46 protein-coding genes and 2 pseudogenes (1 of these 48 only partly in view) are annotated in these 57,671 nt (G+C 64.0%); 17 read left to right on the forward strand and 31 right to left on the reverse strand.

The features are described from left to right. Positions 1 to 55: 55 nt before the first annotated feature. The 3 genes and pseudogenes from KBA48_RS00255 to KBA48_RS00265 all read left to right on the forward strand — a co-directional run bounded on the left by KBA48_RS00255 (position 56) and on the right by KBA48_RS00265 (position 3,402). Positions 56 to 439, forward strand: coding sequence for a TonB-dependent receptor plug domain-containing protein (locus KBA48_RS00255; protein ID WP_292902568.1), 384 nt, complete (start codon positions 56 to 58; stop codon positions 437 to 439). Positions 440 to 469: 30 nt separating this feature from the next. Next, a pseudogene (locus KBA48_RS00260) lies at positions 470 to 2,194 on the forward strand (TonB-dependent receptor); the annotation flags it as partial. A 215-nt stretch (positions 2,195 to 2,409) separates the two neighbouring features. Then, complete coding sequence (locus KBA48_RS00265) at positions 2,410 to 3,402, forward strand: pyridoxamine 5'-phosphate oxidase family protein (protein ID WP_292902570.1); 993 nt, start codon at positions 2,410 to 2,412, stop codon at positions 3,400 to 3,402. Positions 3,403 to 3,420: 18 nt separating this feature from the next. Here the strand turns inward: KBA48_RS00265 and KBA48_RS00270 are convergent. The 4 genes from KBA48_RS00270 to KBA48_RS00285 form a co-directional block, all read right to left on the reverse strand. Further along, positions 3,421 to 4,175 (reverse strand): IS5 family transposase gene (locus KBA48_RS00270; protein WP_292902572.1). Its coding sequence is split into 2 segments (ribosomal slippage): positions 3,421 to 3,839 and positions 3,839 to 4,175, totalling 756 coding nucleotides; the frame shifts between segments, so codons are not numbered across the junction. Between the two features lie 52 nt (positions 4,176 to 4,227). Then, a complete protein-coding gene (locus tag KBA48_RS00275; protein ID WP_292902574.1) occupies positions 4,228 to 5,085 on the reverse strand; it encodes an FAD-dependent monooxygenase in 858 nt (285 codons plus the stop codon). Between the two features lie 283 nt (positions 5,086 to 5,368). Then, positions 5,369 to 6,202 carry a helix-turn-helix domain-containing protein gene (locus tag KBA48_RS00280; protein ID WP_292902576.1) on the reverse strand — a complete coding sequence of 278 codons (834 nt, stop codon included), beginning with the start codon at positions 6,200 to 6,202 and terminating at the stop codon, positions 5,369 to 5,371. Positions 6,203 to 6,526: 324 nt separating this feature from the next. After that, positions 6,527 to 7,819: a hypothetical protein gene (locus KBA48_RS00285; RefSeq protein WP_292902578.1), complete on the reverse strand. Its 1,293-nt coding sequence runs from the start codon at positions 7,817 to 7,819 to the stop codon at positions 6,527 to 6,529. Positions 7,820 to 8,163: 344 nt separating this feature from the next. Here KBA48_RS00285 and KBA48_RS00290 point away from each other — a divergent pair, with 344 nt between their 5' ends. Further along, positions 8,164 to 9,771: a long-chain-fatty-acid--CoA ligase gene (locus tag KBA48_RS00290; protein ID WP_292902580.1), complete on the forward strand. Its 1,608-nt coding sequence runs from the start codon at positions 8,164 to 8,166 to the stop codon at positions 9,769 to 9,771. 3 nt (positions 9,772 to 9,774) lie between these two features. Here the strand turns inward: KBA48_RS00290 and KBA48_RS00295 are convergent, their stop codons facing one another. Both KBA48_RS00295 and KBA48_RS00300 read right to left on the reverse strand, forming a co-directional pair. Beyond that, positions 9,775 to 10,455 carry a TetR/AcrR family transcriptional regulator gene (locus KBA48_RS00295; protein ID WP_292902582.1) on the reverse strand — a complete coding sequence of 227 codons (681 nt, stop codon included), beginning with the start codon at positions 10,453 to 10,455 and terminating at the stop codon, positions 9,775 to 9,777. After that, positions 10,452 to 11,978 (reverse strand): carboxylesterase family protein, encoded by a 1,527-nt coding sequence (locus tag KBA48_RS00300; RefSeq protein ID WP_292902584.1) that lies wholly within the window; start codon positions 11,976 to 11,978, stop codon positions 10,452 to 10,454. Before KBA48_RS00300 ends, KBA48_RS00295 begins: the two co-directional genes overlap by 4 nt. 175 nt (positions 11,979 to 12,153) lie before the next feature. Here KBA48_RS00300 and KBA48_RS00305 point away from each other — a divergent pair, with 175 nt between their 5' ends. From KBA48_RS00305 to KBA48_RS00335, 7 genes are all read left to right on the forward strand, one after another. Next, a complete protein-coding gene (locus tag KBA48_RS00305; protein WP_292902586.1) occupies positions 12,154 to 14,325 on the forward strand; it encodes a TonB-dependent receptor in 2,172 nt (723 codons plus the stop codon). A gap of 16 nt (positions 14,326 to 14,341) precedes the next feature. Further along, on the forward strand, positions 14,342 to 16,882 hold the full coding sequence (locus tag KBA48_RS00310; RefSeq protein WP_292902588.1) for a hypothetical protein: 2,541 nt from the start codon (positions 14,342 to 14,344) through the stop codon (positions 16,880 to 16,882). After that, entirely contained in the window at positions 16,872 to 18,179 is a 1,308-nt protein-coding gene (locus KBA48_RS00315) for an MFS transporter (RefSeq protein WP_292902590.1), read from the forward strand. Before KBA48_RS00310 ends, KBA48_RS00315 begins: the two co-directional genes overlap by 11 nt. Positions 18,180 to 18,452: 273 nt before the next feature. Beyond that, complete coding sequence (locus tag KBA48_RS00320; RefSeq protein ID WP_292902592.1) at positions 18,453 to 20,720, forward strand: ATP-binding protein; 2,268 nt, start codon at positions 18,453 to 18,455, stop codon at positions 20,718 to 20,720. Next, positions 20,717 to 21,196: a response regulator gene (locus KBA48_RS00325; protein WP_292902594.1), complete on the forward strand. Its 480-nt coding sequence runs from the start codon at positions 20,717 to 20,719 to the stop codon at positions 21,194 to 21,196. Before KBA48_RS00320 ends, KBA48_RS00325 begins: the two co-directional genes overlap by 4 nt. A gap of 4 nt (positions 21,197 to 21,200) precedes the next feature. After that, the gene (locus tag KBA48_RS00330; protein WP_292902596.1) at positions 21,201 to 23,255 is read left to right on the forward strand and encodes a response regulator; all 2,055 of its coding nucleotides are present in this window, start codon (positions 21,201 to 21,203) and stop codon (positions 23,253 to 23,255) included. A 13-nt stretch (positions 23,256 to 23,268) separates the two neighbouring features. Further along, a complete protein-coding gene (locus tag KBA48_RS00335; RefSeq protein WP_292902598.1) occupies positions 23,269 to 23,856 on the forward strand; it encodes a biliverdin-producing heme oxygenase in 588 nt (195 codons plus the stop codon). A 24-nt stretch (positions 23,857 to 23,880) separates the two neighbouring features. Here the strand turns inward: KBA48_RS00335 and KBA48_RS00340 are convergent, their stop codons facing one another. From KBA48_RS00340 to KBA48_RS00405, 14 genes are all read right to left on the reverse strand, one after another. Then, positions 23,881 to 24,678 (reverse strand): DUF2189 domain-containing protein, encoded by a 798-nt coding sequence (locus KBA48_RS00340; protein WP_292902600.1) that lies wholly within the window; start codon positions 24,676 to 24,678, stop codon positions 23,881 to 23,883. 10 nt (positions 24,679 to 24,688) lie between these two features. After that, positions 24,689 to 24,871: a hypothetical protein gene (locus tag KBA48_RS00345; RefSeq protein WP_292902602.1), complete on the reverse strand. Its 183-nt coding sequence runs from the start codon at positions 24,869 to 24,871 to the stop codon at positions 24,689 to 24,691. After that, the gene (gene ccoP, locus KBA48_RS00350) at positions 24,858 to 25,742 is read right to left on the reverse strand and encodes a cytochrome-c oxidase, cbb3-type subunit III (protein ID WP_292902604.1); all 885 of its coding nucleotides are present in this window, start codon (positions 25,740 to 25,742) and stop codon (positions 24,858 to 24,860) included. The genes KBA48_RS00345 and ccoP overlap by 14 nt, the downstream gene beginning before the upstream one ends. Next, complete coding sequence (locus KBA48_RS00355) at positions 25,739 to 25,906, reverse strand: cbb3-type cytochrome c oxidase subunit 3 (protein WP_292902606.1); 168 nt, start codon at positions 25,904 to 25,906, stop codon at positions 25,739 to 25,741. Before KBA48_RS00355 ends, ccoP begins: the two co-directional genes overlap by 4 nt. A gap of 1 nt (position 25,907) precedes the next feature. Further along, positions 25,908 to 26,633 carry a cytochrome-c oxidase, cbb3-type subunit II gene (gene ccoO / locus KBA48_RS00360; RefSeq protein ID WP_292902608.1) on the reverse strand — a complete coding sequence of 242 codons (726 nt, stop codon included), beginning with the start codon at positions 26,631 to 26,633 and terminating at the stop codon, positions 25,908 to 25,910. A gap of 4 nt (positions 26,634 to 26,637) precedes the next feature. Further along, positions 26,638 to 28,275: a cytochrome-c oxidase, cbb3-type subunit I gene (gene ccoN / locus KBA48_RS00365; RefSeq protein WP_292902610.1), complete on the reverse strand. Its 1,638-nt coding sequence runs from the start codon at positions 28,273 to 28,275 to the stop codon at positions 26,638 to 26,640. 8 nt (positions 28,276 to 28,283) lie between these two features. Then, positions 28,284 to 29,741, reverse strand: coding sequence for a catalase (locus KBA48_RS00370; RefSeq protein ID WP_292902612.1), 1,458 nt, complete (start codon positions 29,739 to 29,741; stop codon positions 28,284 to 28,286). A 25-nt stretch (positions 29,742 to 29,766) separates the two neighbouring features. Continuing rightward, complete coding sequence (locus KBA48_RS00375) at positions 29,767 to 30,309, reverse strand: TlpA family protein disulfide reductase (RefSeq protein ID WP_292902614.1); 543 nt, start codon at positions 30,307 to 30,309, stop codon at positions 29,767 to 29,769. Beyond that, on the reverse strand, positions 30,309 to 30,908 hold the full coding sequence (locus tag KBA48_RS00380; protein WP_292902616.1) for a protoglobin domain-containing protein: 600 nt from the start codon (positions 30,906 to 30,908) through the stop codon (positions 30,309 to 30,311). Before KBA48_RS00380 ends, KBA48_RS00375 begins: the two co-directional genes overlap by 1 nt. A 200-nt stretch (positions 30,909 to 31,108) precedes the next feature. Further along, positions 31,109 to 31,972 carry a helix-turn-helix domain-containing protein gene (locus KBA48_RS00385; protein ID WP_292902618.1) on the reverse strand — a complete coding sequence of 288 codons (864 nt, stop codon included), beginning with the start codon at positions 31,970 to 31,972 and terminating at the stop codon, positions 31,109 to 31,111. Between the two features lie 14 nt (positions 31,973 to 31,986). After that, a complete protein-coding gene (locus KBA48_RS00390; RefSeq protein WP_292902619.1) occupies positions 31,987 to 32,676 on the reverse strand; it encodes a DJ-1/PfpI family protein in 690 nt (229 codons plus the stop codon). Between the two features lie 14 nt (positions 32,677 to 32,690). Beyond that, the gene (locus KBA48_RS00395) at positions 32,691 to 33,644 is read right to left on the reverse strand and encodes an MBL fold metallo-hydrolase (protein ID WP_292902621.1); all 954 of its coding nucleotides are present in this window, start codon (positions 33,642 to 33,644) and stop codon (positions 32,691 to 32,693) included. Positions 33,645 to 33,793: 149 nt separating this feature from the next. Further along, positions 33,794 to 34,624 (reverse strand): alpha/beta hydrolase, encoded by an 831-nt coding sequence (locus tag KBA48_RS00400; protein WP_292902876.1) that lies wholly within the window; start codon positions 34,622 to 34,624, stop codon positions 33,794 to 33,796. 309 nt (positions 34,625 to 34,933) lie between these two features. After that, positions 34,934 to 35,497: a cysteine hydrolase family protein gene (locus tag KBA48_RS00405; protein ID WP_292902623.1), complete on the reverse strand. Its 564-nt coding sequence runs from the start codon at positions 35,495 to 35,497 to the stop codon at positions 34,934 to 34,936. Between the two features lie 194 nt (positions 35,498 to 35,691). On the opposite strand from KBA48_RS00405, the gene KBA48_RS00410 reads away from it, so the two are divergent. Continuing rightward, a complete protein-coding gene (locus KBA48_RS00410) occupies positions 35,692 to 38,439 on the forward strand; it encodes a winged helix-turn-helix domain-containing protein (RefSeq protein WP_292902625.1) in 2,748 nt (915 codons plus the stop codon). 45 nt (positions 38,440 to 38,484) lie between these two features. Then, positions 38,485 to 38,618 (forward strand): annotated as a pseudogene (locus tag KBA48_RS00415) (IS3 family transposase); the annotation flags it as partial. A gap of 225 nt (positions 38,619 to 38,843) precedes the next feature. On the opposite strand, the gene KBA48_RS00420 reads toward KBA48_RS00415, so the two are convergent. The 11 genes from KBA48_RS00420 to KBA48_RS00470 all read right to left on the reverse strand — a co-directional run bounded on the left by KBA48_RS00420 (position 38,844) and on the right by KBA48_RS00470 (position 52,818). Continuing rightward, entirely contained in the window at positions 38,844 to 40,235 is a 1,392-nt protein-coding gene (locus KBA48_RS00420) for an FAD-binding oxidoreductase (RefSeq protein ID WP_292902626.1), read from the reverse strand. Positions 40,236 to 40,332: 97 nt separating this feature from the next. After that, positions 40,333 to 41,124 carry an enoyl-CoA hydratase/isomerase family protein gene (locus KBA48_RS00425; RefSeq protein ID WP_292902628.1) on the reverse strand — a complete coding sequence of 264 codons (792 nt, stop codon included), beginning with the start codon at positions 41,122 to 41,124 and terminating at the stop codon, positions 40,333 to 40,335. Then, entirely contained in the window at positions 41,121 to 43,109 is a 1,989-nt protein-coding gene (locus tag KBA48_RS00430) for an acetyl-CoA carboxylase biotin carboxylase subunit (RefSeq protein WP_292902630.1), read from the reverse strand. Before KBA48_RS00430 ends, KBA48_RS00425 begins: the two co-directional genes overlap by 4 nt. Positions 43,110 to 43,138: 29 nt before the next feature. Further along, on the reverse strand, positions 43,139 to 44,758 hold the full coding sequence (locus KBA48_RS00435; RefSeq protein ID WP_292902632.1) for an acyl-CoA carboxylase subunit beta: 1,620 nt from the start codon (positions 44,756 to 44,758) through the stop codon (positions 43,139 to 43,141). A 97-nt stretch (positions 44,759 to 44,855) separates the two neighbouring features. After that, positions 44,856 to 45,749: a phosphatidylglycerol lysyltransferase domain-containing protein gene (locus KBA48_RS00440; RefSeq protein WP_292902634.1), complete on the reverse strand. Its 894-nt coding sequence runs from the start codon at positions 45,747 to 45,749 to the stop codon at positions 44,856 to 44,858. Positions 45,750 to 45,757: 8 nt separating this feature from the next. Further along, positions 45,758 to 46,558 (reverse strand): TIGR03084 family metal-binding protein, encoded by an 801-nt coding sequence (locus tag KBA48_RS00445; RefSeq protein ID WP_292902635.1) that lies wholly within the window; start codon positions 46,556 to 46,558, stop codon positions 45,758 to 45,760. An 11-nt stretch (positions 46,559 to 46,569) separates the two neighbouring features. Continuing rightward, positions 46,570 to 47,754 (reverse strand): acyl-CoA dehydrogenase family protein, encoded by a 1,185-nt coding sequence (locus tag KBA48_RS00450; protein WP_292902637.1) that lies wholly within the window; start codon positions 47,752 to 47,754, stop codon positions 46,570 to 46,572. A gap of 144 nt (positions 47,755 to 47,898) precedes the next feature. Then, complete coding sequence (locus KBA48_RS00455; RefSeq protein ID WP_292902639.1) at positions 47,899 to 48,708, reverse strand: AraC family transcriptional regulator; 810 nt, start codon at positions 48,706 to 48,708, stop codon at positions 47,899 to 47,901. Between the two features lie 108 nt (positions 48,709 to 48,816). After that, positions 48,817 to 50,613, reverse strand: a complete 1,797-nt coding sequence (locus tag KBA48_RS00460) for a CocE/NonD family hydrolase (RefSeq protein ID WP_292902641.1) — start codon at positions 50,611 to 50,613, stop codon at positions 48,817 to 48,819. 54 nt (positions 50,614 to 50,667) lie between these two features. Further along, on the reverse strand, positions 50,668 to 51,843 hold the full coding sequence (locus tag KBA48_RS00465) for an enolase C-terminal domain-like protein (protein ID WP_292902643.1): 1,176 nt from the start codon (positions 51,841 to 51,843) through the stop codon (positions 50,668 to 50,670). A gap of 63 nt (positions 51,844 to 51,906) precedes the next feature. Beyond that, entirely contained in the window at positions 51,907 to 52,818 is a 912-nt protein-coding gene (locus tag KBA48_RS00470; protein WP_292902645.1) for a fumarylacetoacetate hydrolase family protein, read from the reverse strand. 58 nt (positions 52,819 to 52,876) lie between these two features. On the opposite strand from KBA48_RS00470, the gene KBA48_RS00475 reads away from it, so the two are divergent. The 4 genes in view from KBA48_RS00475 to KBA48_RS00490 are tightly spaced (at most 29 nt apart) and all read left to right on the forward strand, a layout consistent with a single transcriptional unit that may run on beyond the window. Then, positions 52,877 to 54,394 carry an AMP-binding protein gene (locus tag KBA48_RS00475; RefSeq protein WP_292902647.1) on the forward strand — a complete coding sequence of 506 codons (1,518 nt, stop codon included), beginning with the start codon at positions 52,877 to 52,879 and terminating at the stop codon, positions 54,392 to 54,394. After that, positions 54,391 to 55,617 (forward strand): malonyl-CoA decarboxylase family protein, encoded by a 1,227-nt coding sequence (locus KBA48_RS00480; RefSeq protein ID WP_292902649.1) that lies wholly within the window; start codon positions 54,391 to 54,393, stop codon positions 55,615 to 55,617. Before KBA48_RS00475 ends, KBA48_RS00480 begins: the two co-directional genes overlap by 4 nt. Beyond that, positions 55,610 to 56,278: a GntR family transcriptional regulator gene (locus KBA48_RS00485; protein ID WP_292902651.1), complete on the forward strand. Its 669-nt coding sequence runs from the start codon at positions 55,610 to 55,612 to the stop codon at positions 56,276 to 56,278. Before KBA48_RS00480 ends, KBA48_RS00485 begins: the two co-directional genes overlap by 8 nt. A gap of 29 nt (positions 56,279 to 56,307) precedes the next feature. Then, positions 56,308 to 57,671 carry the 5' portion of an MFS transporter gene (locus tag KBA48_RS00490; protein WP_292902653.1) on the forward strand. It continues 22 nt past the right edge of the window, so only the first 1,364 of its 1,386 coding nucleotides appear in the window; it begins with the start codon at positions 56,308 to 56,310; its stop codon lies beyond the right edge, outside the window.

The raw sequence follows: 57,671 nt of genomic DNA on the forward strand, positions 1-57,671 counted from the left end.
TATACGACACTCCCATATTGATAATGACTATCATTATCGAAAGACGGGGGTTTCTATGTTGAAGTTCTACGGCGGCGCGTCACTCGCCGCCCTGCTGATCGCCACGCCTGCACTGGCACAGGAGGCGATCTCTGCTGCAAAAGGCGAGACCGCCACAACTATCGGCCCGGCCCGCGATCAAGCGGAAATGGCCGACATCGTCGTCATCGGGAGGCGGGCGGCGACGCCGTCGCTCGGCGCGCTCGGCGACCGTCCCATCCTCGACAGCCCCTTCTCGATCAGCACCTATGACGGTGCGCTGCTGAAGGACATACAGGCGCGCTCGCTGACCGACATGCTGCGTCTGGAACCGTCGGCGACGACCTCCCTCGCGGATGTCACTGAGGGCACGAATTTCCTCCTGCGCGGCTTCTCGGTCTCGACCTATTACATGGACTAGGTCCCCGGTCTCGGCGGCAGCCGTTCTGACCCACCGCTGGAGCTTTACGACGGCGTACAGGTTCTCAAGGGCGCAGCGGGCTTCCTGTTCGGGTTCACTTCGCCTGGCGGCATCGTGAATTTTGTCAGCAAGCGGCCGCGCTCGCAGCCCTTCCTGTCGGCAGAAGTCGGCTATGCCCAAGACAGCCTTTATCGCGGCCATGTCGATACCGGTTACTCGACCAGCGATGGTCGTTTCGGCTCGCGCCTGAATGTTGCCGGCGAGCGTGGCCAAAACCGCTATCTCGACACCGGGGTTCGCCGCCATTCGATCGGCCTCAACAACAATTTCCAACTGACACCGACCACGACGATCCAGCTCGACGGCCAGCACAGCCGGCGGAAGCTGGTGGGCAGCGCGTTCGGCATCCAACTGTCGCCCGGGCTTGCCATCCCCGATCCCATCTCCGGCACGACGAGATTGGGCGCGAAGTTCGGGGGCTATCGCTATGAAATCGACAGCGGCAACCTCGCGGTCATCCAACAAATCGGTGGTGACTGGACCGCCCGTCTTGACGGCGCACTCACCCGCAACGTTTTCTCCTTCTACGACACAGCGCGGCTCCTCACCAATGGCGCCGGCGACACGTTCTATGGCAACTTCAAGGTCAACCAGCGCACCGTCACCAAGGCTGGCCAGCTTCGCATTTCGGGATCAATCGAAACGGGGCCGCTTGATCATGCGATCACGCTTGGTCTCTATGGCCAACGCCAGGAGACGCTCGCCGGGCGCGCAAGCAATGGTCTCAGCACCACCGGCATGTTCCTGCCCGGCGGCAACATCAACCAGGATTTTCCCGACATCGCTGATCCCGGCTTCGAGCTTCCCAGCCTCAAGCGTGGCTATCGTTCGCAGAACCTGACGGAGACGGCTGCTTTCCTCAGCGATACGATCAGTGTCGGCGATCACTTGCAGGTGCTGCTTGGCGGTCGCCACATCTGGCGCGAACAGACCAACCTCAATCCTACCGGCGTGATCACGCGGCGGGACGAGCGTGAGAAGTTTACGCCGACCACAGCGCTGCTGTGGAAGCCTACGGAGAACGTCACCGGCTATGTCTCCTACTCAGAGTCGCTCCAGGCAGGGGGTACCGCTCCGGCCGGATCGGCGAATGTCGGGGAGGTCATGCAGCCGATGGTCAGCAAGCAATATGAAGTCGGTGTCAAGGCGCAGGTCGGGGCGCTGCTCGCGTCCGCCGCCATGTTCCGGATCGAGCGTGCGTTCGAGTTCCTGATGGCCCGGGTCGGTGAGTTGCCCCTCTATGTCCAGGATGGCATGCAGCGCCACGACGGTATTGAGCTGTCGGTCTCGGGCCATGCCGGGGAGGCGTGGCGGTTTGTCGGCGGCGTTCAGTTGCTCGACGCCAAGATCCGTGACGGGCTCCCTGTGCTGGTTGGCAAGGAGCCGCCGGCGGTGGCCGAGTTCCAGGCCAAACTGTTGGCGGAGTATGCGCCGCCCGCCCTGGCCGGGTTTGCGATCAACACCACGCTCAACTATACCGGAAGCAGCGCGTTCAATACCGACAACTCGCTCTCGATCGATGATTTCTTCACGCTTGGCGCTGGCGCCCGCTACCGGTTCGACGCAAATGGAACGCCGGTCACCACGCGGGTCGCGGTCAACAATCTGACCAACAAGAAATACTGGATGCCCAGCAGCCTGCTCATCCCGGGTGCGCCGCGCAGCATCACAGCATCGCTCGCGGTCGATTTCTAGACCCTGACAATTTCAAAAAGCTTACAAGGTTTGGCGGGGCCGAGCGGATGGGATCACACCCCGCTCGCTGGGCCCCATCGCCCTTCAAATATACTTCAAGCAGATCAGATGGCCCGCGTGGCGGCATCCAATGATCTTTTGGCGCGCTGAAGGAAGTGCGGGCAGGCTCGATCCGATAAAGTCGAGGAGGATCATCAAGTGATATAGGGTTTGCGATGAATTTGCTGACAACGCGCGATCACCTGGAAGCTGTCATAGGAACACCGCCGGCGATGGTGACGGCCAAGACCATAGATCATCTCGATCCCGGTGCGATCTCCTGGCTGGCGGCGTCTGTCATCATGGTTGCGTCGGTCGCCCACGGTGATGATATCGATGTCCTGATCGGCGGCGACGCGCCGGGCTGGGCCACCGGCCATCAGGATACGCTCATTCTGCCCGCTGCCTCTCTTGATGCCACCGGATGTCTGGTGCCCGGGGCCGGGTTCGGATCGATCTTCCTGGTTCCCGGTCTCAATGAGATCATGCGGGTCAATGGTCGTGTCGCGTCGAGCGACCAGACCGGGATCAGGGTGACGGTCGACGAATGCTATATCCACTGCGGCAAGGCGTTGATCCGGTCGGATTTCTGGTCGCCTGTGTCGAAGTCAGATGAGATATCGCTGGATGCGTTTACCGGCGAGTGCCGCTTCCTGGCCCTCGCAACCTGCGACAGCCATGCGAACGCCGATCTCAGCCCCAAGGGGGATCCGGCCGGCCTGATGGTCAGGCTGGACGATGGTGCGATCCGCTTCGCCGATCGTCCCGGCAACCGGCGGATCGACAGTTTCCGCAACATGATTGAACAGCCGCGTGTCGCGGCCGCCCTGATCGTGCCCGGGCTGTATCGGGTGATCGTCGTCCACGGTCGCGCGCGGATCACCGACGATCCTTCCGAGCGCGAGGCCTTTACGGTCGGCGACAAGGTGCCACAGCTTGTCACCGTGGTTGGCGATGCGCGCATCGAGCTTCGCGACAGCTCTGCGTTGCGGCGGGTCGCTGCCTGGCCGGCTCCGCCGCCACCTGAGGGGCTGAAGGCCGGCAAGATCGCGACCGGCCACCTCAAGCTGTCTAAAGGGCTCAGCGCGAGGCTGGCTGGCTATGTGATGTCGGTACCGGGGTTGGTCGAACGCGAGTTGGCGAAGGATTACAAAGCCAATCTTTACTGATCTAGGGTCCAGACTCAATTAGGTCCAGTACGCCACGATGGTTGTGATTGCGAGCGTTGATAGGACGTTTCTGGCGAGCTTGTCGTATCGGGTTGCGACGCGTCGGAAGTCCTTGAGGCGGCAGAAGACGGCCTCGACCATCCATCGGAACTTGTACCTGACCTTGTCGAAGCGGATGGGCTTCTTGCGTGACTTTCTGCCGGGAATGACAGGCTTCGCGCCCTTCTCCTTGATCTTGGCCCGCAATTTACCACTGTCATAGCCCTTGTCGGCCAGGACGTAGCGGCAATCATCGACCTCAGCCAGCAGGGTCTCAGCCATGGTGATGTCGGAAACGTTCCCGGCGGTCACATGCAGGGCCACCGGGCGACCAAGCGTATCGGTCAGGGCGTGGACTTTTGTGGTTTGGCCACCTCTGGAAATGCCAATGGCTTGCGCCTTGGCCCCCCTTTTCCGCCGTGGGCACACCGATGTGCCTTCACGTAACTGCCATCCATGGCCACGCTGGTCGTAATCCATTGCCCGGCGGCCAGCGCCTGCAACATCCGATGCCAATGCTTGCGACCGGACCATCGATTGAAGCGATTATACACCGTGGTCGGCGGGCCGTATTCCGGCGGACAGTCCTTCCAGCGGCAGCCGCTCTTGAGTACATGAATAATCCCGCTGATAATCCGGCGGTCATCAACACGCGGCGCACCAACGGTATGGCGGGGAAGGTGTGGTTCAATCGCTGCCCACGCATCATCCAAAAGCCAGAAAATCTCCCGCACTCAATCCTCCAGGGCGCTAATAACGCCTTGGAATCACATTCACACAGCAATTTCAATGCACTGTTGCGGTTCTGACCCTAGGCGCGATGTGAGCGGTGGGTGAGAGCTGTTCCATCTTGGTGAGCCGCTTCGACCAAGAGACCGGAGGCGATCCAGTGGATGAAGCTGGAAGACGGCATGGGACTATCAGCAATTCCTTTCGCGCCGCTGTATTCTCACCCGCGATGTCATGATCCTTTCTAAGGAACGTGATCAGAACGGTCGTTTCTGTATCGTTTCCCGGCCTCAGGGTAATAAATGTCCCACCGACGCTGTTGACGGTCCAGGCCCAGTTATCGTCTTCAGGCCGTCGGGGAATCTTGAAGAACGCCATGTTGGCGCCGAGATAGCGAAAGCGGGTCTGCTCGGCCAGCACCAGTTTCCTCAACGAGGAACTCATGCCCTCGGCGCAGATCACCAGTTCGAACGCCTCGACATCGCCATTGGCAAAGGTGGCCACCATGCCGGTGTCCTTGTCTTCCAGATGCGTTACGAACGTCCCCATGCGATATTCGCAATTATCTTTCGTGGCGTCGAAAAGGACGCGGGCGAAATCGCCTCTCAGAATCTCGAAATCGCTTGTCAGCGTTCCCAGCGCCCCCTTCGGAAACGTGGCAACCAGCTTGCCGGCGGCATCAAGATATTTCTGGCCTTGCTCCAGGGTGTTCCTGGCCTCGATCGCCTCGGCAAGCCCCATCATCTTGATGACCTGCTGCCCGGCGCCCTTGATGTCGACATTCTGCCCACCATCCCTGAAGGATGTCGCCTTTTCGGCGATCACGACGGAATAGCCGTATCTGTGCAGCCAGTAGGCGCAAGCGGGGCCGGCGATCCCGCCACCACAGATCAGGATTTTCTTGTCGGTTTTCATACTACCTCGCAATGTCGAACTGTTGGCGATTCCAAACCCGTGCGGCGGCCTGCCGCCAAAAGCCCGACCAACGGGAACGGTCGTGGCGAGGCGCTGCGGCTCAAAGGCTTGATGACGGTGGAAACGCGATTGGTCTCAACCAGGTTAGACAAACGCGTCCTGGGGCGCATGGGGCTGTTCCGCCAAACAATTTACTGATGCCGTCAAAGCGACCGCCGGTCTTGCACTCAGCAATGATTTTGTCGGCGGCATTCTGCGAGACCGGTCTGGTTGGCGGGGCCGCCTAGTCCATTCTCCCGACATTCGGTCGCGTGACGGTCTGGTTTTGCCGGCTTGCAAGATATTGCGCCGGTGGTTCCCCAAGGGCCTTCTTGAACATGGTGATGAACGCGCTGGCGCTTTCATAGCCCAGGTCGAAGGCCACGGCCTGCACCGCATCACCTGCGGCAAGCCGCTCCAATGCGACCATGATCTGGAACTGCTGCCGCCAGCGGCCGAAGCTCATCCCGATGTCGCGTTGAATGAGGCGAAACAAGGAACGCTCGCTCATCGCCACCCGGCGCGCCCATTCGCCGATGGTTGCCCGATCCGAAGGGTCAGCAGTAAGCCCGTCCACGATCCGCCTTAAACGAGGGTCGCCCGGCAAGGGCAGATGCAGTTGTTTGACCGGTGCATTGGCCAGTTCATCAAGCATTGTCTGGGTCAGGCGTCCCTGGGCACCTTCGCGATCATAGAGTGGCGGCAGGTGTCCCACACGGATGATCAACTCCCGCAGCAGGGGGGCGATCGCCACGGTACAGCACTCCTTCGGCATGGCTGGCGCCGCATCAGGTTCGACAAACAAGATATACAAGGCCACTTCGCCGACCCCGCGCACGCTATGCTCCATCCCTCCTGGTATCCACAGCGCACAATGCGGCGGGACCAGCCAGAGCCCCTTGGCGACTTCACAGGTAACCAAGCCTCGCAGCGCCATGATCAGTTGCGCCTTGCGGTGCTCGTGCCGGGGCTGCTCGAAACCGTCGGTCACGAGCTCACCGCCTATGGCGAAGACGGCACGGGGAATTTCCTGGGGATCAAAAACACCTTTCGCGGTGATGTCCGCCAGATGCCCCATTGTTTCGACCTCCTCCAGGCTTGTCGTCACATCTTGTCTTGGCCCCTCAATAAATGCGAATGATTCTTATCTGCCTGGCGGGATTCAGCAATATTCTGGCAGGCATGAGAACCCTGCCACGTCTTGGGGAATTTTGGTCCCGTTTCTGGCTGGATCAGTGACTGTTGGAGATGGCAGCGGATGACATGATGATCGACGAGGCAGTGATATGCGCTTGTTGGACAAGGATCCTCGACGTCCAGAACCAGACGCGCCGTGATCGCCTTCTCCTCTGATCCCGTGCTGTTGTCGGTACTGATCGGCAAGCGTATCGGCTGTACACCGTCAGCCCCGGATCTGCGTTTCGAGCAGACGCTGAAAGGCGGCGGCGGTTGCGGCGACGCTGGAAGCGGATACACAACGTGCATCGTCATCGGCGACATGGTGATAGCGGTGGATGCCGAACACGCCGGCAGCCGGGGTGTAGCCTGCGGCGACGATCTCTGTCAGTTCGCCGGCGGTCAGTTCGTCGGTCGTCCAGGGTGCCTCAAGTCCCGCATGCCCGGCAAAGACCTCGCGCGCCACGGGGAGCAATGCCGGGCTGACCGACAGAAAGCGCTGGGTGTCCACGCTGGGAAGCGGCCGCCATTGGCCGGGCAGTTCGTGCCAGTCGCGTGAGGCGACATTGGCCCCCAGATGCAACCAGAAACGCGTCTGTGCCGGCGCTGGCGCGATGGCTTTCAACGCCTCTGACGCGCCCAGATTCTCATATTCATGGCCGCTATGGCAGACGAAGGCCAGATCATGGTCCTTGACCGTCTGGCTTGCCCAGCGTGCAAGCCACAGCCAGGCCGCAATGCCCGGGCCGCGTTCGCCGGCACAGGTGTACCAACCCGACCGGGGCGTTGACACTGCCAGCCAACGTTTGCGTCCGCGGTCGATACGTCCGATGAAGTTGAAGGCTGGTCGTCGCCCCGTTTCCCCCTGCAGATGCAGCGTAGCATTCTGCCGGGCCAAAGCCGCGGCGCGGAAGGGTTGGGCATCCTGCGGCGCCATCAGTGCGACGGGTCCAGCGAACATCGGCTCCCGGCCGTCGGCGTTAAGCGCGATCACCTTGCCCGTCGGACCGTTGGTAATGGCCACCACCGCCCTGGCGCCAGCCGCGAAAGCGGCCGAGATCGGTTGTCGGATCGGTTTGGCAAGCGCGCTGGACCAACGGCCGTGAGGCAGGTCGATCAGGGCGATCGCCCCCGCTAGCGGCCCGTCGGTCAGGCCACCCGCGTCGATATGGACAAGCGGACCCGTGGCGCCGTCAGGCCCTGTTGTGACCACAATCGGCTGGGGCCATAGGGTGGCTCTGGCCTCACCACACAGCAACTCGGCGCGCTTGGTATCGAAGAAAGGTGTGGGCACGCTCTGCCGTTCGACCTGGAAGCCAAGCTGTTCCAGTTCCGCGACCAGCCAGTTACCGGCGGCATTGTCCCCGGCCCCCCCGGCCTGCTTGCTGCCGAAGCCGATATATCGGGCGAGATCCGCCGCCACCCGATCCTCCTGCCCCTGGGGTACCTGCGCCATCGCCGCGGCGGCGGGAAGCGCCGCACCGGCGGCCAGGAAACGGCGTCTGCTGGTCTTGAACATGAAACATCCTCCCGCTTGTGTATGGTTCGGTGGCTGGCGGCCGCTTGCGATTTTCCGGGCATCAGGACGCAAAGCAGCGTGACGATGCAGGTCGCGGCACGATACTGCGATATTGGTACAGCCGCTTCATAATGTGCGGATAGGTGTTGGTGGATCACCTTGATGGCGTTTCATTGATCATCCGACAAGGTTATCCGCCTTCCCGATCTCGGGGATATGCCGGTCCGCCCCAACAGCGCCCCAGAGGTCAACAAATTAATTCATTGGAAAATAAATATTTTGGTCTACTATCCCGCCCACTGGCCGCCGGAGGGCGGCGGATTTGTGCGGGGAGAGGTCTGACGATGCCGGTGAAGCTGCATCCATCTGCCAGGGGCGCCTACGATTATCCGTTGCTGATCAAGAACCTGTTGAGCGGGTTGCCGCAATGGCGCGACCAGTGGATCGTCAGCGATGACCGCCGTTACACCTATGGCACTTTTGAAACGCGGATCGCGCGGCTGGCATCGGCGCTGTCGCGGCTGGGGGTAGAGCCGGGGCAAACCGTTGCCGTGATGGACTGGGACAGCCACCGCTATCTGGAATGCTATTTCGCGGTGCCGTCCATGGGCGCGGTGCTGCAAACCGTCAATGTACGGCTGTCGCCACAGCAGATCGCTTTCACCCTGGCCCAGACGGGGGCGGAGACGCTGATCTATCACCAGGATTTCGCGCCGCTGGTGGCACAGATCGCCGGGTCGTTGCCGGCCCTGCAACGCCGTATCGTCATGGCGCCCGCGACGGCGGAGGGTTGCGTCGACAATTTCGAGGCCATGGTGGACAGTGGATCGCCCGATTTTGTCTTTCCCGATTTCGACGAGAATGCCGTCGCCACCACTTTCCATACCACCGGGACCACAGGCGATCCCAAGGCCGTGTCCTTCAGTCACCGGCAGTTGGTGCTGCACACACTGGCGGTGGGAACGGCCCTGGCCAATCAGCCCGATGGTCAGGGTTTCCGGCGCGGTGATGTCTATATGCCGATGACGCCCATGTTCCATGTCCATGCCTGGGGCATGCCCTATCTGGCGGTCATGGTGGGGGTGAAGCAGGTCTATCCCGGCCGTTATGAGCCCAAGCGCCTGTTGGCGCTGAAACGGTCCGAAGGGGTGACCTTCTCCCATTGCGTGTCGACCATCCTGCGCATGCTGCTGGATGCTTTGGGGGAGGAGGAGGGCGGATTGGCCCCCTGGACCATGGTGATTGGCGGCGGCCCCCTGCCGACCAGCCTGATGGTGCAGGCACGGGAGAAGGGCATATCGACAATCGGCGGGTACGGCATGTCGGAAACCGGTCCGGTCATCGCCCTGGCCCGCGTGTCGCCGGACGATCCCCCGGAGGCGCGTTGCCGCGCCGGGTTACCGGCACCGCTGGTCCATGTTCGGGTCGACGTGCCGGCGGGGGGCGGGGAAGGGGAACTGCTGCTGCGCGCGCCGTGGCTGACCAATGATTATCCGGGCACGCCGGCGGCCGGGGAAGCCCTGTGGGAGGGCGGCTGGCTGCATACCCAGGACATCGCCCGCATCGCTCCGGACGGGGGCGTGAGCATTGTCGACCGGATGAAGGATGTCATCAAGACGGGCGGGGAATGGGTCTCCGCCACCCTTCTGGAGGAACTGACGCTGCGTCACCCGGCGGTTGAGGATGTCGCCTTCATCGGCGTTCCCCATCCGCGCTGGGGGGAGCGGCCGCTGGCGGTGCTGGCGACGAAGGGGCGCATTGCGCCGCCCAGCCTTGAAGGCTTGCAAGCGCATTTGCGCGCCTATGCCGATGCCGGCGCCATCAGCCGCTATGCGGTACCGGATGAGATGATGGTGATAGAGGCGCTGCCGCGCACCAGCGTGGGCAAGGTGGACAAGAAGAACCTGCGCATCCTGGCGGAACATCGACCGGAGATCCGCAAACAGGGTTGAAGCCTATTTCCGCACGGCGGCGAAGCCGGCGGCGTAGACCGAGACGAGTTGGTTGCGTATCGACAGCATGTCGGTGGAACTGCACAATCCGCCTGACAGGCTGTCGATACGACCCGTCTGCGCCAGGGACAGGGTCAGCGATCCCGACAGCAGATGATAGTACCAGTAAAGGTCCCGATCCGGGGTGCCGGGCGCCAGCTTGCGCAGCAGGGCGACAAGGGCGGCAACAACGGGGTCGAAATGGTCCCGCATCGTGTCGCCCCCCCAGGCGGGGGTGTTATTGACCATGGCCACCAGCGCGGCATAGTTCCGCCAGCCCTGGTCACCGGTGACCAGCAGGCTGAATGTCGGATCCAGGAAAGCTGCCAGCACCCCCTCGATGGTCATGGCGTCGCCGGCCTGCGCTTCATACTCCGCCATTGATCGCAGGCGCATATCATTGATGATGGCGGCCCGCCGGGAGAACACGGCGTCGAACAGCGTGGTCTTGTTGCCGAAATAATAATGGACCAGGGCCGTGTCGATGCCGGCGGCCCTGGCCACATCCTTGATGGTGACACCGTGCAGCCCCAGGCTGGAGAAAAGTTCCTCCGCCGCGTTCAGGATTTTCGTGACGGTTTCTTCGCGCCTCTCCCCTTGCGGGCGTCGGAGCGGCTTTGTCTGGGTGGGCTTTGACGTGGTCAAGGCTTGGTCTGCATGCTGAGAGTTTCCCTCTTTCTACGCGGGACATGGCGCCCGAGCAATCGGTCGTGGAAGGAGCGCAACCGGAATAACATCAACAAAATGGGCGCCATCCAACTGACCTTTGCCAATTGGTCCGGGCGGTGCGGGGCCAGCCGGCCAGCCGGCGTGTCGAACACCATCCAGCGTCCGTCGGCGGATGTATAGGGGGGCCAGTCTCCCGGCACGCCGTCACGCGCGAAGGCGACCCAGCGCGCGTGCAGCCCGTCGGACATCAGCCGGTCCGCCTCCGTTACGTCCTGTCCCTCCGGATGTCGATCCAGCCACCGGAAGACGTAAAATATCTCGTCTCCATGTGCCGCCCGATCCCCGGCGGCGCGCCGGTCCGGCGACACATGGTCGAACAGATAGAGATAGCTGGGTGCCTTTCGATTGAGACCCGCCACCCACCGCGCCGGTGCGGTGAACAGCATGTCCCGGAAATAAAGGCCGACCGCCACCAGCGGCGCCTGACCATAGAGCCGGCTGATGGCCCTTTGCCGGCGCGGCTTCAGCCCATTCAGGGAACGCTGCCGCAGGCCGGGATAGTCCAGCAGGGAATCTTCCCCTGAATTGACCCCGATCACCAAGGGGATACCGTTGGCGGCACCCCCCGCCAAGGCCGGTGTGATATCGCCGGGCATCAGGCGGCCATCAATGATGGGATGAAACTCTCCGTCGATGGTGGCCAGCGTCTCGGGCGGAAGGGCGCGTAACGCCTCAACAGAGCTGTCGGCACCTGGCAGACCCAGCGCCTCGGCCACCCGCACGCCCTGCCGTTCGGCCTTGGCCACGGTATTGGACGGAAACCAGCCGCCACCGGATTGTACGATGGCGCGATGAAACAGGCTGCGCGCCGCAGGACAGGTCATCAGCCCCAGCACATGGAAGCCGCCCATGGATTCACCAAACAAGGTGACATTGGCGGCATTGCCGCCAAAGGCTGCGATATTGTCCCGCACCCAGCCCAGAGCCGCGACCTGATCCATCATGCCATAGGAGCCCAGCGGTTCGTCGGGTCCCGCAGCCGCAGTCAGGGCCGGATGGGCGAAAAAGCCCAGATGACCCAGCCGGAAATTCACCGTCACCAGCACCACGCCGCTGCGGGCGAAATGGGTTCCGTCATAGAAGGGCAGCGAGCCCGCCCCCATCCGGCCCGATCCACCATGCAGCCAGACCATCACCGGCGCGTTGCGGGCGTCGGCAGGCGCCCAGATATTCAGGGTCAGGCAATCTTCGCTGAAGGGAGGGGGCGCCCCGCCGATCCGCGTAATATCGTCAATACCAGCCGGCCCCGATTGAAAGGCCGAGGGGCCGAACTGGCTGGCATCGCGATCACCGTCCCAGGCCGGACAGGGGCAGGGCGGCCGCCAGCGCCGCGGGCCCAGGGGGGGGGCAGCATAGGGAATGCCCTTGAAACAGCGAACGGTTCCATCACTTCGGCCCACCAGCCAGCCGGCTTGGGTTTGCACCCTGTCATGCTGCATGCGTCGCGTCTCCGTCTGGTCTTCGGCCGTGTTCCAAAATGTAAGATATCATCCCAAAAAACGCTTGCGTAAATTATTTATTCATCTATCAATAAATTACCGTGAATGCACGGTCCATCTAAAGGACGCGAATAAGGGCCGGCATGCCAAGCGCCGGACCAAGGGGAGTGACGTGATGAAGAAGAGTATGCATCCCGCCGTCTTGTCGTGCGGTGTGGCCCTGTTTGCCCTGATATCGGTATCGGCCCATGCCCAGGACGCGGGTGCGTCGGATGGGCTGGTCCTGGAAGAGATTGTGGTGACGGCACAGCGTCGGGCGCAGACACTGGCCGATGTGCCGCTGTCCGTCTCGGTCCTCGGCGGGGAGACGTTGGCGGCCGCCGGTGTCAACCGGCTGGACGATGTCGCCCGGATGACCCCGAATTTCCAGGTAGTGCAGGGATCGACGCCGCAGCAGAACCGCTTCACCGTGCGTGGCCTGACCTCCAGCACCTCCAACCAGGGCATCGACCCCAGCGTCGGCTTCTTTGTCGATGGCGTCTATATCGCCCGGTCCGAGGCCGTGCTGACCCAGTTGCAGGATGTGGAGCGGATCGAGGTGCTGCGCGGCCCGCAGGGCACGCTCTATGGCAAGAACACCACCGTCGGCGCGGTGAATGTCATCACCAAGCGACCCGGCAACAATGTCGAGGGTCAGGCGATTGCCGAATATGGCAATTATGACAGCGTGCGCCTGCAGGGCCGGGTTGCCGGTCCCCTGGTCGAGGATGTGGCCGCCGCCTCCCTTTCCGGTTTTTATTCGGACCGTGACGGCTACACCACCAACATCGCCAATGGCGAAAAGCTGGGATCGCTGAAGACCTATGGCGGTCGGGCCAAGCTGGCGCTGGACCCGTCGGAGGCCGTGGCCATTACCCTGATCGCTGACTATCAGCGCGACGAGGGCTATGGCAGCACGGCCGATCTGCGCCGCCGCGATGGGGTGCCCACGGACATCTACGATTACCGCACCTCCCGCAGCGCGGGAGAGGTCAACGACATGAAGACCTATGGTTTCTCGGGCCAGATTGATTGGGAACTGGGGCCGTTGACGCTCAGGTCGATCACTGCCCATCGCGGGTCCAAGATGAACAATGTGGTCGATTCCGACAGCACGGAAACGGCCTTCCCCTTCGGCATGGGCTATCGTATCGCCGACGCCTCGCAGACCAGCGAGGAAATCCAGCTCTTCTCCCCGGACTCTGAAAGGTTCCGCTACATTGTCGGTGGCTTCTACCTGCACCAGAAGCTGGAATCCAAGGGCGGGCTGGTGATCCCCGCCACCGGTGTGCGGCCGCTGGATCAGACCTTCAACCAGTCGGGTGACAGCTACGCCGTGTTCGGTCAGGCGAATTATGACATTGTGGACGCGCTGACTCTGACCGTTGGCGGCCGCTACAGCCATGAGACGCGTGATGCCACCATTGCCCAGACGGCGCCGGCCGGTGTCGGCTATGCCATCATCAACCCCGCGCTGAACCGGTCCAGCAGCGAGAGCGATTTCTCCCCCCTGGTCAGCCTGAATTATAAGCTGGACCGGAACCTCTCCGTCTATGCCACCTATGCCGAGGGTGTGAAGTCCGGCGGCTTCAACGCCGAACCCTACGCCGGAACAGCCACGACCGTGGGGCAGACGCTGGCCTTTGAACCCGAACACGCCACCAGCTATGAGGTGGGCCTGAAATCCATGTTCTGGCAGCGCCGCGCCAGCCTGAACCTGGCCCTGTACCGCATGAGCTTCGATGACCTGCAGGTTTCCACCTTCAACGGTGTCGCCTTCTCCGTCGCCAATGCGGCCAGCGCGCGCAGCACCGGTGTGGAGCTTGAGGGTTCCGTGACGCCGGTGCGGGGCCTGACCCTGACCGGCTCGGTCGGCTATAGCCGCGCCAAATATCGCGACTTCATTTTCAAGTCGTCGGCTGCGGCGGCCGGTGTCGACCTGTCCGGACGCCAGTTGGGCTATGCGCCTAAATGGACGGGGGCGGCATCTGCCCAGTATGAAACTGACCTGGGTGCGCAGATGGTGGGCGGCGTGCGGGTCGATTATCAGTATGCCGGCGAACAGACCCTGTCCGCCTTCCTGGACCCGCGGGCACGGCAAGCGTCGGTCAATCTGTTCAATGGCCGCCTCTATGTGCAGACCGATGGCGGGTTCGAGGTGGCGCTGTGGGGCAAGAACCTGTTCAACAAGCACTATCTGCTGGATGCGCGGTCGCCGCTGAACATTCCCGGCACCAGTGCCGATGATTTTGGCGGTGTCGTGTCGGTTCCCCGCACCTATGGCGTGACACTGACGAAGCGCTTCTGAGCGAAAGGCTTGGCCGATGGATCGGGTACGGGCACCTTTCCTGTGGACGCCACGGCAGCCCATCGACGAGATGGGCTTCCAGGCGGTGAAGAAGCACCAGCCGGAACGCGACGATGGGCAGAACCGCTGGTTCCTGTTCCGCGCCACGGCCGATTGGACGCCGGGGGACGGTGCCGTTCCCTTCGACATCACGGTGGATGGCCGCTATCTGCTGCATGTCAACGGGCGGCAGGTGGCCAGGGGACCGGCGCGCAGCAGCCCCCTGGCCAAGCGCTATGACAGCCACGACATCGCCCCCTACCTGCGGCCGGGGCGCAATGTGGTGGCGGTGCTGGTCCATACCTATGGCGTCGACACGGCCTTTCACGAAACCGTGAAGGGCATGTGGCGCCCGACCTTCGGCGAAGGCGGCCTGTGGGTCGACGGGCCGCTCTTCAGCACGCGCCAGGAATGGCGCTGCCTGGAAAGCGATGCCTGGTGCCGGGAGACACCCCGTGTCAACCATTCCCTGGGCTTCGTTGAAATCCTGGACGCCAACCTCCTCCCGCCGGGCTGGACGGAGCCGGATTTCGATGACGGACACTGGGATGTCGCCCGGCCTTTGCTGGCGCGCGGCGGGGGTCCGGAAAGCACCTATGGCGGGCTGGTGGTCCGACCCTTTCCCATCCTGCTGCCGCGTGGCATTCCGCTGCTGGAGGAAAAGCCGGTACCGGCCCGGCGGATCGTCTGGAAGCGGGGCCATGCTCCCCGGCATGAGCTTCCCATCACACACCGGCTCTATGAAGAGCCATTGCATCCGCTGCCCGCCGGCGCGATCCGCTATCCGGAAAACCTGCTGCTCGGGCACGACCATCCGACGGTGGTCCGGACCAGTGCCGGCCTGGATACGGCCTTCACGCTTGATTTCGGTCGCATCTTCACCGGCCATCCCGCCTTTGAAATCCAGGCGACGGGCGGGGAGGTGATCGAGATCGCCTGTTCCGAACGCCTGCCGGGTGAATGGGAGCCGGGCGGCATGGCCCCGGACGCGCGCATCACACCCTTCCGGGTGCTGGGCAACGATGCCCATATCTGCCGATACATCGCCCGGCCGGGCGTGCAGCGTTTCGAACGGTTCGAATGGTGCGCCATCCGCTACATGCATGTGGTGGTCCGCAATGCGCCGCGACGGCTGGTGTTCCGCTGGCTGGGCGCCACGGCCAGCCATTATCCCGTTGAGGAACGGGGCCGTTTCGCCTGTTCCGATCCGCTGTTGACGCGGCTGTGGGCGGTGGGGGCCTATACGCTGCGCCAATGCATGCATGACGCCTGGGAGGACTGCCCCAGCCGCGAGCAGAGGCAGTGGCTGGGCGACGTGACCGTAGAAAACCTGGCCGCCGCAGCCGCCTTTGGACCCTGCGCGGCGCCGCTGGCGGCCAAGTTCCTGCGCCAGGCGGCGGAAAGCCAACGTCCCGACGGGCTGACCCAGATGTTCGCCCCCGGCGACCATAAGGAGAATGGCAACCTGATCCCGGACTGGACCCTGCAATGGGTGCTGTGCGCGCAGGATCACTGGCTGCTGACCGGCGATCTGGAGACGGTGGAGGCCATCTTTCCCTCCATCCAGAAGGCGCTCGGCTGGTTCGAGCGGCTGTGTGGCGCGCGCGGTCTGGTCGTCGACATGCCGTACTGGCATTTCATGGACTGGGCCGGGTTGGGCCGGCAGGGGGAGGCGGCGGCGCTGAACGCGCAGTTCGCCGGTGCCCTGCGCGCCGCCGCGACATTGGCCGATGCCGTGGGCTTCGGGAAGGCGGCGGTGAAGTACCGGCATCGGGCCGATGCCATCATCGCCGCGCTGGATGCCAGCCATTGGGACGAGACGCGGGGCGTGTGGGTGGACATGGTCTTGCCCGATACCGGATCTCAGGAACGACGCGTGTCACAGCACGGAGTGGCCGCCATGGCCCTCTGGGGCACCCCGCCCGCCGACCGGGTCGCCCGCGCCCTGACCTGGGCCTGCGACCCGGAACGGGAAACCCGCACGGCCGCACCGCCCGTGGTCCCCGTCGGCGACAGGCTGGACGAGGAGCGGGGGGTGGTGATGGCCAACACCTTCTATGGCCATTTCGTCTGCGAGGCGCTGGTGCGCCATGGGCGGATCGTCACTGCCCTGGCCCAGACCCGCCGCCGCTATGGCCCCATGCTGGAGGCCGGGGCGACCACCCTGTGGGAATCCATGTCGTCCTTTGCCAGCCTCTGCCACGGCTTCTCCGCAGCCCCGACGCATCTTCTGTCGCGGCATGTGCTGGGTGTATCGCCGGCCATGCCCGGCTTCACGCGGGTGCGGATCAGTCCGGACCTGGTCGACCTGGACTGGGCCGAAGGCGTGGTGCCAGCCGGCTCCCATGATGTCAGCGTGCGGCTGGTCCGCGACGGTGATGGCTTCACGGCCCATGTGGAGACGGCCGCCGCCCTGGATGTCGCGGCGGCCCCCGGCCTTCGCGTACTGTCCGCCGAAAGCGAGGGTCGCGTGACCCGTATCCGCTATACCCGTCAGGAGAGCCGTTTTGAGCAATGACAGCGCGCAGGGCCTTACGACCCGCGGCCTTTGGTTCTTCGCGGCGGCAGCCCTGCCCACCGCCATGCTGAATGTACCGCTGGCGGCCTATCTTCCTCCCTTCTACGCGCAGCATGTGGGCATCAGCGTTGGCATGATCGGCGTAATCTTCATGGTCGCCCGTATTTGGGACGTGGTGACCGATCCGCTGATGGGGGCTTTGACGGACGGTACACACAGCCGCTGGGGACGTCGCCGGCCCTGGATCGCGGCGTCGGCGCCGCTGCTGGTGCTGTCGCTCTGGGCCTTGTTTTTTCCGCCGCAGGGGGCGGGCGGCCTGTGGCTGATCGCGTCCCTGTTCGCCGTGACGGCGGCCAACACCATGCTGTCCATCACCCATACCGCCTGGAGCGCCGATATCGCGACTGGATACCATGACCGGTCACGTATCCAGGGGGCGATGCTGATGGTCACCATCGGCGGCAGCCTGCTGGCCATGTTGCTGCCGGCTTTGTTCGAAGCCGGTGCCGGGGACCCGGTCCAGATGCGTGCCCATATGCTGGGGGCCCTGGTCATGGGATTGACCCTGCCCATGATCGGGCTGACGCTGCTGTCCGGACGGGAACAGCCGGCCCCGTCGCCGACATCCACGGATGTGAACCCGTTTCGGGCCGTGCTGACGGCCCTGCGCCGCCAGCCCTTCCTGGCGCGCCTGCTGCTGGCCGATTTCGTGCAGGGGATTTCCGGTGGGGTGCTGGGCGGGCTGTCCTATTATCTGGCCCTGGCCAAGGGGGTGGGGGAGCGCGCCAGCCTGTTGCTGCTGTGCTTTTACATCGCGGGAGTACTGGTGGTGCCCTTGTGGATCAAGCTCAGCTATCGGTTGGGCAAGCCGCGCACCATCGGCTGGTCCTCGCTGCTGTCCATCCTGCTGATCCTGCTGGTGGTGCTGGCGCCATCGGGGAACGTTCCGCTGTTGTGCGGGGCCTTCGCCCTGTTCGGCACCACCATGGGGGTCTGGATGTTCCTGACCAAGTCCATCGTCGCGGACCTTGTGGATGTCGAGGAGAAGATCGTCGGAGCCCCACGCGCCGGCATGCTGTTTGCGCTGTTCGTGCTGACCCAGAAAATGGGCGGGGCGCTGGCGGTGGGGGTGGCCTATGTCGCGCTGGCGGCCACCGGCTATCAGGCCGGGGCGGCGTTGCAGGATGGGCAGGTCCTGTTCATCCTGTCACTGGTCGCCGGCACCGTCATTACCGGCCATGGGGTGATGGCCTGGGTGGCGTTTCGGGGCGCAAAGCACGGACAACCCGTCTCTTGATCAATAGCGGCATCCGTTTATGGATTCTGATTGTAAAGAGCAGTGGGTGAGCAGGGGAAGGTTAGTCGGATTATCCGAAAGCCTTGCTACCATTGGGTTCTCAATTTGGAAGGATATGACGTTGTAAGACTTAGGTCATACTATATATGGAAGTCTCTACACATGGTTGCTGTGAGACAATATTGACAGGCAGTGCCAACCCATCTTCCGGCAGGGGCAAAATCAGATTAACCTGCTGCCAATGGTTTGCGTGTTCCCTGTCAATAGGATCCCATGACGACTGGTGACCTCGATCTTGATGTCTGTAGCCGGGAGCCGATCCATATTCCGGGCAGCATCCAACCCCATGGGATGCTGCTGGCCTTTACCGCCAACGGTTGCGGCGGGTGGCGCCTGACCCAGGCCAGCGCCAATGCCGGTCCCGCCCTGGCGTTGGCGTTGGAGGGGGCGCTGGGCCGGGGACCGGAAGAGGTGCTGCACCCGTCCCTGACGGATTGTGTGGCAGGCTTCCTTACCGAACCGCATTTGCCGAACCGGCCCATGCCGCTGGGCATTATTGATCTGGCCGAGGCCGGAAGCCTCCAGATTCTGGCCCATGGCGGGGACGATGGCGCGGCCCTTATCGAGTTGGAGGGGCTGCACGGCAGCAACGGACAGATCGAGCGCGTCTATCCGCGCATGCGTGAGGCCATTGAGCGCCTGGAGACGCTGGACGCAGCGGAGGAGATACTGGCTTGTGCGGCGCAGGAGGTGCGGGCGCTGACCGGCTTCGACCGTGTCCTGATTTACCGTTTCGATGCCGACTGGCATGGCACCGTGGTGGGGGAGGATGGCAATGGGCGGCTGCCCTCCTATATGGACCTGCGCTTTCCAGCCAGCGACATCCCGGCTCAAGCGCGTGAGCTTTACCGGCTGAACCGTCAGCGGCTTATCCCCGACGCGTCCTATGTGCCGGTTGCCATCGTGCCGGCGCTTAACCCGGCAACGGGACGACCGCTGGATCTCAGCTTCTCCGTGTTACGCAGCGTGTCGCCCACCCATGTCGAATATATGCGCAACATGGAAACGGCGTCCTCCATGTCCGTATCGATCCTGTTGCGCGGCCGGTTATGGGGCCTGATCTCCTGCCATCACCGTGAGCCGCGCGTGGTCTCCTACGCCGTGCGCTCGGCCTGTGACCTGATCGCCCAGATATTGTCGGTACGCATTGCCGCCGTGGAGGATCGCCGCGACGCGGAGAAGCGCATCGCGCTGAAGGTCATCCAGGCCCGACTGCTGGCCGCCATGGCGCAGGCCGACCCCTTCATTGCCGGCCTGCAGGACGTTCCCGATGATTTACTGCGTTTTGCCGGTGCCAGCGGTGCAGCCATCGTTTTTGAGCAGACCTGTGCCCTGATCGGGCAGACGCCGGGCAGCGAAGCGGTAAAGGGGCTGGTCGCCTGGCTGGCGGAACAGGGGGAGCCTGAACAATTCGCGACCGACAATCTGTCGGCGCTGTATCCCCCGGCAGCGGGGTTCGAGGGCAAGGCCGCAGGTCTTCTGGCCATCGCCGTATCGAAGCTGCATGCCAGCTACATCCTCTGGTTCCGGCCGGAGGTGGTGCGCACGGTACGCTGGGGTGGTGATCCGCGTAAGCCGACGGGGCATCAGCCCGGCCTGACACGGCTGAGCCCCCGCACCTCCTTCGAAGCGTGGAAGGAGGAGGTGCGCCATCGGGCCGTTCCCTGGAGCGACGCGGAACGGGAAACTGCGGCCGACCTGCGCCATGCGATCATCGGCATCGTCCTGCGCAAGGCGGAGGAACTGGCGGACCTGTCACGCGAACTGGCCCGGTCCAACAAGGAGCTGGAATCCTTCTCCTATTCCATTTCCCATGATCTGCGCGCGCCCTTCCGGCATATCGTGGGCTATGCCGAACTGCTCCATGAACTGGAGGCAGAGCGGTTCAGCGCCACGGGCCGGCGTTACCTGGACACCATTGTCGATGCCGCGAACATGGCCGGCCTGTTGGTGGACAATCTTCTCCACTTCTCCCAGATGGGCCGCAGCGAGTTGACCCCCGTCACCATCGATATGAATCAACTGCTTGCGGATATCCAGGAGATGCTGAAGCCGGAGGTGGCTGGCAGGCCTGTCGAGTGGAAAATCGCCCCGTTGCCCGCCATACGCGGGGACCCGGCCATGATCCGGCTTGTCCTGCAGAACCTTCTGTCGAATGCGATCAAGTATACAAGGGGGCGCGAACCCGCCCGGATTGAAATCGGCTGCGAGAAGCAGGCCGACGAAACCTTGTTCTGGGTTCGCGACAATGGGGTCGGCTTCAACCAGGCGTATGAGAAGAAATTGTTCGGCGTGTTCCAGAGACTGCACCGGAGCGAGGAATTCGAAGGGATCGGCATCGGTCTGGCCAATGTCCGGCGTGCCGTCGACCGTCATGGCGGCCGCACCTGGGCGGAGGGCCGCGTCGGCGAAGGGGCTGTCTTCTACTTCACGCTGCCTCACATGCGGGGCGGCGAAACCGGACGGAAGGGGTCCGCATGAGTAACCTGAAACCCATCCTTCTGGTCGAGGATAATGCGCGAGACCTGGAACTGACGCTGGCGGCGCTGGGCAAATGCCAGCTTGCCAATGACGTCATCGTGGCACGTGACGGGGAAGAGGCGTTGGCGCTTTTGACCCGTCGCGATCCGCAGACGGGTGAATTCACCCTGACGCCGGCCGTGGTCCTGCTGGATTTGAAGCTGCCCAAGGTGGACGGGCTGGAAGTGCTGGAACGCATGAAGGGCAATCCGGAAACGCGCCATGTCCCCATCGTCATGCTGACCGCGTCGCGCGAGGAGAGTGATCTGGTCCGCAGCTACCAGCATGGGGTCAATGCCTTCGTGGTGAAGCCGGTCAATTTCAAGGATTTCTTTCAGGCAATCCGTGACCTGGGCGTCTTCTGGGCCATCCTGAACGAGCCCCCGGTGACCATCCGCCGCTCTTCATTTGCTTCCCCGGCTGGGCAGGGCGGTTGAAGGAATGCCAAGCAGCATCAACATCCTGCATCTGGAAGACAGCCCCCTGGACTGCGAGTTGGCCTGTACGCGCCTGCGCAAGGCCGGGCTTGCCTGCGACGTGACCTATGTGGAGACACGCCAGGCCTTCATCGAGGCGCTTGGCAACGGGCCCTTCGATGTGATCCTGGCCGATTTCGCGCTCCCGGCGTTCGACGGTCTGTCCGCGCTGACCATCGCGCGGGAACTGGCGCCCGACATTCCCTTCATCTTCCTGTCAGGCAAGATGGGTGAGGAAACGGCGGTCGAAGCCTTGCGTCAAGGTGCGCGCGACTATGTGCTGAAGGAACGGATGGCTAGGCTGCCGGCGGCGGTGACACGGGCCATCAATGAGGCGCGCACCCTGACCGAGCGTCATCAGGCCGAAGCGCAGTTCCGCGTCATCGCCGACAGTATGCCCCAGCTTGTCTGGTCGGCACGCGCCGATGGTGGCGTCGATTACTTCAATCGGAACTGGTACGATTATACCGGCACCAATCCGGGGGACTGTGACGGTACCGGTTGGGCGCAGGTGCTGCATCCCGATGACATGGACCGCACATTGGCGCGGTGGAACGTGGCGCTGGACACCGGCGAAGAATATGAGATCGAGTACAGGCTGCGCCAGGCGGACGGTGTCTACCGGTGGTTCCTTGGCCGCGCTCTGCCCCTGCGCGACGGCGGGCGGATCATTCGCTGGTTCGGGACCTGCACCGATATCGACGACGCCGCGAAGCTGCGCCGGTTCCTGTCGGAAAGCCGTGAGGAACTGGAACGTCAGGTGGAGGCGCGCACAGCCGAACTGGTGTCAGCCAATGCCAAATTGCGGGCGGAGGTGGTGGAGCGCGAACAGGCGCAGGAGGCATTGCGCCAGGCCCAGAAAATGGACGCGCTGGGCCAGCTTACGGGCGGTATTGCCCATGATTTCAACAATCTGCTGACCGCCATCACCGGCAATCTGGAACTGCTCATCTCTCGGCTGGATGCCGGTGACCGTGAGGGGCTGCTCTCCTACGCCACCCATGCCAAGGCCGGTGCCACGCGGGCCGCAGCCCTGACCCAGCGCCTGCTGGCCTTTGCCCGACGCCAGCCCCTGCGGCCGGGCGCGATCCATCCCGACATGCTGGTGCGCGGCATGGAGGATCTGCTGCGCCGCACGGTGGGCGAGCAGGTGACCATCGACACCCATTGCCCGCCCGATGTCTGGCCCGCCTGGTGCGATGCCAACCAGTTGGAGATCGCGCTGCTGAATCTGGTGGTCAATGCCCGCGATGCCATGCCCGCTGGTGGCCTTGTCAGGATATCCGCGACCAACGCCCGGCTGGCGGAAGACGAGGTTTCGCACGGCAGCCCCGCCGGCGATTATGTGCTGCTGACCGTGGGCGATACGGGGACCGGCATGCCGCCGGAGGTGATCAGCCGCGCCTTCGATCCGTTTTTCACGACCAAGCCGATCGGCCAGGGTACCGGATTGGGGCTCAGCCAGGTCTATGGCTTTGTCAGCCAGTCCAACGGGCTGGTCAGCATCGAAAGTACACTTGGCACGGGAACGCTGGTCCGGCTGTATCTGCCCCGATGCCGGGCCGAACAGATGGAGATGGCGGCAACCCCCGATACCGAGGGCGCAGGCGATGCCAGCGTCGGTACGGTGCTGATCGTCGAGGATGAGACGCTGGTCCGCATGGTCGCCGTGCAGTCGCTGGAGGATGCGGGGCTGAAGGTGGTGGAGGCCGCCAATGGCCCGCAGGCGCTGGCGCTGCTGGATGGCGGATTGCGCGTGGACATGCTGGTTTCCGACGTGGGGTTGCCCGGCATGAATGGCCGCCAGCTTGCCGAGGCGGCACGGCAGCGCCAACCCGGTCTGCCCGTGCTGTTCATGACCGGCTACGCCTATGACATCACACTGGGTACCGGGATATTGGAGCCCGGATGCCAGGTCCTGCAGAAGCCGTTTGAAACCGCAGCCCTGGTCGGACGTGTCACCGCCATGCTGGCGGAACCGGGCGCGTCGGCGCCGACCAACGCCCGCCATCGCCTCTGAGGATGCTGCTGCGATGAGCAAGCCGACCGTCACCGATGCCGGCCGTGCCAAGCGGCTGAAGGCCGCGACCCAGGCCGCGCATGACAGTCTGGACAAGGCGATCATGCGGCGGGAGCCGTTCCGCGACCGGGGTCGCTACGCCCTTTTTGTGGTGGCGCAGTATCAATTCCACCGGGATCTCGACGCGCTTTATGATGATCCGGTTCTGGCGGCCTTGGTGCCTGATCTGAAGGCGCGCCGTCGTCTCGACAAAATCGCCCTGGATCTGGACGACCTGGGCATGGCGCGTCCTGCGGTGGACTCCATCCCGGTGCCGGCCGGTGATCTGCCCACCGCGCTGGGGTGGCTCTATGTGGCGGAAGGTTCCAATCTGGGCGCGGCGCTGCTGCTGAAAGAGGCGACAATGCTGGGTCTGTCGGAAAATTTCGGCGCGCGTCATCTGGCCGGCCCGGTGGAGGGGCGGGGTCTGCTGTGGCGGACCTTCACCGCGGCGCTGGACGCGGTCCCCCTGACATCGGAACAGGAGGCACGGGTGGTCACCGGCGCGCAGGCCGCCTTTGCACGGGTGCGGGCATTGGTTGAGACATCTTTTGGAGCGTGACGGGTCTGGGCCCGCCATTGATCCTCAGCCCCGCACGGTGCGGTAGGCGTGCCAGGTGGCGTGTCCCAGCAACGGGAAGACCACAATCAGGCCCAGCAGACCGGGCAGCAGGCCCAGGAGCAGCAGTGCCAGCACGACGGTCCCCCAGGTCAGCATGACGGGCAGATTGTTCCAGACCATGGCCATGCTGGTGCCCATGGCGGTCAGGGCGTCCATGCGTTCGGCCAGTAGCATGGGCAGGGAAAAGACGGAGATGGCAAAGCCGAAGGCCGCGAACAGACCGCCGACGGCCCCGCCCACCAGCAGCAAGGCCCAACCCAACGGATCGGTGACCAGCATGGCGGCGACCTGATCCAATCCCGGAAACGGCTGCCAGCCAAAGAACAAGGCATAAAGCAGAACGGCGGCGCGCATCCAGAGCAGCATCAGCAGGCAGAGCAGCACACCCACAAACAGGATTTGCCGCCCCGACGCGGCCCGTACCCGAAGCATGGCGCCAAGTCCGATCCGTTCTCCCACCGCCCGCCGCCGGCTTTTTTCATAAAGTCCCGTGGCAAAGGCCGGCGCCACGATGGCGAAGCCTGACAGGGCCGGGAACAGGAAATAATCGCGCCCCAGCTCGACCAGTCCGGCCACCACCAGCCAGGAGACCAGCAACATGACGGCGCCATAGGCCAGACTGCCCCCCGGATTGTCCCAAAGGTCATGCCATCCCGCCTTGAGCCAGCCCATCGCCGCAGAGGCAGGCAGGCCACGCGCATACAGGCTGACATGGGGCAGGGGCGGGAGGGTTGGTGGCAGGCTGTCGGGAACGGCGATCATGGTCACCCTCTCAGCAAGCGGAATTGGCGGCGCTGTAGCCGGCGGCGGCAGGCGTCACGCCCGGTTTCTGATGCGGTACACAGGCGGGCTGGCTTTCCAGCGCCACCATCACGAGATGGATATTGGCCCCCAGCAGCAGGGCGACGCCCCCCGCCACCAGCAGGATAAGGCGCCAGTGCCTAGTGATCTGCATGTCCGCCCCCCTCCCTGGCGCCGGCGGCCAGGTCGGCGACATAGAGGGCCAGCACCTTGCGATCCAGGTCGGACAGCCGCTGGTCCCAGCGGGGCATATGCCCCTGGCGCCCATAGAACAGGGTGGTAAAAAGGACCTGCTCGTTGCCGCCATAGATCCAGGTGGCATCGGTCAGGTTGGGGGCGCCTGTCTCCACCATGCCCTTTGCATCCTCCCCATGACAGGCGGCGCAGTTGGCGGCGAACAGCTCACTGCCGGCCGACGACCCGCTTCCCGTCCCCGAGAGGGAGCGAACATGGGCGATAACGGCCAGGATGTCGGCCCGTCCCAGCAACTGATCGCGTCCGAACGCGGGCATCTGCGACACGCGTGTGTCAGGATGGTCGGAATTGATGCCGACACGAAGCGTTTCCGCCAGCACCTCTGGCGCCCCGCCCCACAGCCAGGCACCCGCCGCCAATGCCGGGAAGCCCGGCCCACCCGTGCCGCCCTGCCCATGACAGCCGGCACAATTGTCCCCGAACAGTACCGCCCCATGCCGGCGCACCTGCTGCATCAGCACGGGATCATTCTGGATATCGGCGTATTCGCGTCCGGCCACCTCTGACCGCCAGGGCGGGGCGTTTTCCGTCGCCCGGCGCAGGTCGTCTTTCACGACCTGGCGCTGGTCGATACCCAGCAAGCCCTTGGTGTAGGTATGACCGAGCGGCCAAGCCGGCATCAGCACCCACCAGAAAAGGCTGAAGAGGAAGGCTGTGATCAGGAAGAACCAGACGGCACGCGGCACCGGGGTGTTCAATTCCCTGATGCCGTTCCATTCATGGCCCGTGGTCATGTGCCCCGTGATGGGATCGCGCTCACCGCCGCTCATGGCCGGTCCTCCCCGCGCAGCACCGATTTCGCCGCATGATCAAAACGTTTCCCGTTGCCGGGCCAGAACGTATAGATCAGCACACCAACCGACAGGGCCAGCAGGTAGAAAAGCCCGAAACCCTTGGCAAGCAGAACGGTCAGGGCGTGGCCTGTCTCCGGCATCTCATTCCTCCGGTGGCTGGCGGTTGGCATGGGCGGCATCGGTCAGCCGGCCCAGGATCTGGAGATAGGCAACCAGGGCGTCCATCTCCGTCACCTGTCCGGGATTGCCGTCGAAGGGACGCGCCTGCGTCGCGGTGCCATAACGGCTGGTCAGACCGTCGCTGCCGTCCGTCCCCGCCTGGGCAATGGCGTCTGCGGTGGCGTTGACCACCATCTCGTCCGTATAGGGCACGCCCACCCGGCTCAGCGCCTTAAGATGCAGGCCCAGATCGTCGGTGCGCAGCGCCGTTGTAACCAGGAACCGGTAGGAGGGCATGATCGATTGTGGCACGACGGCGCGCGGGTCGATCAGGTGGGCCACCTGCCATTCGTCGGAATATTTGCCGCCGATGCGGGCCAGGTCGGGACCCGTGCGTTTCGACCCCCATTGCATCGGGTGGTCGTACTTGGACTCCACCGCCAGCGAGTAGGGGCCGTAGCGCTCCACCTCATCGCGCAGCGTGCGGATCATCTGGGAATGGCAGGCGTAGCAGCCCTCCCGGATATAGATGTTGCGCCCGGCCAGCTCCAGCGGGGTGTACAGCCGCATGTCGGGCGCATCCTCAACCGTCTCGTCGATGGTGAAGAGGGGCGCAATCTCCACCAGCCCGCCGATGGAGGCGACCAGGATGATGCCCAGCACCAGGGCCATGCCATGCTTTTCAAGGCGGTAATGCAGTCCGAACATCGGCTCACTCCCCCGCCAGGACGGTCAGCGGCCGGTCGTCGCCGGCCCGTTGCGTGGCGGCCAAGGGGCCACGGATGGTCATCCACACATTCCAGGCGCCGATGGCGGCTCCAACCAGGAACAACGCCCCGCCGATGGCGCGGGCGACGTAGTAGGGATGCATGGCCACGACGGTGTCGATGAAGGAATAGGCCAGCGTGCCGCCGGCGTCATAGGTGCGCCACATCAGCCCCTGGATGACGCCGGAATTCCACATCGAAAAGACGTAGATGAGGGTGCCGGCCAGAGCGAGCCAGAAATGCGCTTCCACGGCCCAGGAGGAGTGCATTCGTGCCCGCCCCCATAGGGCCGGCGTCAGGCTGTAGAGGGCGCCGAAGCTGATCAAGGCTACCCAGCCCAGGGCCCCGGCATGCACATGACCCACGGTCCAGTCGGTATAATGCGACAGGGAGTTCACGGCCCGGATGGCCATGAAGGAACCTTCGAAGGTGGTGAGGCCATAGAACAGGGCGGCCACCATCATGAAGCGCAACGTGGCATCGTCACGCACACGGTCCCAGGCGCCGTTCAGCGTCAACAGCGCATTGGCGGCCGACCCCCAGGACGGCACCAGCAGGATCAGCGAAAAGGTCATGCCCAGCGTCTGCACCCAATGCGGCAGGGCCGTGTAATGCAGATGATGGGATCCGGCCCACATATACAGGAAGGTGATGCCCCAGAAGCTGATGATGGACATTCGGTAGCTGAAGATGGGGCGCCCGGCGCGAACAGGCAGGTAATAATACATCATGCCCAGGAAGCCGGCGGTCAGGAAGAAGGCGACGGCATTGTGCCCGTACCACCATTGCGTCATGGCATCCTGCACCCCGGCGAAGGCCGAATAGGCGCGGCTGTGGTTCCAGGCCACAGGCATGGCGATGTTGTTCACGATATGCAGCATCGCCACGACGATGATGAAGGCCAGATAGTACCAGTTGGCCACATAGATGTGTGGCTCCCGACGCCGCGCCAGCGTGCGGATATACAACACCAGATAGGTCACCCAGACCACGCAGAGCCAGAGATCCACATACCATTCCGGCTCGGCATATTCCTTGGACTGGGTGACGCCCAGCGGATAGCCCGAGACGGCCAGCAAGCAGAACAGGTTGTAGCCCAGCAGCACAAACCAGGGGCTGAACTGCCCGGCCAGCCGCGTGCGACAAGTGCGCTGAACCACATGGAAGGAGGTGGCGATCAGGGCATTGCCGCCGAATCCGAAGATCACGCCTGTCGTGTGCATGGGCCTGATCCGACCAAAACTGGCCCAGGCGGCATCGAAGGTCAGGCCAGGATAGGCCAGCATCCACGCCACCCAGTCACCCACCGCCAGCCCGAAGACGGCCCAGCCCATGGTCAGCACGATGCCCGCCCGGCTGGGGTCGTCATAATATTCCGCGAGCCGGCTATCGCCCGGTTCCGGCGTGTGCAACCCCGACAGGACGAGGAAACCCAAACCGACCGCGAAGGCCAGGACCAGCCCCCCGTGCAAGGCGAACAGGTCGTCATTGGCACCGGCGGCCATCACCAAACCGCACGAGGCAAGCAAGGTGAGAACAAGCAATGCGAATTCCCGTTCGGCGCGCGTAAGCTGAGCGATCATAGGTTTCCTCACTCTGCGGTGACGGCGGAAACATCAAGACCCAAGGCTTTGGCCACCCCCGCGCCATAGGCGGGATCGGCCCTTGTGCAGTTTTCTATATGGCGGCGCTGGATATGCGGTGCGGCGGCACCAATGGAACGGGCGGTATTGTCGAACAAAACCTGCCGTTGCGCCAGTCCCATCAGGCGAAAAAGAGTGCCCGGCTGCTGCCAGTGATCGTCTGCAACCCGATGATCCCAATGACCGGCGGGGCCATCCAGCACCAGTGGCGGTTCCTTGGCTTCCGCATGGTCGGCCCAATGACCTCGGCTGTTGGGGAAATAGGCGGGCGTGGCACCCAGGTTGCCATCGGTGCGCATGGCCCCGTCGCGGTGGTAGCTGTGGAACGGGCATTTCGGCGCATTCACGGGGATATGGTTGAAATTCACCCCCAGCCGATAACGCTGGGCATCGCCATAGGAGAACAGGCGGGCCTGCAGCATCCGGTCGGGCGAAAAGCCGATGCCCGGCACGATGTTGGCGGGGGAGAAGGCGGCCTGCTCCACCTCCGCGAACACATTTTCCGGATTGCGGTTCAGCTCCAGCACGCCCACCTCGATCAGCGGATAGTCGCCATGCGGCCAGACCTTGGTCAGGTCGAACGGATCATGGTAATGGGCTGCCGCCTGTGCCTCGGTCATCACCTGGATAGCTAAAGTCCAGCGCGGGAAGTCACCGGCCTCGATGCTGTTGAACAGGTCTCGCTGATGGGTTTCGCGGTCCTGGCCGATGGCGATCTCGGCTTCCGCATCGCTCAGGTTTTCAATGCCCTGCCGGCTGCGGAAATGGAACTTCACCCAGACACGCTCGTTCGCGGCATTGATCATGCTGAATGTGTGGCTGCCAAAGCCGTGCATGTGGCGATAGGTGCGGGGGATGCCACGGTCGGACATGACGATGGTCACCTGATGCAGTGCCTCGGGCAGCAGGGTCCAGAAATCCCAGTTATTGTCGGCGCTGCGCATGCCGGTGCGCGGGTCGCGCTTGACGGCATGGTTCAGGTCGGGGAAACGCAGCGGGTCACGGAAGAAGAAGACGGGTGTGTTATTGCCCACCACATCCCAGTTGCCCTGCTCGGTATAGAATTTGACCGCGAAGCCGCGGATGTCGCGTTCCGCATCCGCCGCCCCGCGTTCCCCGGCCACGGTGGAGAAACGCAGAAACACAGGCGTCTGCTTGCCGATTTCGGAGAAGATTTTGGCCTTGCTGTAGCGGGTGATGTCCTGGGTTACGGTGAAGGTACCGTAGGCACCGGAGCCCTTGGCATGCATGCGCCGCTCCGGAATCACCTCCCGGTCGAAATGGGCCAGCTTCTCGATCAGCCAGATATCCTGCAGCAGCGCCGGCCCACGCCGGCCCGCCGTCTGGATGTTGAGGTTGTCGGCGACGGGCGCGCCGTTGGCATGGGTCAGGGTGGGTTTGCTCATGGCCGGGGCTCCTCGATCGGGGATGTCAGGGGGCGGGGCAGAATTCGTCCGTGCAGGCGTCGGCACCGGTAGCGCCGGCCGCTGCCATGGCCGGCGTGAACGGCTTCTCGGCGATCGCGGCGGCGATCAGGGCGCCCACCGCCATGTCATCCTCCTGCCCGAAGCCGTGATGGCGGATACTGCCGTCGCGGCCGATCAGCACCGATGACGGCGTGCCGCGCAGGCCCAGGCGGCGCATGGTCACCGGTGTGGGCGTGCCCTCGCCCGGCTGGTCCACGGCGATGGGCATGGTCAGGCGGAATTCGTGGATATAGGCCTCCAGCGCGCCGGGATTCATGGCATCGTGATGTTCGAACACCGTGTGCAGGCCGATGACCTGAAGGTCGCTGTCGCGGAACATCATGTGCGCCTTCTGCGCCTGCGGCGTGCCATGGATGACGCAACCGGGACACAGCATCTGGAAGGCATGGATCAGTATCGGCCGGCCGCGCAGGCCTGCCAGCGTCAGGGGCTTCGGGGTATTGAACCAGCGGGTCACCGCCAGTTCGGGGGCAAGTCTGGTGTTCATCAGAAATCGCCCGGCTTGATATAGGGATGGCTCCAGAGAATGACCTGCAGGACCACCGCCTCGGTCCAGGCGGCATGCATCTTGCGCACTTCGTCCGGGCTGGCACCGGCCTGGGCCAGGAAAGGTTCGATCGTGGCGGATATCGGTACGATGAAGGCGATCAGGTAGCGCAGGTGGATATGCTCGACCGAAGCGACGTTGTCGGTCTTGTTCTTGCCAGCACGAGTATGGCGCACGCCCAACTCATGCTGGTAGTTCAGCCAGTCCTGGCCGTAATCGGCGTCGGTCGTATCCTTGATCCACTGGGCGAACCGGGCGCGCACCCGCCCCAGATAATCCATGTTCGGCGTGGCATCGGCCTTGTTGGTGAAATAATGCAGCAGATGCGGGTGGCTGCCGACGAAACCATACCAGACGTCCAGGATGGCATCGGTCTGTGGCACCAAAACGTCACCGGCCTTGCGCAGATAATGCGTATCCTCCTCCGTGAACAGCAATGTCTGCTTCAGCAAAGCCAGTTCGGCCAGGGAAACCGGGGATTGCGGCAGCGACGGGTCACCCAACCGGTACCCTGGGACGGCGGATTGATAGGCGGACATGGGACCTCCTTTATGATGTGGGATCGAAATGCTCCTCCCGCCGGCAAGAGGGGGGTGTCGCGGGAAAGCGGCCGGGTTCCGGCACGCCATCCCGATGCGGACGGAGTGAGCGTTAACTTGGGTTCTTTGCCGAGGCGCGGTCTTGACGTTTCTTGCGCCAGACGACGGATATTGCGGTGAACTTACGGCTGCACTGTTTGCTACAGGCGTTGCTGGCGCCAGGCGGTCGGCGACAGGCCGGTTCCAATTCGGAAACTACGGGCAAACTGGGTGGAGCCGGCGAAGCCGACGGCCAGGGCCACATCCGTGATGCTGAACCGTTGGTCGGCCAGCAGTTCCTTGGCCCGCTCGATCCGCAGGGCGGTGACCCAGCGGTGCGGGGTCATGCCCGTACTCTGCTTGAAGGCCCGGCAGAAATGCCATGGCGTCAGATCGGCCAACCTTGCGAGTTGCACCAGCCCGATCTCCTCATGCAGGTGGGAGCGGATGAAGCCGGTAACGCGGTTATACTGATGCGGGGAGAGGCCGCCGCGGGTTGCCCGCTGTCGCACCTGCTGGCCCCGTTGCCATTGCAGCAATTCGATGGCCAGCGCACAGCCTAGCGTTTCCCCGTAAAGACGCCCCAGCGGTCGGGGGGCGGTCACCGCCGCCTCGAACTTGCGGGCCGTGGCCATCAGGTTGGCATCCGTGGCGGCCAGGCGTGGGGCGATCTCCGTCAGGTCCAGGTCGGGATGCAGCACACCCGACCGCGGGTCCAGATAGATCTGCACGAAACGCTGCGCCGTCGCGGGCACGGAAAACCCCTCGAACCGGGCACCGGCCGGGATGATGTGGAAATGGTTGGCGATTTCGATGAAGCGGGTGGCCTTCTCGCCATCGACGTTGACCACGCTGTCCTTCCGCCGGCCCGACAGGCCGAAGCAGAGATACAGCGCCGGCCCGTTGAACCGGAAATCATAGGCCCGCCCGTCGGTCGTGTTCAGCAGTTCGGCGGAAACACCGGTCCAATCCGTGCGCAGGCTGGGGACCACATGGTCCTGACGGATATGCAAGGCGGGCAGCATGTTTCCTCCTTCGGTCAGGGGCCGGCCGCCCGCAGGACCAGCGTCGCCAGGGCGCGGGCCGCGGCATCCGCCGATGCCGGGTTTCGCCCCGTCACCAGCGGTCCATGGATCACCACATGTTGCTTCCCTGCGGCACCGGGCATGACGTGGGCTCCCAGATCCACCAACAGGTCGCTGAGCCGCCTGCCATCCGTCAACAGGGTTCCATCCCCGTCCTCCACCGTCAAGCGTCGCCCGGCGACATAGGGTGTGCCATCGGGCTTGCTTACCCGCAGCAAGGCCGCCGGCGCCTCCGACACAAAGCCCATAGGCTTGGCCTCGGCAGCGAAGGCGGCGATGAGGGCGATGGAATGCCGGTCCACCACGAGATCGCCCAGCACCCCCGTCCCGCCCGGATAGAACAGCCCGTCGAAATCACCCGCATGCACCTGGTCCAGGGGCAGCGTATCCGCCAGCGCATCGCGCGCCTCCCGGTTGGCCAGGAACCGCCTTGTGGCTTCCGACCTGCCGCTCAGCGCGTCGCCCACGGGATCGACCGGGGGCGCCCCGCCCTGGGGGGATGCCAGCGCCAGTTCCCATCCGGCATCGGTCAGCACCGCCCAGGCCGCCGTGAACTCCGACAGCCGGAAACCGGCCGGCGGACCGATCCAGGCCAGCCGGTCGCAGGAGGTGAGGACGACGAGGATGCGTGGTATCGTCATCATCTTCCCTTTTCCCATCAACCCAGGGCCACATGGCGATAGGCGGTGCCGTGCCGTTCGGCGATGGCGAAGCCGGGGCTGGTCCAGTGATAGCCCAGCATGTGCAGCTTCTCCGCCGCCGCCCGGTCGATCAGGCGGCGTCGCGTGGCTACCCCCTGGTCCTGGTCGGTATCGAAGCCGAAGCGCCAGCCAGGATGCTCGAACGACACGACGACATTGGTTATGGCGTCGCCGGTGATCAGCAGCCCGTCATCCCCCGCCAGTTCCAGAGAGATGTGGCCCGGCGTGTGCCCCGGTGTGGACAGGGTCCTGAGACCGGTCACCACCTCGTCCCCGTCACGCAGCCGGACCAGCCGGTCGGCAACGGCACCCAGGTCCCGTCTGGCGCCGGGCACGAAATCGCGCAACCCCGGATAACGGCCCGCCGGGTCCTGTCCCATCCAGAAATCCCATTCCGCCGCCGACACGTGATAGGTGGCATTGGGGAAGGACAGGCTGCCATCCGGCAACAGCACGCCGCCGGAATGGTCGGGATGGGCATGGGTCAGAACCACATGGGTGATGCTGGCCGGATCGACCCCGGCGGCCCGCAGATTGTCGCGTAACCGCCCGGCCGTGGACTGGAACTTGTCCCCCGACCCGGTATCGACCAGGATCAGCGCCTCGCCGGCCCGGATCAGCGGGATGTTGACGGGAATGTCAGCCGTTCCCAGCCGCCCACCCAGCCGTCTTATGATGTCGGCCCTTTCGGTGGGGCCGGCATCCGGGGCGATGACGGCGTCGGGCAGGATGATGAAACCGTCGCTGAACACATCGATCTGGAAATTCCCATGTCCGAAGTGCCGCGGCGGGGCCGCCACGCCGGGCCCGGTATCCAGGGCGCCCGCCGTCACGGTCAGCGCGGCTGCCCCGGCCAGGAAGGCGCGCCGGGCGATGGGTGACGGTTCGGGGTCAAAGGCTTGACGCGGCATGCTGACCTCCATTGCTGCAAGACCACAGCGAGTTTTTTCCGCCACCGTTTCCAAACTCTCCACCTTCACCGGGGTGACAGTGGAGAGTTTGGAAACCCTCAAGGGCCGGACCTTTGCGCCGGTCTGTCGGTACGGGAAACGCAACACCATCAGGCCTTGAAATAGGCCAGCAGGTCGGCGTTGATCGTGTCGGCCTGGGTGGTGGCCATGCCGTGGTCGAAGCCCTTGTAGACCTTCAGCGTGCCCTTCTTCAGCAGCTTGATGCCCAACAGGGCGCTGTCGGCGATGGGCACGATCTGGTCATCATCGCCATGCAGCAGCAGGACGGGCACGTCGATCTTCTTCAGATCCTCGGTGAAATCGGTCTCCGAGAAGGCCTTGATACAGTCATACTGGGCCTTGATGCCGCCCATCATGCCCTGGCGCCACCAATTGTCGATGACACCCTGGGAAACCTTGGCGCCCGACCGGTTGTAGCCATAGAACGGGCCGGCCGGCACATCCTTGTAGAACTGCGCCCGGTTGGCAGCCACCGCAGCGCGGAAACTGTCGAACACTTCCAGCGGCAGACCGCCCGGATTCTTGTCGGATTTCACCATGATGGGGGGCACGGCGCCGATCAGCACGGCCTTTTTCACCCGGCCCGGTTCGGCGCGGGCGACATAGCGCGCTACCTCTCCGCCGCCCGTTGAATGGCCGACATGGATGGCGCCCTTCAGGTCGAGGGCCGCCGCCAGCGCCTTCACATCCTCGGCATAGGTGTCCATCTCGTTGCCGGTATCGGTCTGGCTGGACCGCCCGTGGCCGCGCCGGTCATGGGCGATGACACGGAACCCCTGACCCAGGAAGAACAGCATCTGCGCGTCCCAGTCGTCCGCCGACAGGGGCCAGCCATGGTGGAAGACGATGGGTTGTGCGTTGCGCGGGCCCCAGTCCTTGTAGAAAATCTCCGTGCCGTCCTTGGTCTTGATCGTGCTCATGATCCGTATTCCTTCAATGGGCGGGGCTGCTTTGGCCGACGCCTGGGGAAAGAGAAAGGGGGAGAACAGGCCGGCGGCGTACAGGCCGACACCGCCGGCCAGGACGTCGCGGCGCGTGGCGCCGATAACGGCGCGGGTCACCATGCTCTTCATGATGGGCTCCGATTGTCCAATGGGGGCGGCGTTGCCGCCGGAGGCCGAGTAGCTCGACCGCAAAGCCAGCACAGGATGGACCCCGGCGGGCCCTTGGCCAATTATCCGGGTATTTCAGGCCTCTAACACGTTGGTATAGGATGGTTAACCATGAAGTCAGGCGGCAATGGCGGCATTGCCCAGATAATCTTCGGTGGACAGCAGCGTGGCATAGGCGAAGCCGAGCGCCGCCATGAACGCGGCATGGGCATGGGCCGCCGGCACGGTGGTGTTACCGAAGGTCAGATCGCGGGAGGCGCAGGCATCATGGATCACCGTCACCTTGTACCCGAAATCGGCCGCAGCCCGGGTGCAGGCATCCACGCACATGTGGCTCATGGCACCGCAGATCACCACTTCATCCACGCCGCGCGCGTCCAGCAGTTCCTTCAGGTTGGTATCGCGGAAGGAATTGATCTGGTGCTTCAGCACGACGGGTTCATCGGCGCGATTGGCGACGGCGGGATGGATTTCCGATCCCTTGCTGCCCGGTACGAAGAACGGCGCTTCGGTGGTGGGGAATTCGTGGCGGATATGGATCACGGGCTCGCCCGCGGCGCGGGCGGTGGCGATCAGACGGGCGGCATTGGCGGCAGCGGCATCAACACCGCTCAGGGTCCATTTACCGCCGGGAAAATAGTCGTTTTGCAGATCAATGACGATCAGAGCGCGCTTGGCCATGTTGATGTTCCTTCGGGTTGCGGCGTTTCTGCCTGGAAACATCATGAAGCAGGTGCCGCCCAGAAGCCCGTAAAGGGATGTAAAGAACCATAGTCTGTCGCAATGGGCTGTTAACCATGGTTGGGGTTGACGCCTTCACATTTTATGATGCAGTGCATGCGGCAACGCTGTCATGCACAGCGCCGGGGGGTTGGATGGAGCCGCAGGGCCTGTCATTCGGAGAATTCCAGTTGCTGCCGGAGCGGCGCCTGCTGCTGCGCGGTGGCTGCCCCGTACGCATTGGCAGCCGTGCCTTCGACCTGCTGATCACCCTTGCGGGGCGATCGGGAGAGGTTGTGGCGAAGGAGGAATTGATCGCCCGCACATGGCCCGGCACGTTTGTCGATGAAGCCAATCTGCGTGTCCATATCGGGGCCCTGCGCAAGTCGCTGGAGGATGATCCGGCTGGTGGGCGTTACATCACCAACGTGCCTGGTCGCGGCTATTGCTTTGTGGCGCCCGTCCGGGGCATGGCCGTCCAGCCGCAGCCGCAGCCGCAGCCGCCGCCGCCGCCGCCGCCGCCCGCCATGCCTGCGGCGGCTGCGCCCGTTTCAGGAAACCTGCCGGTCTCCGTCACCCGTCTGGTGGGCCGGCAGGAGGTAGTGGATAATCTTGCCACCCTGCTGTCGCAGCAGCGTCTTGTGACCATCGTGGGGCCTGGCGGGATGGGCAAGACCACCGTGGCTGTGGCTGTCGCCAGGCGTGCGGCCGAGCCGGGTGGAGTCTTGTTCGTCGATCTGGCTCCGGTGGCGGAACCTGCGGCCGTCGCCGGGGCGTTGGCAACGCTCCTGGGCTTGACAGACCGGTCGGTTGATCTGGTCGGCAATCTGGTGGAGCAGTTGCGTGACCGGACACTGCTGCTGGTGCTGGATAATTGCGAGCATGTGATCGAGGGGGCTGCCGCCCTGGCGGAGACGCTGCTGTGCCGGTTGCCGGCTCTCACCATCCTGGCCACCAGCCGGGAACCGCTGCGCGCCGCCGGGGAATGGGTGCAGCGGTTGCGGCCACTGGATGTGCCGCCGGAGGGTGGAGTCCTGGCAGCGGACGCTATGGATTACGCTGCCGTGCAATTGTTCGTGGAGCGGGCCTCCGCTTGCCTGGGCGGGTATGTTCTGAACGATGCCGATGCGCCCGCTGTTGCAGAGATCTGCCGTCGGCTGGACGGGATTGCGCTCGCTATCGAGTTGGCGGCGGGCCATCTGGACACCATAAGCATCGCTGGACTGGCGGCATCGCTGGATGACTGTTTTCGGGTGCTGACGCGCGGTCGCCGCACGGCGTTGCCCCGCCACCAGACACTGCGCGCCACGCTCGACTGGAGTTACCGCACGCTGCCGGCGGTTGGACAACGATTGCTACGCCACCTGTCCGTGTTCAACGGAGTGTTCACAGCGGCGCTGGTGACTGCCATCCTGCCTCCGGATGAGGAGATGGAGATCGACGAGGCCTTGGCCGAGTTGGCGGCCAAGTCACTGCTGACCGTGGATCGGGGACAGGCAGAGGCGCGCTATCGGCTTCTCGATACGACCCGGGCCTATGCACGAACAAAGCTGGAAAAGGCAGGCGAGGCGGATGTTATGCGCCGGCGGCACGCGACCCATTACCGGGCTGTGTTTGAACAGGCCGAGGCGGAGTGGGAGACGAAGCCCACCCCGGTCTGGCTCTCGACCTATATCGGCCATGTGGATAATCTGCGGGCGGCGCTGGACTGGGCCTTTTCGTGCGATGGCGATCCGTCCATCGGCATCGGCATCACGGTCGCCGCCGTGCCGTTTTGGTTTGCGCTGCTTCAGGTCGAGGAATGCCATGCCCGCGTGTATCGGGCCCTGGAGTTGCTGGAAATTCCGGCCCACCGGAACGAGCGGCAGCGCATGAAGCTTTACGCGGCGCTGGGATGGCAGCAGATGCGGGCCAGTACAACCCACCCCCATGGCGTCGCGGCTTGGCAGCGCACGCTGGACATTGCCACCCGATTGAATGATGCCGATTATCAGTCCCGGGCCCTGTGGGCTCTGTGGGTGGACCGCACCAATGACGGACAACCCCGGGCAGCGCTGGCCATGGCCGAACGGTTCGCCATGCTGGCGGCGCAACAACAGGATGAGGCGGATATCGCCATCGCTGACCGGATGCGGGCCAGATCCTTGTTGTTCCAGGGTCGTTTCGCAGAGGCGCGCGCCAGTATCGACCGCATGCTGGAACGGTACACGCCACCTGTGAACCGCGCCCACACGGTGCGCTTCCAGTATGATCAACGCAGCGTGGCCAGGATCACTCTGGCCCGCCTGCTGTGGATGCAGGGGCTTCCCGCCGAAGCCATGCAGGAGGTCGAGGCCACCATCGCCGAAGTGACGGAGATGGGGCACGAACTGACCCTGGCGCATGTCCTGTCGGATGCGGCCTGTGCCATAGCGTTGCTGAACGACGATCTGGAGAAGGCCAGCCGGTTCATCGGCTTGCTGCAACATGTGACCAAGGTCCATTCGCTGGATGTATGGAACACTTATGCCGATGGGTTTGCGGGCGAACTGCTGATCCGGCGGGGCGAGGTTGCAGACGGTCTCTCCCTGGTTGAAAGCGCGTTGGAACGGCTACGGCAAACCCGCTTCGTCCTTTATGAGACCGCCCTGGTTCTGGCCCAGGCCCGCGGCCTGAATTTGATTGGCCGATCAGTTGAAGCGTTGGCGGTCGTTGATGCGGCGCTGGATCGTTGCGCCCGCTCGGGTGAAGCGTGGTATCTGGCCGAACTGCATCGCGAACGGGGGGAAACCCTGTCCGCCCTGTCCGACGATGTCGGGGCCGAGGCCGCTTTGAACAGCGCCGTGGATATCGCCAACGAACAGCGGGCCCCCTGCTGGCAGGCGCGGGCGGCCGCCAGCCTTGCTCGCTTCCGCAGGGGCTAGGGGTGGGAAAGGGCAGACCATGTCCGCGGCGTGCCAAACCATCCCCAGAGACTGAAGAACCGCATCCTGCTGAAAACTATTTCCTGCCCAGCGACCTGGAAAGCAAAATCCAGGACTTCGTCGTCCATTGCAACCACCGCCGATATCATGGAAGCATCGGCAACCTGATGCCGGCCGATGGCCCGATCCTCCGTTCGCTGGGGACCAGCTCTACGCCCCGTAAGTGCCTGGGGTGGCAGACGCCCCCAGAGGCTCTCAGTAGCAAGCTGGCAGCGATCAAGCGAACCGACTACAATGAATTGCAACCAAGTCGCACTTCAGGGTGATTCTGCCGGATATGTCGGCCTTCTTCCACTGCCTGGCGTATAGGGTGGAGATCATCGGGGCTGAGTTTTCCATGCCGGTCATGCCATCTCGCCTAGTACCTTGCCGCGGTTGACGAGGTTGAACGGATCAAGGGAAGCCTTGACCCGGTGCATCACGGCCAGTTCGGCCGGGCTGCGTGACAGCGCGAGCCATGCGCGTTTGTCGATGCCGATGCCATGCTCGGCCGAAACCGCCCCGCCCAATGCAGGCAGCGGGCGATAGACCATCTCTTCGGCCGCATGTTTCGACTGTTCGTTCCAGGGACGGGGGGAGACGACGATATGGAGATTGTTGTCGCCGATATGACCATAGACGATCATTTGCGCATCAGCGCCGCAAGTCGTGTGCAGCATGGCCTTCAGCCCCTCGACATAGGCCTGCATCTTCATGATCGGCAGGCTGACATCGAAGGTGACGCCGGGCGTCATCAGATGGATCTGTCCTTCGACATCCTCGCGGATCGCCCAGATCGCATCGCGCTGCGCCTTGGATGATGCGATCACGGCATCGGCGAGAATACCCTGTTCCAGCGCTTCACCGAGCGTTTCGGTGAACAATGCGTCGTCCCGTTGCGGATCGGTGCCGGCAGCTTCGATGACGACATACAGCATGTGGCCGGTCGGGATCGGCGGCTGATGCCGGCCGCTCTGGATACCGATCAGGTTGTAATAGCTATCCCACATCACCTCGAAAGAGCGTAGCAGGCTGCCGAGGCGGGCACCGGCCAGCGTGAAGAATTGGGTGAGCTGGTCGAAACTGTCGATGGCGACGATCGCGGTCGCCTCGCTGGCCGGTGCCGGGTGCAGCCGAAGCACGGCACGGGTCACCAGGCCCAGCGTGCCCTCGCTGCCGATGAACAATTGCTTGAGATCATAGGCCGTGTTGTTCTTGAGCAGTGTATTCATCGAGGTGACGACTGTCCCGTCGGCGAGCACCGCTTCCAGGCCAAGGACATTGTCGCGTGTCATTCCATATCGGATGACGGCGTTGCCGCCCGCATTGGTGGCGATATTCCCGCCGATGGTGCAGGAGCCGCGGGCACCGAGGTCAACCCCATAGATCAGCCCGTGTTCGGCCGCCGCTTCGTGTACCGTTTGCAGCGGCACGCCCGACTGGACGGTGATCGTGCGGCCGACCGGATCGATCGCTTCGATCGCGCGCATGCGTTCGAAGGAGATCTGGATATCTTCCGGCTGCGAGAACTGGCCCCGGACAAGGCCCGTAAGGCCTCCGGCCGGGACCACGGTCTGCCTTGCCGCATGGCAGAGCTTCATCACGGCCGACAATTCCTGTGTTGAACAGGGACGCACGATGGCTTTGGCCTGGACCCTATTGCGGCCGAGCCAGTCCGCCGGGCGCCCGGCAACATCACCCCCGGTGATCAGACCGGCATCACCGACGATGGCGCGAATTTGGGCGAGCAGGTCCATTATCATCTCCTGGCACGATGTGGTTAGGCATCAGGGGCGCACCGGGGAAGCCGGGCCGGGACGCTTCGCGGATGGCGCAGAAGATAGCGGGATCGGTTTACCGCCCGGTCCAGGCTGGCTTGCGCTTTTCCTGGAAGGCGGTGATGCCTTCACGTGCATCTTCGGTCATGGGCATCAAGGCGATCTGGCTCTCCGTGTAGGCAATGGCCTGATCGAACGACATGGCCGAGATCGCCCGCATCGCGTATTTCCCCCACCGGATCGCCGTGGGGGATTTGTCGGTGAGGCGGTCGATCAGCCACTGTGTCCTGGCATCCAGATCGGATTGGGGAACCACATGGTTGACCAGCCCGGCCTGACGCGCCTCCTGCGCCGAGAACGGCTCGCCTGTCAGGGCCCATTCGCGCATGATGCGCACAGGCACCAGATCCTGCAGCAGGCTCAGCACCTGCATCGGAAACACGCCGACCTTCACCTCGGGCAGGCCGAACAGCGCATGGTCGGCCGCAACCGCCATATCGGCCATGCACAATAGTCCCACACCGCCGGCCATGCAGGTGCCGTTCACTCTGGCCACGATCGGCAGGGTGGCATTCCGGGCCTCCCGCAGCAGATCGGCATAGTCGCCATTGGGGCGCGAGAGGTCGGGCGCGAAAGCCTTGCCGGGCTGCAGGTCGGCACCGGCGCAAAAGGCTTTGTCACCAGTGCCCGTGATGACGATGGCCCGGATCTCGGGATCGGCATGCGCCGCGCGAAGGCCTTCCCGCAGGCCGGAAATGACGACGGCATTCAGGGCGTTGCGCTTGTCAGGACGGTTGATGGTGATCCAGAAGGACCGGTCACGTTTTTCGTGGATAATTTCCGCCTCGGGCGATGACCGGTCGCTCATGCTGCGGCTCCTTGCGGCGCGTCCGGCGTGATCTCGACCATCACGCGCTGTGCCTGCACCTGATCGCCGATGGCGACCATGACCCCGGTAATCACGCCCTGTACGGGGGCGGTGTGGACATGTTCCATTTTCATCGCTTCCAGCGCGAGCAGGGGCTGGCCCGGCGACACCCTGTCGCCCACCGTGGCCATCACGGCCACGACACGTCCGTTCATCGACGCGCGTACCCGGCCATCGCCACCGCCTTCGTCGGTGCGCGAAGCCGCGGCCCGCGTCAGATCGTCCAGCACATAAGGCCGCCCATCCAGGCGCAGCCAGAGGCTGGGCCCGTCACGGTCATAGGCAACCGTGTCCATGACCCCGTTGAGGATGAAACGGCCCTCACCCTTGCCGATGGCAACCACGTCAAGCGCGTGTTCCGTTCCGTCCACCTTGACCGTGAACTGTTGGGGCCGAACCTGGGAAATGCTGGCCGTCAAACGCTTGCCATCAAGAGCGAAACGCAGGCCGAGCGGCATCGCGTGCGCCAGACTTCGGTCGCCGGCGGCATGGCGGCCGGCCGCTGTCGTCTCCTGCAGCAACCAGGCACCAACGATGGCGGCCCTGGTGGTGCTGGCTTCATCGGCGGGAATTAAGTCCGCCTCTTGCTGGGCGATGAAGGCCGTCGTCGCATCGCCCGCCGCAAACACCGGATGCGACAGGCATCGTGCCAGGAACTCCTGGTTCGTCCGCACACCCAACGCCACCATCTCCTCGATACCGCGGATCAGGCGGCGACGCGCCTCATCGCGGCTGGCGCCGTGGGCGATCAGCTTGGCAATCATCGAGTCATAGAAGGGTGGGATCGGGCTGCCGGAACGCAGGCCATGTTCCACACGCAATCCGGATGGCGCCTGCCACCGGCGCATCGTGCCGCTCTGTGGCATGAAACCGGCGCGCACATCCTCCGCACACAGGCGCACCTCGATGGCGTGCCCGGAAAAGCGGATGTCATCCTGGCTCATCGGCAGCGGCTCGCCTGCCGCCACCCGCAACTGCCACTCGACCAGATCCAGCCCGGTGACGGCTTCGGTGACGGGATGCTCCACCTGCAGCCGCGTGTTCATCTCCATGAAATAGTAGTTGCCATCGCGGTCCAGCAGGAACTCCAGCGTTCCGGCCCCCTCATAGGCGATGGCCTTGGCGGCGGTAACGGCAGCGGCCCCCATGCGCGCCCGCAATCCTGCATCTACGGCGGGGGAGGGTGCTTCTTCGACCACCTTCTGATGGCGCCTCTGCACCGAACAATCGCGTTCGCCCAGATGCACCGCATTGCCATGGCGGTCGGCGAAGATCTGGATCTCGACATGGCGCGGCTCGACGATGGCCCGCTCCAGGATGACGGTGGCATCGCCAAAGGCGTTCCTGGCCTCCGATTGGGCGCTGCGCAGCAGGTCGGCGAATTCGGCAGCGGAGGGCACCAGCCGCATGCCGCGCCCGCCACCGCCGGCCGTGGCCTTGATCATGACCGGATAACCGATACGCTCGGCCTCCTGCGACAGGCGCTGTTCGCTTTGGTCATCGCCCTGATATCCTTGAATGCAAGGCACGCCGGCCGCGATCATCAGCCGCTTGCCACCGGCCTTGTCACCCATGGCGCGGATTGCCTCGGGCGACGGACCGATGAACACCAGGCCCGCGTCGCGGCATGCGGCGGCAAACTCCTCATTCTCCGCCAGAAAGCCATAGCCGGGATGGATCGCGTCCGCTCCGCTGGCCCGCGCCGCCTCGATGATGGCGGGAATGCGCAGATAGGATTGCGAGGGCAGCGGCTCCCCGATGCAGACGGCCTGGTCGGCGGCGATGACGTGGGCGGCCTGAGCGTCGGCGGTGGAGTAGACCGCCACCGTCTTGTAGCCAAGGGCATGGGCGGTTCGGATCACGCGCAGGGCGATCTCGCCGCGATTGGCGATCAGGATCTTGGAAAAGGGCGTGGGAGAGGTCATGGCGTTGGCCCGATTAGTCAAAGGGTCGATCACGGACGGGCGACCGAGAATTGCATGGGCTGCGGGGTGCGGGCCTCGGCCTCCCGGCAGATTGCCAGCACGTTGGCCAGTACGGCGCGGGTGTCGCGGGGATCGATCACCCCGTCATCCAGCAGGTGGGCGCTGGTGGTGAACACGCTCATCTGGCTGTCGAACAGATCAACGATGCGGGCCGACATGGCGTCGAGCCGTGCCTCATCCACCTGCCCCTTGCGCCGCATGCCGGCCTCGCTGACGATGCGCATGGTCTGTGCGGCCTGTTCGCCACCCATCACGGCCGTCTTGGCATTGGGCCAACTGAAGCAAAAACGCGGGTGGAAGCCACGGCCGCACATGGCGTAATTGCCGGCTCCATAGGATGCGCCGCAATAGATGGTGATCTGCGGTACCGTGGCGCTGGTCACCGCCTGGATCATCTTGGACCCGTGCTTGATGATGCCGGCCTCTTCATAGGCACGACCGACCATGAAACCGGTAGTGTTGTTCAGATAAAGGATTGGTGTCCGCGACTGGCAGCAGGCCTGAATGAAATGTGTCGCCTTGGACGCCCCGGCCGGATCGATGGGACCATTATTGGTGATCACGCCAACGGGGAAGCCCTCGATCTTGAAATGGCCGCAGATGGTGGCGCTGCCATAATCCGGGCCGAACTCCAGGAAATCGCTGTCGTCGGCGATGCGCGCGATCACCTGCCGCATGTCCGCCGGTCGCTTGTGGTCCGCCGGCATGATGCCCAGCAGTTCCTCGGCATCGTAACGCGGCGGCTTGAATGTCCGTGGCGGTTCCGGCAGTAGTCCCCTGTTCCAGTCGATCTGATCGATGATGTTGCGTGCGATGCGCAGGCCGTCACGATCATCCTCTGCCAGATAGTCGCCCAGACCGGAGATGGTGGCGTGCATGACGGCACCCCCCAACTCCTCTTCGGTGGCGATCTCACCCGTCGCCGCCTTCAGCAGGGGCGGGCCCGCCAGGAAGGCGCGTGAGCGGCCGCGAACCAGGATGATATAGTCCGACAGGCCCGTCTGATAGGCGCCGCCGGCCGTCGACGATCCGTGGGTGACGGTCACCACCGGCAGGCCGGCGGCCGACAGCCGGGCCAGATTGCGGAACACATTGCCGGCATGAACGAATGCCTCGACGCGGTACTGCATCAGATTGGCGCCGGCACTCTCCACCAACTGCACATAGGGCAGCTTGTTCTCCAGCGCGATTTCCTGAATGCGCAACTGCTTGTCCAGGCCCATCGGCTGCAGCGCGCCGGCGTCGATGCCGGCATCGCTGGCGCAGACCATGCACCGGACGCCGCTGACGAAACCGATGCCGGCGATGACGCCGCCCCCGGGGACGCTGGTGCCGAGATCGGGAGTGTCCAGTCCCAGCCCGGCCAGCGTGGACAGTTCCAGGAACGGCGCACCGGGATCAAGCAGCAGCGAAAGACGCTCGCGCGGCAAGAGCTGCTGTCGCTTTTCAAAGCGCTCACGCGACGCGGAGGACTTTGCATAGGTCCGGGTTTCATAGACACGCACGCGCTCGATCAGGGCGAGCATGTGATCACGATTGGCTGTGTAAGCCATAGAGGATGTGGAGATGGTGGAGTCGATTTGGGGCATGGCTGCTTGTTCTGCTGCGGCTGCGGCGATGTGGTCAGCGTAGGTTCGTTTCGTCGACCGGGTCTTGCGCGAACTGGTCGACAGGACCGGATGGACGCTAGGCCGCCGGCGGCAGTAGGCGCCATTTGGGCAGGAGAAAGGCCGGGCGATAGCTCATCTTCGTCTGGCGGAAATTGGGCAGGCCGAGATCCTGCTCGAAATTGAGCCATTCGACCCTGTCACCCGCATCGGTGCCGCCGCTGGAGGCGAAATGGTGGAACATGTATTGGGCGATGCCCTTGAAGCGCACCAATCCCTTCGCGAACCGGATGGCCCAGACGCCTTCCTGCAGCCGCTCCGCCAGCAGGAGCCCGGCCGGCTGTCCATCAGCGCGATAGAGGAACCCGCGCAATAGCAGCTCCGGCGCGAAGGCCAGCGCTTCATGGCAGGCGGCTTCATCCGCCTCGCCCGGTGCCTTGCCCTTATCCTGCATCCAGCCGTCCAGCACCTGACGCGCGGTATCGTGCAGATGGGGACCATAGGGTTCGGCTTCAACGACATGCGCGGCCAGAAGCTGTGCCATCAGGTTGGCTTTCTTCTGGAGCATCCGCCCCTGGTAGGTCCGGAAGGCCTCTGCCGGATAGACATAGTCGGCATCGTCACGATTATCCGTCAGCACAAGGCCGCAATCGCGGACAGCGTCGGCCTCCCGTTCGCACAGCGGGAACAGGGCGCCGTATCGGGTGACCATGGCCCGCAGGACATCCATCGGCGCCTGACCGATGTCGAACAGGGGCAGGGCCAGTCCTTGCCCGTCATAGGTCACGCCGCTGATACAGGGCCAAGGGCCATCATGCCAGCGCCACTCATGCTCGCGGCGGAAGAGCCAGAGATTGCCGAAGGTCAGGTCGGCCGGCATGCGCTGAGCCAGCCCCTCTGTGCGCTGGGCCAGAAGCGGGACAATACGGGGTGCCAGCGCCAGGGTCAGGTCGATACCGTCGGAATGCGCCACGATGGAACTCAGCGCCGCGAGCTTCTCGCACCTGGCGACGGCCCGTCAGCGGCCTCGCCGGCGAAACACTGGGCCAGCCGTGTCCATTGATCGGCCGCGTCCCCGGCCCATTCCAGCCGTGTGTCGGCCCGATTGCGCCGCTGCGTCACCAGCAGGGCGAAATCGAGAGCAGGCCCGCGCACGAAATTCTCCGTTGAGGGCTCACCCCATGCCCAATCCTCCCCCGTTGGCGCCTGGAGCGCCACATAGGGGGCGGGCTGTGGCACGGCAAGCTTGCGGTTGACGAAGGTCCAGCCATAGGTCGTCACGCCCAGATGCGTGATGTGCCGCAGGCCGGGGCCAGGCTCCCGCTCGCGTCCCAGCATGTCCCAGATGTCCTGACCATGCGCCCAGGTTTCCATGAGCCGGGCCGTCGCGAAGGACCGGGCGCTCATCGGCGGGCCATACCAGGGAAGGCGCGCCTTGGCGTCCATCGCGGCGAGTGCTGCCACCAGCGCTTCGTAGCGTTGGCGCCATAGGGCCAGCAGGGCATCCCCCTCAAGATGGTTGAAGCGGCGCCGGGCGATGGCGCTGATCTCCGTTCCAGCTGCAAATTCGCGGGCCAGGGCCGCCCGGTCGGCCTCAAAGCCGGCGACGTCATTGACCGCCAGCAACGCGGTCTCGTCGAAGAACAGCAGATGCGCGACCTCGTCCCAGGGCGTCCAGCCATAGAAGTCCGTGCGCTGGCGCCATTGTTCGGACGACAGGGTGGCGCACAACTCGGCGAGCTGGCGATATTCAGCGAGGAGATCGGCGGTCAGATCATGCATGGGAAGGTCCTTCAGATGCCCAACTGCCGGGCTGTCAGGTCTTTCATAATTTCCTCGGAACCGCCGCCGATCATCATCACCTTGGCCTCGCGGTAGATGCGTTCGGAGCGGGTGCCGCGCATGAAACCCATGCCGCCCAGGATCTGCACCGCCTGATCGGCGCAATATTGCATGGCCTGGGTGGACAGGATTTTCGCCATGCAGGCCCGGGCGACCAGATGCTCAGGATTGCCGTGGCGATGTTCGATCTGCCAGCCCAGGTCGTAGACGAAGGTGCGGGCGGCCTCGACCTTCAGGGCCATGTCCACCAGCTTGTGACGGATGACCTGCCGCTGGGACAGGGGCTGGCCGAACGTGACACGATCGCGCGCCCAGGCCAGCGCCTCGTCGACGCAGACTTGCGCATAGGCACAGGAGGCGATCGACATGGACAGCCGCTCGCTGTTGAAATTGTTCATGAATACCTTGAAGCCCTCATGCTCGGTGCCCAGTAGGTTGGCGACCGGCACGCGGACATCGTCGAAATGCAGATGGGCGGTGTCGGAGCACCACCAGCCCATCTTTTTCAGCGGCGTGCGGCTCAGGCCCGGCGTGTCGGCATCAACTAGCAGCGCCGACACGCCGCCCGACCCCTTGGACCCCGTTGCGGTGCGCACCGCAACGGTGATGAAATCGGCGCGCATGCCCGAGGTGATGAAGGTCTTCTCGCCATTCAGCACATAATGGTCGCCATCGCGCACGGCCGAGCATTTCAGCGCGGCGACGTCTGAACCGCCCCCCGGCTCGGTCACGGCCAGGGCCGCAATCTTCTCGCCAGCCAGCACGGGCGGTACGACCCGCTGCTTCAGCGCGTCGCTGCCATAGGCTGCCACGGGCGGCAGCCCGATCGTGTGCGACAGGAGCGAGGCCGACAAGCCGCCGCAACCGGCACGCGCCACCTCTTCCGACGTGATCAGGTGATAGAAGATATCCGCCGGCGTGCCGCCCAGATCCTCATCATAGCCAATGCCCAGCGCGCCAATCTCGCCAAAGCGGCGGTAAAGGTCGCGTGGGAACGTCTCTGCCTCATCCCAGTCATTGACGAACGGCGCGATCTCCCGCGTCACGAAGTTGCGAAGGAGGGACCGGTACTGTTCGTGCTCCGCGCTGAAATAGTGCGGCAGGGGGGGTGTTTCGATCATGATGTCGTCGCTCATGCTTGGTGCCGCGCGTCGGACTGACATTGCGCAGGGCGGCTTGCGGCCAAATGGTGCGGCTGCGCAGGGGGATGGCCGTGCGGCAGTCGTCGATCATGAAACGCATCCTCGCCTCAAGGAGGCGGTGCGTCTTGTGTGGACTGGCTAAAGCGCCGGTGCGTGCGTGATGATGCGCAGCTTGCGGGAGCCGGCAATGATGTCCTTAGGCTTCAGACCATAGACTTGACGGATCGAGTGGCTGAAATGCGTGCTGTCCGGGTAGCCGATATCCAGAGCGACATGCAGCAGATTACTGCTGGAATGCACATGGTGCAGCAGGCTACGGGCTCGCTTCCAGGTGCGCACATTGCGGAAGGGGATGCCAACCTCCTCCTTGAACAAATGCAGGAAGCGCGAGAAGGACAGGTTGACCAGCGATGCGCACTCTGCGGCCGCGATGGCGCCCGTCGGATTGTTCCTGATACTGTCCAGCACTCTGGTGATGCGCCGATCCAGGGAGCGCGACGGCAGCGTATGCCCGAAAAATACCGGATCGAAATCGCAGGGGCGCAGACCCGGCGCACCGCCGGGGACGACCAGTCGCCGATGCACGTCGCGGACATGGGCGGCGAAATCCGGCGCAGCCACCGCACCGCAGGAACGGAGCAGGGAAGGGAGCCGGTCCATATCCACCGTTTCCGGCTCAATCGATACATTGAGGACGTGGCGCCCCTCGCAAGCTATTTCGTAGGGTACATGCGGTTGGATGATGGCGACTTCGGTTGATTGCCAATCTCCCCCGTCGACCCTCACGCGCAACGGGCCATCGATCGCAACATTCGCGATGATGGCCCCCTGTGTGTGCAGGCAGGGGGTGCCCAGCAGCCCTGCGTAGAAGACGCGATCCTGGGTGATCCACATGACGCGATCGGCGCTGGTAAAGCGCTGCGGGACGAACGAAGTCGCTGGGGTCATTGACATTTCTCCCGGAGTGGGAGGCGCTTTTCGTGCCTCCTTTATATTTGCGGCACCTGTGCGGGTCTGCCCTGGCGGGGGCGGTGACGCCGCCCCCGCCAAGCTGGCTCAGGCCGGATCGGACGGGATGACGGGCAGAAGCAGGAAGGGCTCGCTGCCCGCAACGAAGTGCAGCGTATTCTTCCCGCCGAAGATGTCGGGCGGCCGATCCCGCGGGTCGGCATGGCGGAACGGGCCGACACCGGTCATCGGGTAGGGCTGGTCGGAAAGGCCGGCGTCGCCCAGCCCATGGTCATAGTCGCAACCACGGATGTTGAGCGCCAGCGTATAGCCCGCCGGCACCACGATGCTGGTCGGCAGGATTTCGATATCCAGGATAACGGGCTCGCCCGGCACCAGCGGTTGCAACTCGTCGTGGCTGTGGTAGGGGCGGTAGGGCAGCGTCCTGGCCGGGTCCAGCTTGCGGTGCGAGGCACGCAACCAGCCCAGCCCGATGGGGACGCGCGGATCATTGGAGCCGATGAACAGCACCTCCTTGCCGTCCGGCGCGAACAGCCGCAAGGCCAGGAAGATGTCGGCATCGACCGTGTCGGAAGACACCATCAGCCTGGCTGCCACGGGGCCGGTGATCTCCATCTCCTGCGTCGACGGCGGCAGGATGAAGGTGATGCCATGGTCCGTGGTACTATAGGTGATGGCGGCTCCAGTGCCGGGCGTGGTGGTCAGGGTGCGCGTGCCGGGATCGAGATAGTACCGGGTCCATTGCGTGCGGGCGAGCGGCCATTCCTGTTCGTCACGGATGGTGAAATGCTCTCCCGGCCGGCGAATCTGCAACTGCACCGGCGGCTGCCGGTCCCAGCCGGTATCCTTGCCCTGCAGGAAATGGCCGAAGAACTTCTTCTGCAACGCCACACCCTCGGCGCGATAGAAGGGGCTGAAATGGCTATCGCCATGGACTTCCAGCCATTTCTGGGATGAGCCCGCCTCAAGATAGCCTTCGAAATTGCCGCGCGGGTGGACACCCATTCCGCCCCAGTTGGCGGCGGACAGCAGCGGCACCTCGATGCGGCTGAGGTCGGGCTTGTGGCTGGAGTAGAATTCGTCATCCAGCGGGTGGTTCAGCACCCCGTCGACCATCGGCACGGCGCGGTTCGCCGTCAGTTCCGCTTCCGACAGCGTTTCCGGCCCGCTCACCCACTCGCCATTGTTCGGGTTCTTTATGCCGCGATTGCCGTATCCGTGCTGGATCTTCAGAACCTGACGACCATACCAGCCAGCGCCGAATTGCGACAGGATGCCACCATGCCGTGCGGCATCGCGGTACCGGTCGACGAAGCCTTCCCAGACGCAGATGGCGGCCAGATGCGGCGGACGCTGGGCGGCGGCATACCACTGGTTCGTGGCGTAATAGGAAATGCCGTTCATCCCGACCTTGCCATTGCACCAGGGCTGTGCCGCCGCCCATTCGATGCATTCGCAGATGTCCGTCGTCTCCTGCGCCGAGGTCGGGTCCAGCACGCCTTTCGAGCGGCCGGCACCGCGGCTGTCGACGCGGATACAGACGAAGCCATCGGGTACCCATTTCTCCGGGTCGGCGACCTCCCAGTTCATATATTTGTTGGTCGAGCCCTCTGCGATGTCCGGATAGGCGCGCACCATGCGGTCATAGGCGCTCTTGTAGCCCACCTGCATGGGGACCCCCTTGCCATAAGCGCCATAAGAAATCAGGGCGGCATAGCGGCCCGGCGCTTCGGGAAGAAAGATGTCGGCCCGGAGGACGACACCGTCGCTCATCTTGATGGGCGCATCCCACAGAATACGCATGCCGTCCGCATGCACTGCCTCCGGCATGTCGTCGGACAGGGGGGCGTCGGGGTTGGCACGCAGCGGGGTTTCCTCGTTCATCTCGTTCGTTCCTTTGAATGTGCAAATTATTCGAAGTGCCGGGGGCCGTGATCCTCAGATCCAGCCGGCGGCGACCTCACGCATCAGCGCATGGAGCCGGCTTTGACCTTCGAAGCCGATGCCCGGCCGCTGTGGGGCCGGCATCGATCCATTGGAGACATCGCAATCATCGGCATAGCCGCCAAAGGCGCCGAAGAAGCCGGGATAGGCCTCGCAGCCGCCAAGCCCCAGGCCAGCCACCAGGGCCAGTGACATCTGGTTGCCGCCATGGGGGAAATGCCGGTCATGGCCCCAGCCGTCGGCTGCCAGGTCCCTGACCAGATTGGCATAGGTGGCGATGCCGTAAATCTGGGGCGGGTCCATCTGCAGATAGTCGCGGTCGGCACGCCAGCCGCCAAACCGCACCTGATTCCAGACATCATGCGGACTGAACAGGTTTTCACCGGTGGCAAGCGCTCCCGGATAGGCGGCGGCGATGGCGGCAGATGCCTGAAAATCGTTGGGATGGCAGGGCTCCTCGAACCAGCGCAGATTGAACGGGGCCAGGGCGCTTGCATAATCCAGCGCTTCGGCCGTGGAGAACCGCCCGTTCACATCGACGGACAGCCGTTGCGGATCACCGCCCAGCAGCTTCAGGGCCTCCTCGACGCGGCCGATATCCTCGGCCAGCGACAGGCCGCCGACCTTGATCTTCATATGCGTATAGCCGGCGTCCAGATGGCGCTGAAGCTCTTCGGCCACGTCGCCGGGCTTGCTGTCGGGCTTGTACCAGCCGCCGCCGACATAGCAGGGTACCCGCGCTTCCATCGGCCGCTGCCGCCAGGTTCGCGAGATCAGTTCCGCCAGCGGCAGGCGTCGGGCCTTGGCCACGGCATCCCACAAAGCCGTCTCGATCGTGCCTACCGGTACCGCCCGCGCGGCATCGCCGCCGGGTTTCTCGCCCACCAGCATGCAACGCAAGGCCTTGGCCGGATCGAGATAGCCGTCCGGGTCCAGCAAAGTGTCGGGCGGTGCCTGGGTCAGCCGGGGGATGAAGCGGGCCCGCATCGGCTCACCGCAGGCATAGCGGCCGATGGAGTTGAAGGCATATCCGATGACTGGTTCACCCTCGACCATCCTGTCTGTCAGGACGGCCACGATCGACACCGTCATCTCGGCAAACGAGAAGACCGAATTTCGAAGATCGCTGCGCATCGGCAGCGCCGCTTCACGTATGTCCAGGATGCGCATATCTAGCTATTTCCAAAGGGTTTTCATGGCGCGTCGATTTGTCATCGCTTCGAACGATGCTGCTCAGCGCATGGCGATTCGATTGGTCAGTGTACCAATGCCGCTGATCGAAACGGTCACGACATCGCCGTCCGCGAGATATTGCGGCGTGGCCATCGCATAGCCCACGCCCTCCGGTGTGCCGGAAGCGATGATATCGCCCGGCTCCAGCGTCATGCCCTTGGAAAGTTCGGCCAGGATGGTCGGGATGTCGAAGATCATCTGGGAAATCCTGGCCGACTGGCGCGTTTCGCCATTCACGGTCGTAACAATCTCCACCGCCTGGATATCCGCCACCTCATCCCTGGTCACGATCCACGGCCCCATCGGGCAGGACTGGTCCAGACCCTTTCCCTTGAACCATTGATCATGCTTGCGCTGCAGGTCGCGGGCGGTGACGTCGTTGATGACCGTATAGCCGAATATATGATCGAACGCGTCCTTGGGGGCGATGTTGCGGCCGCCCTTGCCGATCACGATGCCGAGTTCGCCTTCATAATCCATGCGATCGCTGACATTCCGGTCGAAGCGCAGTTCATCGCCGGCGGCGGCGAGCGTCGTGCGCGGCTTGCTGAAGATCTGCGGGGCCTGGGGAACGTCGATCGGCAGCCCGCGGGCGCGATAGCCTTCCTGCACATGGCCCAGATAATTACGCCCGATACAGAAGATGTTTTTGCCTGATGCCGCGACCGGCGCCAGTAACTTCAGTGTGCTCAAAGGCTTGGGCGCGGCGCTCGCCCGGGCAAGTGCGTCCGCGATATCGGCCAGTCCATCGGTGCTGCCGCGAATGATGTCGAGCAGGCTGGTCATGCCAGGCAGCTCCAGGGCGGCGATGTCGATCGCGCCATCAGCCACCACCACACCCGTCCGCACCTCGCCAGCCTCAAAAAAAGAGATGAATCGCATGTTGTCCCCATAGATAACGATAAAACTCACTAGACGCCAAAAATATCGATGTTATTAATTGATGCAATCAAAATCTGGAGATTATGGCATGATGGGATTGTATGCGGCCTTGGAGGTGGCGTTGCGGCGTGCCGGCAACGCCACCGTCATTGAGTGGGGCGGCCGCGCCTATCGTGGCGCCGAGGTCGTGCAGGGGGTTGAGCGGGCGGCAGCGGGGCTGGCGGCCCTGGGTGTGGGCCGGGGCGATCGTGTTCTGGTCCAGGTCGAGAAATCGCTGCAGGCCGTGTTTGTCTATCTGGCGACCTTGAGGTGCGGGGCCATATTCGTGCCGCTCAACACCGGTTATCGCGTCCGGGAATTTGCCTATTTCCTTGAAGATGCGCAGCCGGCCCTGGTGATCTGCGACCCTGCGGACGAAGCCGACTATGGGCCGATGGTCGGGGCGACGGGCGCGCGTCTTCTGACGCTTGATGCCCAAGGCGCCGGATCGTTCCTGGACCATGCTGCCAGCAGCGGGGCGGATGTCGATAGCGCCCCGGTAGGTGCCGATGATCTTGCCGCCATCATCTACACGTCGGGCACGACCGGGCGATCCAAGGGCGCGATGCTCACTCAGGGCAATCTGCTCAGCAATGCGCTGGCGCTGGGCAAGGTCTGGGAGATGGCGGCGGGGGACGTGCTGATCCACGCGCTGCCGCTGTTCCATATCCATGGGCTTTTCATTTCACTGAACACCGCCTTGCTGGCGGGGGCCAGGGTGCGGCTGTTGCCGCGCTTCGATGTGGGGCTGGTGCTGGACGCGCTGCCGGGGGCGACGGTCCTGATGGGGGTCCCGACCTATTATGTGCGCCTGCTGGGCGATGCCCGCTTTGACCGGGCGGCGGCGAAGGATCTGCGGCTGTGCATTTCCGGGTCGGCGCCGCTGCTGCTGGAAACGTTCGACGCCTTTGAGGAAAGAACGGGCCTGACCCTGCTGGAGCGGTATGGGATGTCGGAATGCGGCGTCATCGCCTCCAACCTGCCCGGGGCCGGGGTTCGTCGGGGTGCTGTTGGCCTGCCTCTGCCGGGTGTCGAGTTGCGGATTTCGGATGAGGATGGATCGGCGCTGCCGGTGAACGCGGTCGGTTCGGTGGAGGTGCGGGGATCGGGTGTGTTTCGCGGCTATTGGCAGATGCCGGAGAAGACGAAGGCCGAGTTTCGCGACGACGGATTTTTCATCACCGGCGATCTGGGAAAGATCGACGCGGACGGGTATTTGCATCTTGTCGGCCGTGCCAAGGACATGGTGATCAGCGGCGGGCTGAATGTCTATCCGAGCGAGGTCGAAGCGGTGATCAACGCGCTTGTCGAGGTTGAGGAGAGTGCCGTGATCGGTGTTCCGCATGCCGATTTCGGGGAAGCGGTGGTCGCGGTCGTCTGCCGGCGACCCGGCCAAGGTGCCGACGCCGATGCCATCATCCGCGCGCTCAAGCAGGAACTGGCCGGATTCAAGGTGCCCAAGGCAGTAGTGTTTGCGGATGAGCTTCCACGCAACACCCTGGGAAAAGTGGAAAAGGCGGCACTGCGCGCGACGCATAAAGGTCTGTTCACGATGGGAACGGCATGATGCATCTTCCTTCCATCCCCGCCCTGCTGAAACGGTCGCTGTCGCCGGCGCCGCCGTCGGCGATCGATCTCACGCGTCAATTGGCGAAGGCCAGCGGTGATGCCGCGGGGCCGCGTGTTGCCAATGCGCTTGCCGTGGAACTGGGCGGGCTGGAAGACAGCCGGTTTTCTGAGTATTTTGCAGCGGTTGCAAGGGAGTTGGCCGCGGAATGGCAGATCGTGATCCATCAGCTTAACCTCGCCGCGGGCGGGACGGCGCTGCTGGTCGATCTGCGGCGGCGATTGCTGGTGCTGGCCAAGTCGCAGCCGGAGTTGAAGCCGCTCGAACGGCAATTGCAGCAAACATTGACCTCCTGGTTCAATGGCGGCTTCCTGACACTCCGTCGCATCGATTGGGACAGCCCGGCAAGCCTGCTCGAACGGCTGATGCGATATGAAGCCGTGCATCCGATCACAAGCTGGGCGAACATGCGCCGCCGCCTTGCCGGCGACCGCCGCTGTTTTGGCTTTTTCCATCCGGCCATGCCCAATGATCCCTTGATCTTCGTGCAGGTCGCCCTGACCCGCGAGATCAGCCAGACGATCAAGCCGATCCTGGAAGCGCCGATTGGCGACGATCCGGCGCCGACCACGGCGATTTTCTATTCGATCAGCAACTGCCAAAGGGGCTTAAATGGCATCCCTTTCGGAAATCTGCTGATCAAGCGCGTGGTCACCGAGTTGCACCAGGAACTACCCAGCCTGACGACCTTCTCCACCCTGTCGCCCATACCGGGTTTCCGGCAGTGGATCGAGCGCAATGACGGCGGGACGACCGGACTGTCCGCCGCTGACACGGCGTTGCTCGCCACGCCGCATTGGTGGGATCACCCGGAAAGCTACCCGGCGCTGGAACTGCCGCTGACGCGGGCGGCTGCCCGGTATCTGACGCTTGCCCCGGAAGGGCGGGCCCCTGATCCGGTTGCCCATTTCCATCTGTCGAACGGCGCGCGGGTGGAGCGGATCAATTGGCGCGCGAACCTGTCGGATAACGGTGTGGCGGAGAGCTATGGCCTGATGGTCAATTACCGCTATCGCCTGGACCATATACAAAAGGCGCAGCTTGGCTATCGCGCTGGTAAGGTGCCGCGCGCCTGGGCGATCGATGCGCTGTTGCACACGCCTTTGCGGATGCCGTTTCTGAGATCTGATGCCAATACACGCAGGAGTGTCATTCATGGTTGAGGCTGTGGCCAACACGCGCGCGTCGGCCGCCTATGCCCGTATCCGGGAGGCCATTATCGTTGGGCGGCACCAGCCCGGTGCGCGCCTGCATATTCAGGATCTTTCCGACGAGCTGCAGGTCGGGCCCAGCCCGATCCGGGAAGCGCTGAACCGGCTGGTCAGCGAGGGGCTGGTTTCCCAGCATGATCAGCGCGGCTTTCGGGTGGCGTCGCTTGATCTCAAGGATCTTGATGATCTGTTCGATGCGCGCTGCTGGGCGAACGAGGCGGCGCTGCGGGCCTCGATCCAGCGTGGCGGCCGTGATTGGGAGGAAAATGTGGTGCTGACGCTGCACCGCCTGCGCCGGGCGCCGCGCCTGGTCGAGGTGGATAGCGGCCTGCGCGGCGCGCAGTGGGAGAGTGCCCATGATGAATTCCATAATGCGCTGATCGGCGCCTGCGGATCGACCTGGATGCAGAATTTCTGTCAACGGACGTCGGATGCGGCGGCCCGCTATCGCGCGATTTCGCGTGCCGCGCTTGGTGGCCAGCGCGGCGATGAGGACGAGCATGTGGCGATCGCCGAGGCGGCCATCGCGCGTGACGAGGACAAGGCCGTCAGCCTGCTGACCAACCATCTGCGGCGTACCCGCGATCTGGTTTTCAATAGCTGGCAACGCTGACCGTTACTTTCATATCGGAGAGGTACCGTATGCCTGCAGCCATCCAAGCTGCCACAGGTCCGGGCGGAAGCACGCCTGGTGACAAGGTCGATCTCGCCCTGTTGCTCGACATGTCGCCGATGCGGCGCGGGCATGTCACGACCACGGCATTGCTATTCTGCGTGTTGCTGATCGATGGCTACGATCTGGCTGTAACCGGACAGATGCTGCCCGCCATCGCGGCCTCTCTCGGCATTGCCACTGCCAGCCTCACCGGCGCCTATGCGGCACAGCCTATCGGCCAGGCTCTGGGCGGGCTGCTGCTGGCGCCGCTAATCGACAAGTTCGGACGCAAGCGTATGTTGCTCATGCTGCTGGCCCTGTTCGCGGTCGCTACCTTGCTGAGCGTGTTCGCCTCTTCTGTGACCAGCTTCGCGGCGACGCGCTTCATTGCCGGGGTTCTGGGCGGCGGCCTGCTTCCGGCGGTGGCGAGCCTTGTCGCCGATATCTCATCCATCAAACGCCGATCCAGCATGGTGGGCATCGTTTACGCCGGTATCGGCGTCGGGACGGTGGGGGCCAGTGCCCTGGTGGCGTTGTCCCTGAATCATATCGGCTGGCAGGGCATGTATGTCATCGGTGCTGTGGCACCGCTGCTGCTGATCACGCCGATATTGCTGCTGGTGCCGGAATCGCCGCTCCATCTGGCACGAGCGGCCGCCCCCTCCATCGATATCCTTGCAGCGCTGCGCAAGCTGGGCATCGTCCTGGGGCCGGATACAAGGTTCGAGCAACCGGCCCGTAAACGCGGCACGCGGATCTCGGTCATCGAGATTTTCGGGGATCGTCGCGCCGGTTTTACGCTTGTGCTCTGGTTTAGCTGCATTTGCGGCCAGATCAGCGTCAACGTGTTCGGCCTTTCCGCGACCTTCTTTCATGAATTCGAAGGCATCTCGCTGACCGACTATGCGGCCTATGCGTCCGTCGCCGGAGTGGCCGCCATCATTGCCGGATTTTCGACCGGTTTCGTAATGGATCGCTTCGGGCGCTATCGGGTGATCGGGGTCTATGCAACGATGAGTGGGCTGTCCCTGGCCGGGCTGGCCTTCTTCCCCTTCGGCAGCCCGCTTTTCGTGGTCATGATCATCTGCGCCGGCTTCTTCAATGTCGGCACCTATCAGTCGCTCAACATCCTGACGCCGATCGTTTATCCGGCCCCGATGCGCAGTGCCGCGGTCGGCTGGAAGGGAAGCGTCTCGCGCCTGGGCAGCAGTGCCGCACCCCTGATCGGTGCGGCCTTGATGACCCACCAACTGGGTCTGAAGGTTGCCCTGTGTACGGCCGCAGTGCCGGCGTTTCTGGTGGTGTTGCTGGCGCCCGTGCTGGCAATGCTGGAACGGCGCATGCGCGCCGA

Source organism: Niveispirillum sp., from assembly GCF_017996735.1.
Lineage (GTDB): Bacteria > Pseudomonadota > Alphaproteobacteria > Azospirillales > Azospirillaceae > Niveispirillum.

Excerpts from the sequence above, each read along its gene's own strand:
- ccoN (WP_292902610.1), bottom strand. The coding sequence starts at position 28,275 with ATGATCGCTCAGCTTACGCGCGCCGAACGGGAATTCGCATTGCTTGTT.
- KBA48_RS00435 (WP_292902632.1), bottom strand. The coding sequence starts at position 44,758 with ATGCCCCAAATCGACTCCACCATCTCCACATCCTCTATGGCTTACACA.
- KBA48_RS00475 (WP_292902647.1), top strand. The coding sequence starts at position 52,877 with ATGATGGGATTGTATGCGGCCTTGGAGGTGGCGTTGCGGCGTGCCGGC.
- KBA48_RS00305 (WP_292902586.1), top strand. The coding sequence starts at position 12,154 with ATGAAGAAGAGTATGCATCCCGCCGTCTTGTCGTGCGGTGTGGCCCTG.
- KBA48_RS00385 (WP_292902618.1), bottom strand. The coding sequence starts at position 31,972 with ATGCTGCCCGCCTTGCATATCCGTCAGGACCATGTGGTCCCCAGCCTG.
- KBA48_RS00395 (WP_292902621.1), bottom strand. The coding sequence starts at position 33,644 with ATGCCGCGTCAAGCCTTTGACCCCGAACCGTCACCCATCGCCCGGCGC.
- KBA48_RS00310 (WP_292902588.1), top strand. The coding sequence starts at position 14,342 with ATGGATCGGGTACGGGCACCTTTCCTGTGGACGCCACGGCAGCCCATC.
- KBA48_RS00265 (WP_292902570.1), top strand. The coding sequence starts at position 2,410 with ATGAATTTGCTGACAACGCGCGATCACCTGGAAGCTGTCATAGGAACA.
- KBA48_RS00390 (WP_292902619.1), bottom strand. The coding sequence starts at position 32,676 with ATGATGACGATACCACGCATCCTCGTCGTCCTCACCTCCTGCGACCGG.
- KBA48_RS00480 (WP_292902649.1), top strand. The coding sequence starts at position 54,391 with ATGATGCATCTTCCTTCCATCCCCGCCCTGCTGAAACGGTCGCTGTCG.
- KBA48_RS00420 (WP_292902626.1), bottom strand. The coding sequence starts at position 40,235 with ATGGACCTGCTCGCCCAAATTCGCGCCATCGTCGGTGATGCCGGTCTG.
- KBA48_RS00300 (WP_292902584.1), bottom strand. The coding sequence starts at position 11,978 with ATGCAGCATGACAGGGTGCAAACCCAAGCCGGCTGGCTGGTGGGCCGA.
- KBA48_RS00330 (WP_292902596.1), top strand. The coding sequence starts at position 21,201 with ATGCCAAGCAGCATCAACATCCTGCATCTGGAAGACAGCCCCCTGGAC.
- KBA48_RS00375 (WP_292902614.1), bottom strand. The coding sequence starts at position 30,309 with ATGAACACCAGACTTGCCCCCGAACTGGCGGTGACCCGCTGGTTCAAT.
- KBA48_RS00450 (WP_292902637.1), bottom strand. The coding sequence starts at position 47,754 with ATGAGCGACGACATCATGATCGAAACACCCCCCCTGCCGCACTATTTC.
- KBA48_RS00410 (WP_292902625.1), top strand. The coding sequence starts at position 35,692 with ATGGAGCCGCAGGGCCTGTCATTCGGAGAATTCCAGTTGCTGCCGGAG.
- KBA48_RS00485 (WP_292902651.1), top strand. The coding sequence starts at position 55,610 with ATGGTTGAGGCTGTGGCCAACACGCGCGCGTCGGCCGCCTATGCCCGT.
- KBA48_RS00320 (WP_292902592.1), top strand. The coding sequence starts at position 18,453 with ATGACGACTGGTGACCTCGATCTTGATGTCTGTAGCCGGGAGCCGATC.
- KBA48_RS00335 (WP_292902598.1), top strand. The coding sequence starts at position 23,269 with ATGAGCAAGCCGACCGTCACCGATGCCGGCCGTGCCAAGCGGCTGAAG.
- KBA48_RS00460 (WP_292902641.1), bottom strand. The coding sequence starts at position 50,613 with ATGAACGAGGAAACCCCGCTGCGTGCCAACCCCGACGCCCCCCTGTCC.
- KBA48_RS00425 (WP_292902628.1), bottom strand. The coding sequence starts at position 41,124 with ATGAGCGACCGGTCATCGCCCGAGGCGGAAATTATCCACGAAAAACGT.
- KBA48_RS00400 (WP_292902876.1), bottom strand. The coding sequence starts at position 34,624 with ATGAGCACGATCAAGACCAAGGACGGCACGGAGATTTTCTACAAGGAC.
- KBA48_RS00285 (WP_292902578.1), bottom strand. The coding sequence starts at position 7,819 with ATGTTCAAGACCAGCAGACGCCGTTTCCTGGCCGCCGGTGCGGCGCTT.
- ccoP (WP_292902604.1), bottom strand. The coding sequence starts at position 25,742 with ATGAGCGGCGGTGAGCGCGATCCCATCACGGGGCACATGACCACGGGC.
- KBA48_RS00290 (WP_292902580.1), top strand. The coding sequence starts at position 8,164 with ATGCCGGTGAAGCTGCATCCATCTGCCAGGGGCGCCTACGATTATCCG.
- KBA48_RS00275 (WP_292902574.1), bottom strand. The coding sequence starts at position 5,085 with ATGAAAACCGACAAGAAAATCCTGATCTGTGGTGGCGGGATCGCCGGC.
- KBA48_RS00380 (WP_292902616.1), bottom strand. The coding sequence starts at position 30,908 with ATGTCCGCCTATCAATCCGCCGTCCCAGGGTACCGGTTGGGTGACCCG.
- KBA48_RS00325 (WP_292902594.1), top strand. The coding sequence starts at position 20,717 with ATGAGTAACCTGAAACCCATCCTTCTGGTCGAGGATAATGCGCGAGAC.
- KBA48_RS00345 (WP_292902602.1), bottom strand. The coding sequence starts at position 24,871 with ATGCAGATCACTAGGCACTGGCGCCTTATCCTGCTGGTGGCGGGGGGC.
- KBA48_RS00255 (WP_292902568.1), top strand. The coding sequence starts at position 56 with ATGTTGAAGTTCTACGGCGGCGCGTCACTCGCCGCCCTGCTGATCGCC.
- KBA48_RS00465 (WP_292902643.1), bottom strand. The coding sequence starts at position 51,843 with ATGCGCATCCTGGACATACGTGAAGCGGCGCTGCCGATGCGCAGCGAT.
- KBA48_RS00370 (WP_292902612.1), bottom strand. The coding sequence starts at position 29,741 with ATGAGCAAACCCACCCTGACCCATGCCAACGGCGCGCCCGTCGCCGAC.
- KBA48_RS00455 (WP_292902639.1), bottom strand. The coding sequence starts at position 48,708 with ATGACCCCAGCGACTTCGTTCGTCCCGCAGCGCTTTACCAGCGCCGAT.
- KBA48_RS00405 (WP_292902623.1), bottom strand. The coding sequence starts at position 35,497 with ATGGCCAAGCGCGCTCTGATCGTCATTGATCTGCAAAACGACTATTTT.
- KBA48_RS00340 (WP_292902600.1), bottom strand. The coding sequence starts at position 24,678 with ATGATCGCCGTTCCCGACAGCCTGCCACCAACCCTCCCGCCCCTGCCC.
- KBA48_RS00430 (WP_292902630.1), bottom strand. The coding sequence starts at position 43,109 with ATGACCTCTCCCACGCCCTTTTCCAAGATCCTGATCGCCAATCGCGGC.
- KBA48_RS00280 (WP_292902576.1), bottom strand. The coding sequence starts at position 6,202 with ATGGGGCATCTGGCGGACATCACCGCGAAAGGTGTTTTTGATCCCCAG.
- KBA48_RS00355 (WP_292902606.1), bottom strand. The coding sequence starts at position 25,906 with ATGCCGGAGACAGGCCACGCCCTGACCGTTCTGCTTGCCAAGGGTTTC.
- ccoO (WP_292902608.1), bottom strand. The coding sequence starts at position 26,633 with ATGTTCGGACTGCATTACCGCCTTGAAAAGCATGGCATGGCCCTGGTG.
- KBA48_RS00445 (WP_292902635.1), bottom strand. The coding sequence starts at position 46,558 with ATGCATGATCTGACCGCCGATCTCCTCGCTGAATATCGCCAGCTCGCC.